This is a genomic window from Dolichospermum lemmermannii CS-548, from assembly GCF_028330815.1.
Lineage (GTDB): Bacteria > Cyanobacteriota > Cyanobacteriia > Cyanobacteriales > Nostocaceae > Dolichospermum > Dolichospermum lemmermannii.
Genome location: NZ_JAQMTJ010000076.1, coordinates 1 through 57,671, shown reverse-complemented (window position 1 = coordinate 57,671; position 57,671 = coordinate 1). Strand labels below are relative to the sequence as shown.

The following is a 57,671-nucleotide window of genomic DNA, read 5'->3' as shown; positions in this document are numbered from 1 at the left end:
ATTGTAGACAAATTGGCAAAATTTACAGTTGATTTTTTTATAAATTATTGAAGATTCCTATAGGTTACAAAAGTTTTCTCATAAATCGTTGCTACCTGCTCTGCTGTATTTTGCCAGTTAAAAAACTGTGACCTAGATAGTCCTTTCTCAATTAAGTTTGCATAAAGAGCAGGGTTTTTATAAAGCTCAATCACTGCATCTGCGATCGCTTGTGGACAATTCGGATCGATCATTATCCCCGCATCTCCTACTACTTCTGGCAAAGATGAAACATTAGAAGTAATCACAGGAGTACCACAGGCCATTGCTTCCACAATTGTTAATCCAAATCCTTCATATAAAGAGGGAGCTAAAAGCACATCAGCGGCATTGTAAATTTGCACTAGACGGGCTTTGTCTGGATTACCTAAATTGAAGATATATGATTCCAGATCGTGCGCTTGAATAAAGGCTTGTTGCTCCTGCGTAAATCTATCTCCTGTTTTCCATAGACATATTGGAAATCCCTGTTCTTTTAAGTCTTTTAATACTCGCAGGACTGTCAAAATATTTTTGCGTTGATGGGTGCTACCAACATTCAGCAAGCAAAAAGTGTCAGGGGAGGGCGTATACTGCTTACGAATCTCGGCCACCTCTGAAGTAGGAAGCACTTGAAATTCTGAAGTAATGCCATTGAGAGCAACAGCGATTTTCTCTGGTTTAATCTCTAACATCCGGGTGATATCTTCAGCCGTATTGGTAGAAACTGCAATTACATGATTTGCTTTTTCCATCCCACTTACTGAATATTTCCACATAGCCGTACTCAATGCGGGAATCCGTGATTGATCTCGCAAAATTTCTGGATAGATGAACTGCACCAAGTCATGACAGGTGACAACTACCGGCTTATTAGCTCGATGTAGTCCATAGACGATATGAGCATCGCTTTGGTCAATTACATGAAAAATATCTGCCTCTAATTGAGAGACAGCGCGGGGATGTCGCCAAAAAGTTTCATAATATTTTTTAATACCTAAGCCTGATAGATAGAGTTTGTCAGAGCTATTCCAAGGAATGGGAGCAATTTCGGCAATTTCCCAATTGGGTCGCACCGTCCTTAATCCTGCGACTAGGTTGTCAGCATATACATCTAGGCTAAATGCTGCTCCTGGTACTCGTCGGACAATCATTATTCGCATTGATTTTTCATCTTCTGGTCAGTGTTTTTGTATGGTTGTTGACCCCAGCCTCTATGCCAGATGTATGTCTTCTTCCGAGAGAATAGCCAAATAAACCAAGTGACAAAGAGAATTATTGCCCCAAGTCCCGGTATGTTTGCCAAAGTGACAATTTTTGCCTTTCGTCTCATGGATGGGGTATTTGCACTGAGACTGCTTGAGCGAATACGATACCGTAAAAGCATTTCCGGGCATCTTGCTTTGCGAACGATACCACTGGTACGAACCCACCACTCGCCACATTCTGCTTCGTAAAGCGATTCGTTGAATGGATGCTGTCTCATGGTTTCAGTTCGTACCATCCACGATGAGGGCAAGGGAAGATAGCGTGCCATAGCAAACGCCCGTATGCTGCCCTTTTCATTCGTGAGGTAGTGGTCAGCACCGACGAAATCGCACCCTAAGTTATTTGCATAGGTACGTTGAATCAGCGTTTTTTCCTGACACCAAACATCGTCACCATCACAGTATGCTACCCATGTCATTTTTACGTATTTTAAAGCTTGATTGCGAACCGCTCCTGGAGGGGCTAGTGGCATCCGAGCAATTTCTAATCGGGGATCTGCGATTAGAGAACCCAGTGTTGTCTCTACCCAAGTATTCTTTTCTTCAATGCAGAGAATGACTTGACCAATGGCGGGGTCTGAAATCACCGCTTGCACAGTATCACGCAAAAAGGGTTTTTCACGATCAGTCATTGCGGTAATGATAGCGGACACATCTTGACTGTCACATTTTTGTTTGCAAAGCATATTTTTCTAATTCTACAGGCTATTTTTTTATAAAACTTATTAATGCCTTATTAGATAAAGAAAACACATACAAATTTTACTGAATCGCTCTATACAAGGGTATTCTTTAGATAATCAGCTAATCTCAAAGCAAACGCCACAATCATAAATGTGGAATTGGCTTGACCAGAAGTTACAAAAATAGAACTACTGGCAACAAACAAATCATCCAAACCATGAATATTACAGTTAGTTCCGACAACACCATCTTGGGGATGTTCTGACATCCGCGTTGTCCCAACTTGATGAAATCCATCTCCAGCCTGTTCCCAGACGCTAGATTCAGGATCATCAGTTACATACTTTAAATAACCACAGTTATGCTCTCTGAGGTACTGATCCCAATATTTATGAGCTTGAACCACACCGTCTATATCTTGCTGTGTGAACTGAAGATTGATATTCAGTCTTCGCATTCCTATTGCATCCCTTTCATCTGATAGGGTGACAGCGCTATTGGGGTTAGGTATCTGCTCACTGTGATAGTGCAAAGGATATTTATTAGCAGCACTGTAAACAAACAAGGCCGGAATTTTTCTTTTGGCAATATATCGCCCATAGCCAAAACGAGGAACAAAAGCAATAGCCTGTTTAAAGTCTTTCAAAACATTCATAATATGCGCTCGATAGACCCCCTGATTCTCTTTTCCTATCGCAGCTTTTCGCATTGCTGTTGAGGTTAAATAATTTCTCAACACGGGCATATTTAAGGCTAAATAGGCAGAAGATAAAACGCCATTTTGATGAGATGGATCACCAAATTTGGGAGATCCTAGCCAAGCTACAATATTGGGAAGTTGTTTTTCATGTAAGAACTCACGAGTGAAGGAGAAACGACGACGCACATAAATTTTGTCTGGATCTCGATCAAATCCAAAAACAGTATCCTTGGGTGGTGTCGTGAAATGTATAAGGGCAATGTCTCCCGAAAGATGCCCCATGTAGAACTTTCCTAATAGCCCGCTATGGTTGCCAATACCACCTGGACGCTGCCGATCAGAGGCAAGTAGTAGGCGAGTAGTGTTTAATGCACCACCTGCCAGTACATACTTTTGACATTTCACCCAAATATTCTTACCTACCAAGGTTTTGGCATGAAGTAACTCAACCTGAGTGCCTTGTTCATTAGTTTCAATTTCAGTGCAAGTTAAGCCATAAAGTAGTTTGATCTTTTGGGACTGCTGCAAATCATGAAAATATTCTTTACCAAAGTTGGTAGGGAGAGACCATCTTTCTAGGGTTGAGTTAAGTACCTCTGCATCAGGTAATCCTGGAACAATGGATTTCTGCTGGATGTTGGAGATATTTTTGATATTAAACTCTGACTGACCACAAAAGAAATAGTCACACGCCCTTTGAAAGTAACCTGTAATTTCCTGATAAGTGACAGGCCAATCTGAATTCTGAATATAAGGTCGCTGATCAAAATCCACAGGGTCGTAGGGCAAACAACGCCCACCCCAAATGATGGATGTTCCTCCCAATTGTCTGCGAGTACATTCTGACATGGGTGCATGGAATTGGGGATCGAAATGACTGGCTTCGCCGAGATTTTGAATCTCCTTAGAGAAATGTAAACGTCCACTCTCGATAAGAGCAACTTCGTATCCTACCTTAGCTAACTCTAAGGCTAAAACAATACCAGCCGGACCTGAGCCAACTATTGCAATATCTGATCTGAAAGTAGTTTCATTTTCAAGATTTTCTGCATCAATAAACATTTTTATGATTATACCTTTAGTTTAATAACGTAAGTTGCCACATTGTCAGAATCAGGATATCCAGGATTAAAGGATGAACAGGATGAAAATAAGGCTTTTATCACCAATTACTTATTATTAGCCTTAACTTGCCAATATGAATGGGATAACCACGGATGAATCCCAGGGGCAAGACTAGCTATATTGACAAAAAGCATCCCGGCAATTGTGATGCCGCGAAAAGTATCTAGGGAATGCAGACGAACCGATTGTTTGAGAGAGTGCATACATTGAAAGTTCCTGATGATCCAAGCGATTGGAAGTCACAACTACACAGACAAATCCTCAATGTAGTCTTAGTCCGCGCAGGCGGACTTAGTTTGTATAGCAGCGATTTCTGGTGTTGCTGATTAAGGGTATGAATTTTAGTCTCACGCAAAGGCGCAAAGACGCACTGAGGTTTGAGTTTTAAAGGTTCAATTTGGGAATTTCATACCTCAATTCAGCAACGCCCGATTTCTAATCGCCGAGGCTTGTTTTCAATAGTGGGGGTTGCTTTGGCAGCAAAATACTTGTGGATGACCTCAATATTTTTTTCCACTTCACGGCGGGAGTAGCTAGGATAGGTTGGCAAGTACAATAACTCTTTCTCAACTTGTTTGGCATTGGGGCAATCCCGATAAAACTCCTCAAATCGAGGTGAATCTGCGGTACTGGTAAAATGACCTGCGGCGATATCTCGACCTTGCTCAAACATAAACTTAAGTAGATCATCTCTGTGAGAATAGAGAACTGGAAACCAAAGGTAGGTATGAGAGCCATCATTACGGAGGGGAGGTAAGATTAAACCATGAATATCTTTTAGCCCTTCATAATAAATATGGGCATATTCGATTCTGGTTTTGATATTCCGATCAACATTTTTAATCTGTGACAAACCAAGACTAGCTTGTAATGAGGTAAATTGAGATTTGTAAATATCAGGAAGTTCTTTTGCTGGTTTACTTTCTTGAGGTTTTCTCCTAACTTTACTGTTAACAAATTCAACATTATTGAGATAACTGAACCGCAGAATTGGGTAGGTTAAAAGTTGAAAAAGAATAGGCGAACTAGCAATATCATGTATCAACCCTTTTTTAACTTTTTGGGTAATACCAGGCAGGGGAGGATGGGAAAATTCCTTTAATTCAGAACGAATTTTCTCAATCACATCTTGGCGATGAGAAACTACAACTCCTCCAAGAAACGTAGGTAGATTTTTGTGCATTTCCAAACTAAATACACCAACATCACTAATAGTACCAACTGGTTTTCCTTGTTCTTGTACGCCAAATGATTGAGCGGCATCTTCAATTATCGGGATATTGTAGCGATCGCAAATTTCTTTAATCTGGTGTGCTTTAGCAGCAAGTCCATGTAAATGAGTAATTAAGACTGCCCCAGTATTAGGATTAATTAGCCTCTCTACTTCAGCCGCAGAAATGTTACAAGTCTCTATGTCAACATCGGCAAATACGGGACGACCTCCCGCAAAAATTACCATGTTTATGACATCAACAATGGTATAAGGCGACAAAATTACTTCTTGTCCAGGCTTGATTAAGGCTTTGATAGCTAAATATATCCCCAGGCGACATTGATAAACACAAACTGCGTAATCAGTTTTAAATCTCTCGCAAAGTACCTGCTCAAACAAGTCAATTTTTTTGCTGTCTGGCCATAATCTTCCAACTAGGATGTAGTTCAAAAATGTGAGGTAGCTGTTGAGATTTGTATAAAGGCGATTCTTAGGATTAGGGCTAAAATTGAACATATATATCCTTATTAACAGGGTTGAAGGAGAATAGTTTGCCATAGAGAAATTAATCTATGGGCAATTTGTTCATGGGTGTAAAGTTGGTGTACTCGCGCCATACCATAGCGGGCAATTTCTTGTCTCCATTCAGCATCGTTGATTAGTCTGGCGAGGATATCAGCCAATGCACTGTGATCTTCTTCTGGAAATACCAAATCAGCACGACCAATGACATTGGGAATCTCACCTGAATTTGAGCCGATGACGGGAATTCCCATAGACATAGCTTCTATGAGAACATGACCGAATTGTTCCTTCCACGTTGGGGTTGAGCGAGAAGGTAATACTAAGACATCAAATTGGCTCAGTTCTGCGGGGGCTTGCTGATGAGGAACTGCACCTCTCCAGACAATGCGATCGCTAATTTGCAGATTCTCGGCTAGTTTTCGCAGTGCTGTTTCTTCAGAGCCAGAACCACAGAGAATAATTTGACTATTGATGCCGAAATCACTCAGTTGAGCAACTGCCCTAAAAATGAGGTCAATTCCTTTGCTGTGAGCTAAACGACCGAGAAAGCCGATCTGAAAAGTAGATGTATTGGCTGTGGGTGATTTTATGGATGGGGCAAAAAACTCTGGATCAACTCCCATTTGCGGCATTACTTCTAATAAGCCACGATAGTTCCACTTTTCCATCACATTAGCTCCGTCTTGATTACCGGAGATAATTGCACTGGCACTATTCAAGACAAATTTGCATATCTGCCAACGAGCTAATGGTAACTGGCGCAATTGATTTTCCCAGCCAAAGATGATAATCGGTTTGTTGGTGATGCGAGCTAAAATGGCGACTTCAAAAGCGCAGAGTGAAAATACTTCTTCCTCGATTTGGATCAAATCGGGTTGAAAATCTTGCAATACTTTCCAGATGACCCAAGGGGCATATAAATGCGCTCCCACCCGTCCCGAAAACATCACGGGAGCCGAATAGAGATGCAGATGAGAATAAGGGCGTTCTAGTGGGATGAGACGATCCCATTCCAAGGCTTTCCAGTTACTGGGAGCTAGAAGAGCGACTTCAATATTTTCCTGCTGTGCGATGGCATTCAATTTGCCCTGGTTAACACCGACAACATAGGCATGACTGACAAAAAGAACTTTTAAAACTTTGGCTGTTATATTAATTTGGGCTGTGGGCAAGTTGTCACGGTGTTTTTGTTTTAGCCTCATTTATTTTAGTTGGTTAGTATTCAAAAAACGATTTGTTTAGGCAATCAGCGCCCGAATTTTAGTCACAGTCCAATCAACTAACTTGGGTCGGTGTTGTGGTGCATACAACCATGTAATTGCCGGTTCAGCTAGAGGTAATGGCATCAATCCCACCCAGATAAACCAGAGGCTGTAGAAAAGTCGCTTTTGCCAATTAAAGTCTGAGTATTTCCAGAGACAACGAATTCCGGAGTAAATTAAATTGAGTGGGCGATCGCTGGGAACTGGATGCTTGTGAGGATCTAGGCGTAAAGAAATAATCCGCGACCATAAACGTCCGAGTGAGCGTTGTTCTAAATCAGTAGGAACTTCATAGCCCAATGCTTTGGCTTTCTGGGTTAACAAAGCAAAGTTCTGTAAATCATGGCGCACAAAGCGTTGAAATCGAGCAGCCGTTACTGTTGCCAATGCCCACTGATTTGTATCATGAATTCTGTAAGCACCCAGTGGTTTTTCTATGGCAGCAACATCACCATAAAAAGGAACTTGAAAAGATAAATAGTCATCTGCGGTGAGTTTATATTCATCAGGAATGGGAAAAAGCTTTTCCAGAACCTGCGGATTTAGGGCATTACCGCTAGTGGGAGTGCTGATATATCCACCTTTATCTAAGAGGATTTTCCATACTTCACCACTGGAAAGAGGGGCAGATCCTTGGGGCGAAGAGTAACCAAGGGATTTTCCCATTTTATCAACAACCGTTAGGCGATAGTGGACTTTAGAAAGTTCTGGTTTCCAGACTGCAACGATTTCTTCAACTGCATAAGGGAATAAATAATCGTCCGCATCTAGAAAAATAATGATATCGCCCTTACTTTTGGCAAACCCACTATTGAAAGCCCCAGCTTGTTTGCTATTGGGTTGGAAGATGGGAATGATGCGTTGACCATATCCGGCAATAATATCACGAGAATTGTCAGTTGAACCATCATCAACAACAATAATTTCTGTATGAGGATAGGTTTGGTTAATGGCGCTATTGATTGCCTCTGGGAGAAAGCGATCGTAATTGTAGTTGTTGATGATGATACTAACAAATAGTTGATACGGCATATTATTAATTTGCTAATAGGTTGCTAAATCAATTTAGCAATTGCTGGCGGTAAAAATAATTTCATGAACCTACGAATGCCACCCAAGCTAAATCTTTTAGATAACGGATAGTATTGACTAAAATAAATATCTATAGCTTGCTTTTTCTTCCCCGTATTAATTAACTGAATAATTGCAGGTGAAGCTTCTCTCTTCATCTCATAATTTTTAGCAGAAGATAGTTCCTCTGGAAAATCAGTCTTGAGAATTATATGGAAAGATTGTGCAGTGGAATCATCATTGATATTGCTAGACATTGAATTTTTAGTCCTTCGATACTTAGCAGTATATTTGTCCAAGAAGAAGAAATTCGAGTATTCAAAGCCCAATCGTAAACTAAAATCAAATTCTCCCCCATTTCCTACTTCTTCATAAGAACGCCATTTTATAGCCTTAGCGGCAGATGCCAGAATCATAAAGCAATCGTTGGGGAACTGGTGCAGTAAGGCAGCCTCTATAGACGATTTTTGTAATCCAGACCTGTCGGTAGTACGGAAGTAGAATTGATTAAGTTTAGAGCTAAGATTCTGGTCAATAGTACCTTCCTCTGACATAAAATACTGCTTGCCATAGGCTGTGACTAAATTGGGATGAATATCCCAGCAACTATTTAAGTCTTCTAGGGCATTAGGGAGCAATAAGTCATCATCATGAAGAAGAACTATTTTATCTCCTTTTGCTATCTCATATATAAAGTTGATATTTCCTGCCTGACCTAGAGAAGGAGAATGCCTAGTATAAGAAATAGGAATTTTGCATTCCTGCTTAATATCTAAAACTAGGTTTTCAGTTAGGTTATCATGAGAGTCATCACCTATGACGATTTCGATTGGTTGGAGAGTTTGTTCAAATACTGAATACAAAGCTTCTTGGAGAAGCTGAGGTCTTTGATATGTTGGAATACATACAGATATGGATGATTTCATTAATTTTTTCACTTGTAATGTGATAAGTAAAACCTATGTAAAAGAGGGCAAAAAGTTTTTTAGCAGCACGAAAACAGTTATTTGGGTATTACGGAATACTGAGAAATAGGATGTTTAGGTAATCCAATCCACTCAGAGGGAAGAAAGTCAGATAAAACAGGTTCTTGTTCATTCCATGGTTCAGGACGAACTACCAGCTTATCTTGATGCTCCCCTAACCAAGCTCCCCACCAACTAAATGTGCTATTTGCAATCACAAAATGCTTACATTGACTCATCAGATATAAAGATTTTGCGGGTGTAAATCCTTCTACATAAATAAATTGGCAATCAAGGTAGTCTAGGAGTTCACGACAGTAGGAGATATCATCAGAAAAAACAAAGATACAATCAATGGATCTTCTGTCTCGAACAAAACTAATTGCGTTAATATAATACTCATTTGAACATACACCCAATGTAGAATGCTGCAAAAAGTCACCTCTTCTGACGCTAACTGCAAGACATTCTGTTTGTTCAGTCAAGTATAAAAGTTTTGAAAGTGCTTCACATATAAATTCACTTCTTAAAGAGAATGCTTTAAGAATTAGATCCTTTTCTGGGAAGAAGCTAGGGGACTGAAAAAATCCTGTGTATGATTGATATGGTTGTGCAAAATCTAATTTATAATTATTTTTCTCACTTTCTATGAATATATTATTTAGCTTGTAAAACTTTCTGAGATTAGAATTATGCTGAACCCTATTAGTAAATGAATCCAGCTTGGAACAATATTCAAAATAGTTGAATACAGACAACTCCTTAAATAAAAACCTTGCAAATCCTTTGCGTGTAGATAAATAATCATCTAGCAAAACTTTAACCTTAAATCGCTGCGAAATATTCAAAGCTAAAGCCAGTTGAAACAACTGATTACCCAGCCGTCCGTTGAGTCTAACGAAAACTTTTTCAGCGTTTTTCATAATATTTGCAATTTTTATGCTATTGTCATGAGCAAATCTCTAACTTTCTGACCAGCTACTCTCCAGTTCAGGCGCGATTCGTATTCATTAAAAGCAGAGAGAGCTAATTCTTTGTATTGAGTATAGTTGGTAAAGATATTAAAAATGTATTCACAGTATTCAAAAGGATCGCTATCCCGATCAAATAGCTTGCCATTCAAATCATCTTTGATAATTGTCGGAATTCCACCCACTCCTCTAGAGATACAAGGAACTCCTAGGGAATTTGCCTCAGCGAAAACAATAGGGGTACAGTCCGCTATTGAAGGTAGAATTAAGAAATGAGAATCGGCAATAAGTTGATATATTTTCTTTTTACCCTCAAGAGTAGATTTTGAAATAAAACCCAGAACTTTAACGAAATCAGGTAGGGGTTCGTCTTCAGTCGGTTGACAGCCAACTATTGTTAATTCAGTTTTTAAACCTGAATTATTCAGTTTTTTAGCCACCTCTAGGGCAACATCACCACCCTTACGAAACCAGTCAACTCCTAAAAATAAGAGTTTGCATTTATCAATTGGTCTAGATTCAATTGCAGCTTTAATGTCGTCAATATTGTGATCACTTTCAATATTAGCTCCAAAAGGTACAACTTTCACCTTTTCAGGATCGGCATTGTAATAGTTAATAGCCGTTTGGGCTGCCCATTCAGAGGAGTAAATGGCTAACTGAGATTTCTTGAGACTAATACTCTGAATCAAATGGGCATTCTGAAGTGATTCTTTACAGAGATTATTATACATAGGGTAAAAATCTATGATATTGGCGAAGGTTGCATCTGCCCAAAAAACAATCGGTTGATTACATTCTAGATAGGCAATTGAATCACTTCCTGCACTGAATACAACATCAGCTTTGATGCTATTGAGATTTTTATAAATTTGCCTTGCATAGTTCTTTGAAATTAATGGCTCGATATATTTTATATAGTTTTCTCCAAAACATTTGTAGTAACGACTTTTCAATTTACTTACAAATTGTAGTGCTAATCTATCCTCTAATGGTCCAATATAATCAAGAGGTATAGATTGCTTTTGAAGTGACTGAGCAATATAATAGCCTGTCCCAGACCAATGGTTACTTAAAGTTTTTGCATCAAAATTAGTAACGTAAGCCATTTTCATTGATTGTTCAATCCTTTTTGAATTAAGATTATAAAAAATCTAAAATTTAGAACCTTTTTGCTTTCTTCCACTAGTCAGGAGTCAGTGAAGCACGGAGATAATTTTTAAATCGGATGAAAAATGACATAATTTCTTATCTGCCTACAATCACTTCCTGGTAACTGCCTGATTTGAGAATTCGACCCTGTTCAAGTTGATAAATACAATCGCAATGCTCAATTGTGGAAAGACGGTGAGCAATAATAATGATTGTCTTACTACCAGCTAAAGCTTTTGTTGCTTCAGTAATCAGATGTTCTGTTTCAGTATCTAAAGCGGCGGTGGCTTCATCAAAAACCAGTATTTCTCTTTCGTGATAAAGCACCCTCGCAATCCCAACTCTTTGGCGTTGTCCTCCTGATAAAAGAACTCCCCGTTCACCAATAATAGTTTTCAGTCCATCTGGAAGTTGCTCGACTATTTCGCCAAGTTGAGCCATTGCAATCGCTTTCTTTAATTTATTTTGGTCAATTAAATGATCAGCAACTCCATAAGCAATATTTCGTTCAAGGGTATCGTCAATCAAAAATATAGATTGGGGAACATAGCCAAGCATATTCTGCCAGGAGCGTAAATCGCTATAAACTGAAACTCCGTCAACTTTGATATCTCCAAATTGAGGGATAAAAAGACCGAGAATAACATCAACCAAAGTGGTTTTACCAGCACCAGACTTACCAATTAGTCCAATAGACTCTCCCTTGCGAATAGATAGGGAAATATCTTCTAGTACATTTCTTGTAGTGTTTGGATATTGAAAGGTGAGGCTATTTAAAATAACTCTATCAGAAAATTGAAATGTTTGCTGCCCTTTTGGCAATAATTTGTTAGAAACTCTAGCAGAATCAAAGTTACTTATCAGCTTTTCTTTTTCCAATTCTTTAAAATCAAAAAATAGCTGATCAAGAGAATAACTGTTAGCTCTAATTACATTAATGCCAGAGATTAAATTTCCAACTGCTGGTAGCAGACGAACTGAAGCGAGCGCAAAAATTCCTAAAACCCCAGTCAGATTTTGCGTTTTATCTTGATTTAAGGTGATAAATAAAAATGTAAAGCCTATTAAGAAACTCATCATTAACGGCTCAAGTACAAAGCGGGGAAGATTACCATATGATGAAGCTAAAGTGTTACTTTTGGCATAAATTTTTGATTGCTCCTCCATCTGATCCTCAAAATAGGATTCGCAACCAATAATACGAGTTTCTTTCAATCCCCCTAATCCATGATTTGTAATCCGAATCATCTCCCCATAAGCATGAAACCCATCTTTACTCCAACGAGCTAAACGGTCTTTCATTGGATGCAACAATCCAAAAGAAATAAGTAGCAGCACCGCAATAAGAATTAATGCGATCGCATTAGTTTTGATTAAAAGCAGCATTAATGCTAGGACGATTACAGTATTAGAGATAAATGTCAAAGATGTAGATACTATACCAATAGAAACTGCATCTGTTGTGTTAGTGATATTCTGAATAAGTGTTGCTGAATTAATCCGTAGGTGGTAGCCATAAGGAGCTTCAATATATGCTTTTAGAAGCTTACAAGACAGTTCTCTTTTTAAACTAGAGCTAAATTTGAACACTGCTTTTTGAGCATTAAAAGCCAAGAATGCTTTTAGATAAAAAGCAATAATAACTACTAATCCTAGAAAAATCAAAAATTGCTGTTCTGAGTTAAAATACAATTGTTTGTAAATTAAATCTAACCAGTAAATACTTTTGATTGCATCTGGACTGACAGCGATGCTAATGAATGGAGCAATCATGCCAGTTCCAAAAACTTCTAAGCTAGAAACAAGGATGAATAGAAAAAGCATCGCTACAAGCGATTTATGATTGCCTTTTGTAATATATAACAGCTTAGGGAGAAAATGAGTCATTAGTGCTTAATCCCTGATGAATTGGATTTATAAAGAGAGACATCTAAAATTAGGTTATTCAAAAAATTGAAGAATTTTTTTTATGATTTATAGGACTTATTTTGTATCTTTTACGATGTAGAGAAATCAAACTAAAAGGTGAGGTAAATATGCTCAAGTAGCTTGACGGATGAAGAGTGGTTAATCATAGAACCGCTATTGCCAAAGAAAAAGCTGACTCGTCCGCAGACATGGACTAAACGAGAAATCTTAAAATCTTAGATGGTATTTTCTATCAACTCAGAACCGGATGTAATTGGGGAGACTTACCCAAAGATATGCCTCTCTACTTAATTATGTACGTGTACAGACTAAAGGATCTTGTTTTTATATGTGTACCAAATGGTCGCGCAATTCTCTGATAGCAGAACGGCAAAGCCTAAGAATTTTTTTAGGTACTTGCCTATAATCTTCACCATGGCTGTGAATTAACAAAAGATAGTGATATATTAAGAAGATTCTTATTTGTTTTGAGTTGGCTGCACTATAAACAACATTCTTAATTGATTTTAAAGTAGCTCGTCTTAGCCTTGATTGACTTATAGTGGCAGATTTATTAATTATTTTCCAAAACTCATAGTTCTGCTGATAGATTCGTGTCACACCCTTGGGCGCGTTGCCTAAGTTCCCGTATACACCTCCTTTATGAATTCGATAAACACTCATTACCTCATTGAGATATCTTATCTTTCCGTGCTGTGCTGCGATTAGGTATAGTCCATAATCTCCAAAAGGAAGAGAAGCAAACCAATCAGGCAGATTTTGAATCAAATTTGTCTTGATTACAACTGAAGCAGTTGCAATATAGTTGCTTCCTTCAAGGAGGTTATCCAAAGTGCTAACTTCTGGGGTTAAATCATCACTATTTAGTCGATTTTTTTCGGGATAATCCTCATTAATAACTGCGGCGTTATGAAAGCAAATGGCAAAGTCAGGGTTGGCTTCCAAAAAATCAACTTGTTTTTGCAGTTTAAGAGGATCTGTCCAATAGTCATCACCGTCACAGAGGGCAATATACTTAGATTTGGGAGTGGTAATTAAGTCAATACAATTTTGTGCTGCTCCTACATTTTTTTCTTGTAAAATTAGTTTTATCAAGTCAGGGTATTTATTCTTGTACTCTAATAAAATTTCTCTTGTGCCATCTGTTGAAAAATCATCTGCGATAATTATCTCCCATGCAAAATCAACTTTTTGCACAAGAAACCCATCAATTGCTTGTTTTATGAAATTCACATGATTGTATGTTGTCGAACAAACTGATAGTAAAGGAACGTCCATCTTATTTACCCTTTTCACACATTAGAAAAATACTTGAGCATAAATCAGGATATTGTTGTCCCAGTTGATAACACCCTTCCAAATATTCTGGGGAAATTATATCTGTACTTAATAATCTATCCCATTAAAAATTGGCAAGTGCTTTAAAAAATATTCCAGAGCGGTGAATTACAATATCAATAGCTTCATTTGAGGCTTCAACACAGGTAATATCTTTAAAAAGAGTTAACAATCTCCTTCTAAAATCTCCTTTAAAACTTCCTAATTCCATTATATTGCCTAAACGAAAAAATGGAGTAAATGACTTAATCATGAAAGGATGAATTACATCTAAATCGAAATCATAAATATATTTGTGATTAGATGTGTCTTTCCATTCTTGGTTGTAATCTCTGTTTGTAATCATAGTTTTAAACTCCGGTGATTATTAATCTTGTCCTGGACGATAAAAACGATTTTCCGGTTTTTGATACCACTCATCAAGTGTTGATGGAGTTCGAGAAAAGAAACCTATTAATTGTTGTAACCGAGAACTCATTTTTTCTAATTCATCATACCCTACAGCCCTTGGGTAATCTAACTGTTGTTTCATAAATGGTTTTGTCAAAGTTATAGTTATTGCTCTTCTTGCCTGATCAGTTTTGTTAATCCCTGCTGCGTGCCATAAATTTGAATTAAAAAATAAAATATCTCCTTTTTTGCCTAAAGCTCTATCCGATATATCATAAAATTCTTTTTCAGTTGGTTTTTCGTCCTGCTTATGAGATCCAGCTAACAGATAAGTAGCTCCGTTCTCCAAAGTAAAATCATCCAGCATAATTAACAAATTAAGCATCAATGGAAATTCACCTGAAAAAAATCGGACATCTCTATGAATATTTGCTACATAAGACGGCTTTTCAGGTAGATTTATAACACCTCCATAGCTATTAAGAATAAAATTGCCATTGAAATAATCTTTAATAAAATTAAATATTTCTGATTGGCATATTTTATCAATCACTTTTATATAAACCATGTCATGAGATGCAATTAAATGATGAACTGTTCCATCTGTAACAGCATCTATGCCATTTTTAATCTGAATCTTTCTACACAAATCATAACTTCTTGCAAGAGAGAGATTAATTTTATCAACAAACTTATCATCGAAGACAGAATCTATGATAGTAAATCCGTATTCTAGTAAACTATTTTTATGGCTGTTCATGATTATTTGCTCCATATATGTCCATGAATTCCTCTCTTAAAATACCTAAAAATATTTTATCAACAAATTCACCATTCCTAAAGTACCAATTTCTTAAAACACCTTCTTTTTTCCATCTACATTTATTCATGAATAGATTCAAAGATGGCTGATTATTGGCAATAATAGTTGTTTCTAATCTATTTAATCTTAATTCATTAAAGGCATAATTCATTATAGCCACAACTACATTATAACCGTATCCTTTACCCCGATAGTTTTTATCCAATAATAAACCATGTTCAGCATTACCATCCTTATAATTGATATTAATAAGATTTGCCATTCCAATTGGAACATTATTTTCATTGAGAATGATAAATCTTTGATTGTTAGAATTACATGAAAGAGATTTATACCAAGTTTGTTGATCATTCATACTAGTTGGAAAATGCCAACCTCCAAGCATATATTGAATTTCTGGATCATTTGCCCATACTTGAAGTTGTTTTAAGTCTTCTGCTTCTATAGCTATTAATATAACCTTTTCACCGTGAATGTTCATTTAATTCTACCTTTAATATTGTTCAAATATAATGGTTACTATTTTGCTTAAATCATCTTCAGAATATCTTTGATCTATTGGTAGATGAATTATATTAGTAGTAAATTTATATTCAATATTATCTTCATCAACCCAATCCAAAACATTAGACCAATATTGTGCTGTATATACTCTATTTTCAATCAAGATTCTCCTAATAGTTAAATCATCTGTATAAAATGGATAAACCATAGGAACTTGATCCAAATTGAGTTTAAAATCTATTTTATTTAAATCTTTTAGAGCAATATATAAATAATTATAATTGTCTCTCCTACAAGCAGCAACATCTTGATAGTCTATTGAACTCAGCATTCTTTGAGTCAACTTTGACATCCTCAAAATAGGCATATTAGACAATGATTTATCATTGTTTATAAAGAATGAATAACCATTTTCCGCATTCATATCAATCCTACGAAGTAGGTGTGCAAACCTTTCATAAGAAATATCTTGTTCCAATTCTCTTTGAATAATCTTAGTAGTGTATAAATATGCTCCATCAGCAACACCAAAAAACTTTCGAGGTGAATAAAATGTATCAGTATCTTCTAAAGGTTCTGCATAAAAGGCTTGGGCATTATCTATGATTAAATTAGCACACCTCATTTTTAAAGTATAGATAAAGTCATCTTTAAGCCCAAAGTAGTTAGTATATAAAAAACATTCGTCTTCTTTAATTAATGAAAAGTCAAATATGGGTTCAAATTTTTCATTAATGAAATAGAATTCATGTAATAAACCTAATTTTCTTACCGGCTCTACTAGAGCCTCGCAAGTGTAATAAGGTAAATATATTTTCTTGTAAAATCCTGAGATTAAGATATATTCTAAGGCATTTCTTCCAGTATTTAAACGGATAGCTTCAGAATGATATTCATTTTTCTTATCAAGTTCAAAGCCAAAATATCCACCTATTGCATTCATATTAATTCATACTCCTGTAGCATTTCTCTTGTTTTTTCAACTGAATTAAACATTAAAACATCAATAATTGAAAGCCAAGGAACAAACTGATTTTCAAATTGTTTGTATTCTACTAATTTGGGTTTGATAAAAGATAATGTTATACCATTTTCTTTAAATACATCTTTTGAGTATAATGTCTCTCCTCCAATTGAATTTATGTAATGTTTCGAGTCCAAGCATTTATTTATAGCAATAACTCGTTCTTCTCCTTTCAATGTATTATCTTTATCAATTTCTGAAGAAATATAAAATTGTGTCCCTATATCTAAATAATTGCAAATCAGTATTAAGCTTTGTGTGATCATATCTGATATATTCAGTTCGTCAGTCAATAGTATACACTCTAATAATTTTTTGGTATTTGAGTAAAAGGGAGCTTTTGAGTAAGCAGAGTCAACTATTTTGAAGAGTTTTTCTTTCTCCTTATCCAACTTATTTGTAAAATATCTCTGATTGATGTTCAAAAAAGTAGAGTCGTTCTTGATGCTAAATGTAAATAGATGGGCTTGCGTATTTAAGAGAATTCTGTTTCTATTTATCCACCCACCTTTTATATACTGTACATCATCATAGATGATAAACTTGTCTACTGTGTTTATAAGTTGAAAATATCCAAAGTACGGAAAAAGGTATGGTTGCATTATTGCCAGTTTCATAATTATTCAGAATCTCTATTTGTCTCTTTGATTTCGTTTGCAACTACAATTTGAATAATTTGACATATTTTACTAATATCATCTTCTGAAATCGCTGTTCCTGTCGGCAAAATCAGAACCCTTTGCGCTAATTTCTCTGTCTCAGGTAGCAGCAAACCCGCATGAGGAAAATAAGAGCGATATGGTTCCATGCGATGACAACCAGGATAAAAATATCTCCTAGCAATCACATTCTCAGCATGAAGAATCTTAATTAATAAGTCTCGACTAACCTGAGTCTTCTCCTCATCTATATCCAAGATAATATATTGATAGTTATGCTTCTCAGATTCATTGACTGGAAATAATGATATTTCTGGAATGTTAGCTAAACCCTCTTGATAATAATGATAATTACGGCGATTGACCTCAATAAACTCTTCCATATTTTCTAAAGAAGTCAACCCCATAGCGGCTGATACTTCGGACATTTTACCATTAGTACCTAAGTAAATGACCTTATCAAAATCAGAAAAACCAAAGTTTTTCATCAACCGCAATTTTTGATTTAACTGATCATCATTGGTGACTATTGCACCTCCTTCAAAGGTATTGATAAATTTAGTAGCATGAAAGCTAAATACCTCAGCATTACCAAAATTACCAATCATTTTTCCTTGATGAGAACAGCCAAAAGCATGGGAAGCATCAAACATTAGTTTGAGTTGGTGCTTGTCAGCAATTTCGGTCAAAGATTCAACGTCACAAGGCTGTCCCCAAACATGGACACCCATAATCCCTGATGTATGCGGTGTAATTAAAGACTCTACTTTCTCCGGATCAAGGGTATGGGTTTTAGGGTCAACATCACAAAAAATCGGTGTAATCTCTTGCCATTGTAAAGCATGGGCTGTGGCAATAAAGGTAAAAGAAGGAATAATTACCTCTCCCTTTAACTCTAAGGCACGAATGACCAACTCTAGGGCGATAGTACCGTTACAAACAGCGATACAGTGCTTAACTCCTAAATAATCAGCAATCCGCTGTTCAAAGTCTTGCACAAATACCCCATTGTTAGATAACCATCGGCGATCTAACATATCATTAATCCTGTTGAGAAGAATATCTCGATTTCCAATATTTGGACGACCTACAAATAGTTTTTCTTTAAATTTTGGCTCTCCACCAAAATATGCAAGTTCGGAAAGTTGATTTAGCATTAGATTTATTCTCAGGAAGATAAGTAAATTAGGGTAATTTAATTGAACGTCCAAAAAAACAACAGGGATTTTACTCAGGTAAGAAAATTTTCCTATCAATTCATTACCCAGAAATCTTTAACACTTTTACCGCCCAGCATTCGAGATTGTCTATAGGTAAACTCTCCCACGGAAGGATTACGATGGGGATGAATTACACCTGTTGCTTGTTGCCAAATTTCTGCCGGTGCAAGAGATAATTGATATCTAGATTCATAGTCATGTATGGGACATTTGATAGCTCTACGTTTAGAACGTTTCCGATTTCAATCACACCTTTTCTGCACTTTAGCCTCCTGATCACTAACTAAACAATAGATCATAAGAAGGTTGCACGGGAAGGACTGAGATCAAAAAGACCATCAAAGTCCAACTCCTGATTCAACATTGTTTGAGGTGTTAATTTTTTAACTAGGAAATGTGTATTTATTGACTTACAATTCTTAGTAAAAACAGCGTAATTTAAGATTAGATTAAATCAATCAAGAGTTGTATTTTTTTGTTCACACTTTTATCTAATATTTTCTAATTGGTTCATTTAAAGAGAATTTTGTGCATCTACCTTTTTTAACCCTAGACTATGTTTTAAATTAGCATTTTTGCATAGTCTATTGTAGACAAATTGGCAGAAAGTTTGTAGGATTGCAGATGAATTTCAAAAATCTACTTTCTCATATTTGAGTAGATATATCTGATAATTCAATCTCTATATTTTGGAATAAAATTCTGGTAATCAGATGATGTGTCTGAATTTATAAATACTGGGTTAAAAGAATTAAATGATAGTTCAATACAAAAGTCAATAGCTAATTTCCGGTTTTATGTTAACTTCATACAATCTTTATAGTTATTAACCAAAACTATGATGATCACGGTTAAATTATAAATATTTAAAGAAGATATAACTTATTTCCCAGCGAAGTTATAAATAGTATATTTAGCAAATTAAAGGATTAACGACATTTTGCCAATTTGTCCACTCTAGCTCATGAAACAGTGGTAGATTAGAACTTAGTTAAGTTTTACAGATTCTATATCAAAGTCAAATTATTTGCCAGTATTCTGGTTATTCTATGAAATTACATTCATGAAATACAGGATTTCCATTTAACTCTTAAGAAAATTATCTGCATTTGCATATTCTAGAGTCCTCTTGTCTGACTACACAAATAATTATAGCTAAGTAGGTGGGCGGAGGAAAATCAAAATATATTTCGTTTTGTGAAATGGCTAAGACTCAACCACAATAACGCATTGAGGTAAATTTACATATTGTTACACATTTTGATTATTTCACGTCCACCTACTTAATAGTCATATATAAAAATTAAATATGACTTAGTAATTAAGATACTTGATTAGAAATTAAATTAGAAATTATCTAAGGTTTGATATGATAAAAAAACGCTATTCTCAGCAAAATTTAGCTCAACTAAATGCACAGCAACGTCAATCTAAGCCTTTGATTTACACAGATCCATCTGAAGAAGGTAATGAAGGTGGATTGAACTTAGGTGAAGTATTAGCAGTTATTCGTCGCAGAATACCGATAATTATAATTGGCACAACTACCATTGCGGCTGCGACGACAGGATTGGCTTTGACTAGCACTCCCACTTATGTCGGTAAATTTGAACTTTTAACTGAGCCGATAACTGCTGAAGATAAAGTTGCACGAGACGATAGATCAAAAATAGATGAGACTGCTAATAAAATTGATGAAACTAAGTTGAAGATTTTACAAAGTCCTAAATTGATGTCTCCTCTCACTGAAAAAGTGCAAAAGTATTACCCAGGTAGCAGCGCACCTCAACTTAATATCAAACTCCTACCCAATACTCAAATTTTAGAAGTTAGTTATCAAGATACCGACCCTAAAAAAGTTTTGTTTGTATTAAATCAAGCATCTGAATCATACTTAAAATATAGTTTAGATGAACGCCAAACAGAAACTAAATTAGCAATTAATTTTGTGGAAAAGCAATTGCCGCAACTATTACGGAATGTGGAAACTCTCCAATTAAAACTACAAAACTTCCGTCAAAAATATGGTATTATTAATGCTGAGATTCAAGGACAGCAACTTGCTAATCAATTTGATCAAATTGTCCAAAAACGGGTAGATAATGAAATACAATTGGCTAGAACTCAAGCACTTTATAATAGTCTCCAAGAACAGTTGCAATTAAAAAGTCATGAAGCAGAGGCTATTTCAGCCTTGAGTGAGTCTCCTGATTATCAGAAGCTATTGAGCCAACTTCAAGATATAGAAGCTACAATCGCCATAAAATCATCTCAATATACAGAAAATAGCCCAAATATTCAAACCCTGCTCATTCAAAAACAAAATTTATTGGATTTAATTATCAGGGAAAAATTGCAGATTTTGGGAATGAAATTTGCAAATACAACTATGAATTCTTTGTATTCAGCCCCACCAAATTCGGCTCGTTTGCGAGAAATTCAAAAATTCCTCGATGCAAGTAAGCAAATTCAATTATTAAAAACCCAAATCCAATTTCTTAGTCAAGTTGAAAGTTCTTTACAAGAGCAGGTTAGACAGTTTCCGGCTATTATTCGTGAAAAAGATGATTTAGAACGACAATTAAAAATTGCTGTTGATAACCTCAATCACTTTTTAACTGAACGGGAAAGATTACGTATAGATTCAGCCCAAAAGCAGATACCTTGGCAGATACTTACTCCTCCTAGTCAGCCGGAGAATCTTGCACCGAGTACCATCCGAAATTTAATTTTAGGAATAGCTTTGGGGTCATTATTAAGTACGGGATTTGCCTTATTTATAGATAAGCTTAATAACGTATTTTATAATATTGAAGAGGTTAAAGACAAAACTAAACTACCAATATTAGGGAACATTCCTCATATTAAGTTTGCCAAAGGTGGTCAGCCTTTTCAAAACCATAATACCTCCCACTTTTGGGAATCTTTTCGCTCTGTTTACACAAATATTTCTCTGCTCAATGGTGATAATAATATCCGCTCTCTAGCAATTATTTCAGGTGATGCTGGAGATGGCAAATCAACAATTGCTTTTTACTTAGCTCAGACAGCAGCAGCTATGGGTAAACGGGTGTTACTGGTGGATGCAAATCTGCGTAATCCTAGTATTCATAAAATGTTGGACTTACCGAATAAACAAGGATTAAGCAACATTATTACTGAAGGTTTGAATTTTGAAAATGTTATCCATAAAAACATTAGCGGTATCAGAGAAAAAAATTATGACCCTAAGAAAAGAACTGTAAAAAATACAGGAAAATTATCTTTAGAGCATAATTTGTCTATCTTAACTACTGGTCAAATCACCACAAATCCGACAATTTTACTTTCATCACCTCAGATCCAAGATTTGACAGAACAATTTAAGCAAAATTTTGACTTAATTATCTATGATACATCACATCTATTGGGTTTTGCAGATACTAGTATCCTGATGAAGCATACAGATGTAAGTATTTTAGCCATAAAAATAGGTGAAACAAAATGTTCTATTTTAAGCAAGGTATTAGAACAATTAAATTTCTCTTTTACTCCTATTTTGGGAGCAATTACTATTGATTCATAAGGATAAAATGCGAAATTACTATTATTAGAAAATAACTCGCATAATTGTCTACTAGCCTTGATTTTTTAAACATTCTGTGCAGATTTTTGTGAATACAAGAATATCAAAAGTATATGCTAACCGTAAACAAACAAAGTCAAATTCAAGATGTCAGTCCATATCTCAACCTGGAAACTCCAACAATTGATATAATTGGCTCTCCTGTGACTGCGTTACCTTTTGAGGTACAAATAAACATCATTTTAGAATGGGCTATGAGCAAAGTCAGCAAAGTTATTTGCGTAGCTAATACTCATATGCTAGTAGAATCTTATTGGCATTCTGAATTTTCCTCTGTTTTAAAGAATGCAGATATTGTTACTCCCGATGGTATGCCACTGGTATGGATGCTAAAACTAATGGGTGCAGGTACTCAAAACCGCGTTGCTGGTTTGGACATTCTGTTATCTTTATGCAAATTAGCCCCACTCAGAGACATTCCTCTTTTTTTCCTAGGTGCTGATACAGTAACTCTAGAGAAGATGCGAAAGAACTTAATGGATCTTTTTCCGAACCTGAAAATTGCTGGTATGGAGCCTTTACCATTTCGTCCACTCACATCTACAGAGGATGAAGCTATGATCAAAACAATTCACGATAGTGGTGCAGGCATAGTTTTATTGGCTTTAGGATGTCCAAAACAAGAGTTGTGGATGAATCAACATAAAGACAAAATTCAGGCTGTAATGATTGGTTTAGGGGGAGCATTTCCTGTTTTTGCTCAGAGTCAGAAAAGAGCGCCCTATTGGATTCGTCATTTGGGTGGGGAGTGGTTATATCGTCTGACTCAAGAACCATCCAGACTATTTAAAAGATATATGACAACTATCCCAGCTTTTATCTGGTTAGCTTGCAAGCAAATCTTGAATTTGACTCTACTTCAATACTTAAGGTTATAGCCACAGCTTGGTCGTGCAGAAAACTCCTGAAACACCTATAAATAAAGGATTATTACCGAAACTCTTGTAGTGCGGGCATCTTGCCCGCTATATACGCTATATATATATCCCAACATAACACCGGAAAGTGCTGTATTTATTGCATTCATTTCTCTTCCCTAGGGAGGATGCTAAATGATTAGTAGCTAATTTGAGACAAAAATATATTCCTGGGGGCAGATGACTTTGTATATTCTTTCGTAGTTGAATGCAAAAGAGACTAAATTTGGTAAAATCAGGTAAATAACTCACAATTTACCTATTTATCAAATCTCGCAACCTCCAAATGTACACAAATATTAATTGACAATAGCGCAATTTTATGTTTCTACGTTCAAATTTCAGGGTAGCTCAATTAAAAAGCAATATAAACAACAATCATTTGTTTTATGCAACTAAGTTGAAAGTATTTAATTTTTATTGATAAAATTAAAATTATTCAATATTAAATGTGAATCTGCCAAGATTAATTACTAATTGAGATAATAGCAATTATCAAGATTGTATTAACTCTTCGCTATAATTTTATCTTTCCTATTGCTCAGTTTATATCTAAAATTTGTCCGTGAATCGGTACAGATTTTAGTAATGGCTAAAAACACCAAAATCTAGTGATTGGAATAATTATGTCCGTAACAAAAAAAATTATCGTCATTGACAATGAAGTTGTGAATCGCAATTTTGTTTTAGATTATCTTCAGGCTAAGGGCTATCATGGTATAGGTGCAGAAAATGGTATTATTGGACTGCAATTAATCAAAGAATATTTACCTGATTTGGTGATTTGTGAGATGGTAATGCCAGACATGGATGGTTATACTGTATTAAGGAATCTACGGGAGGATAGATTAACGGCAATTATTCCTTTTATTTTTCTAACTGCTATTAATACAAAGGCATCTTTGCGAAAAGCAATGGAATTTGGAGCAGATGATTATTTAACTAAACCTGCAACAACTGATGAGTTATTGCGAGCAATCGCAATTAGATTACAAAAACAGGATCTTTTTAGATCTTGGTATGCTACTAATTTTCCTCAAGTCACATTAGCAGAATTACCCAATACACCAGTAAATTCTCAGTCAATTTTTCCGAATATTCCCCATCTGAAAAAGGTTTTTGATTATATTGAAGCTAATTATCAAGAAGGAATTACTTTATCGGATGTTGCTGAAGCTGTTGGTTATTCTTCTGCATATTTAACCAATCAAGTTGCTAAACAAACAGGAGATCCCATAAATGTTTGGATTATCAAAAGACGAATGGTAGCAGCCCTACCTTTACTGAAAAATACTAATCAAACAATTGAGGAAATTTCTACAAATCTTGGCTATCAAAGTGCTTGTCATTTCTCCCGACAGTTTCGCCAATATAATCATACATCTCCCACAGATTGGCGCAAAAAAAATCAGTTAAATTCAGGTTTGAAAAATAATAACTTGCAATTTATCAAAAATCGCTCACAATTAGTTAAACCTGTAGCTGTCGGGAGGAATTAAGTTAGGAGTTAGAGAAGAAAGCAGGAAGAAGAAAATAACTTCCTATTCCCTATTAGCTGAAACTAACTACTTTTAGGATTGCTTAATTTTTGGATAAAAAGTTGTACTGATAAGGCTAATAAGCCTAATGCAACTAATCCAAATATACCCGCACCCAAGGCTACTATACCTACTACTAGGGTACGGACAGCGGCAGCGATATTGATGACGGTTTGGTTATCAGAATGGTTGGGTTTATTGGCAAAAGTAGTAGCGATCGCTATCATGAGAGAATAGGTAATAAAGGCAAATCCACCCGAAATTGTAGCTCCAGTTATACAGCGTAATGGAGTTGCTTGTACTTGAGTAGAACTATCTGCTGATGACGTTTCTTTTGGTTGATTCATAATAAATTAGGCGATTTTAATTCCATGTTTAATTGTCCGCGTTACAAACAATTCTAAATCCTCATTAGGAATAGCTTCACGTATTCGCTGCTTGACTATTTCTGCTTGAGTTTGAGATTCAACAATGGCAAAGACTGAAGGTCCAGAACCTGACATCATTGTCCCTAAAACCCCTGGTTGACTGGCGAATAATTCCCGCAGTTGCAATACTTGAGGATAAGCTGGTAAGACAACCTTCTCCAAATCATTATGTAGTTCTTGGACAATTTTTTCGGTATTTTTATTCAAGATAGCTTTTACCATGCCTTCTGAATGAAAAGCACTAGCACGAGCCGCTAAACCTTCTGAATCTTGAATATAATTAATCCCAAATTGTTCTCGATAGGTTTTATATGCCCAAGCTGTGGAAACTTCTAAACTGCGATATTTGGCTAATACGATATGTAAATTATCCAAACTTTGTAAAGGAGCGAGTTTTTCACCTCTACCCGTAGCAATTGCCGTTCCTCCAGCAATACAAAATGGCACATCTGAACCGAGATTTGCGCCTAATTCTTCTAGTTCTGATTGAGTTAATCCCAAGTTCCAAAGTAAATCTATTCCTACTAACACCGCTGCGGCATTGGTAGAACCTCCCGCTAAACCAGCAGCAACAGGAATATGCTTTTTAATGGTAATATCAACACCCCCAAAATTACTAAAAGCATTGGGAAATTCCTTAGCCATTAATTCCGCAGCTTTATAAACTAGGTTAGTTTTATCTGTGGGTACTTGGGGATGATCACAGTAGACGCGGATATTATTTGTACTGGCAGGGTGAATATCAATTTGATCAGATAAATCTATACTTTGGAGAATCATTGCTAATTCATGATAGCCGTCGGGACGACTACCAATAATTTCCAAATACAAATTGATTTTGGCAGGTGTAATTAAACTGTAAGAACGCATAACGGTTATAAAAGCAGGGAACAGGGAATAGGGAATAGGGAACAGTAAAGACAACTATTCAGCATTTCCTATCATATTTACCAGTGATACCCATTGGGCAACACCGAGGTCTTCAGCGCGGACTTGGGGATTTATTTCTAATTGTTCCAGTAATTGCGTCAATTGATCACGGTCAATTACCGATTGTAAATTATTTCTTAACATTTTTCGCTTTGACCCAAATCCCAATTTAACTAGAGTTTCCAGCTTCTTGGGGTCATGGGCTGGAATTTCTATTTGTTTAGGAAGTAACCGCACCACAGCGGAATCTACCTTTGGTGGTGGCACAAATGCCGCAGCGGGAACTGTACAAATTAACTCACAATCTGCTAAATATTGTACCCGCACCGATAACGCCCCAAAAGTTCTCGAACCGGGTTTAGCATATAATCTTTCTGCTACTTCTTTTTGTACCAATAAAACGATAGAATCAAAAGGTTCTGGATTGGGATGAGAAATAGTCCCCAGTAACTTTTCAATAATTGGCCCAGTAATATTATAGGGAATATTAGCAACAACTTTATTTTGCTTTTGGAAATTAGGAAATGCTGTTAATTGGGATAGTAAATCAAGAGTCAGAAAATCGCCTTGCAGAAGTAAGAAATTTTCTTTTTCACCCAATTGTTTAGCTAGTAATTTGCACAAATCCCGGTCAATTTCCACTGCTAGTAAAGATTTCACTAGCGGTAATAAACGCCGAGTTAGAATTCCTGTACCGGGGCCAATTTCTAAAACTTTATCAGTTTCCTGGCAATTAGCCGCTTGGACAATTGAGTTGAGAGCTTTATCACTTTTTAACCAATGTTGAGCAAACTGTTTACGGGGTTGAATCATTTTGTTGAAAAATATGGCTTTCAAAAAGTATCATACTTGTTAGGCGTTTTATGTGTTTTATTTTGTTGACATAAACTTCTTGCCGATAACCTAACTTGTCAAAAATTCATTCTAGTCACAGGACAGATAAAAACATGAATAAATTCTTTCCAACTCTCACTTTAACAACAGGTACAGCTTTAACTCTCATATTAATGGGAATAGCTCCCTCTCAATTTGCCAGTATAATTCCCATGATTAGCGAACCAGTTTTAGCACAAACAACTACTGAGTTGAACGCTTTTAGAAGCAGTGCTTTATCTAAGCATAACAGTTATCGAGCTACTCACAGTAGTCCTAACATGACTATTAGTAGTTCTGCTAACAACACTGCTCAAGGCTGGGCGCAATACTTAGCAACCAATGGATTGTTTCAACACAGCGGAGCCACTCAGCGTAATAATGCTGGAGAAAACTTACATGTCTCCTATACTACAGCACCCTCAATAAACTATACCACCCTGGCCAACACAGCAGTTCAGTCATGGTACAATGAAGTCAGCGCCTATAACTATAATAGTCCAGGATTTTCTTCGGCTACTGGGCATTTTACCCAGGTTGTGTGGAAAAGTAGTACCCAATTGGGTTGTGGTACGGCAAAAGGTACTAAAACTCTGAATGGTACTAAATATAATGCTTTCTATGTTGTCTGTCATTATTTACCTGCTGGTAACGTCCAAGGGCAGTTTCCCGCTAATGTGTTGAAACCGTAGTCAAAAAGTTAGGAGGGGTACAGGGGAGAAATTTCCGTCTTTCTTGTTCCTTCCTCCTACTGAACTTCTGACTTCTCTTTTTCTATCATTCCCAATTTACCATCTTTCACCAATTTAAATTTTGTCCCTCGCCATTTAATAGTATTACCAAAAAAGCCACAACACCAAATTATAAATCTCACTATATCAGCAACAGGAATTAACCAAAAATACTTTTTAGTAACTGCATCATTAAGAACTTTTACCCCTATTACCCAAGCCATAATTAATCGCATGAGTAAAGTTATGGATACAACCAACAAAGAGAGAATAGAAGCACCACTAGTTATTAATAATAGTAAACTAGAAACTGTGCCAAAAGTAAATATTAATCCCGCGTAACCCCCAGGACGAGAAACACGAATACAACGCGCCCAACGAATTTGGCGATTGATAGAATCTAATAAATTACTATGTCCTAATCCGTGTTCTACTATATAGTTAGATAAAACTACTTTATCCCCGGCTTGAGTTGGTAAATAACCAAGTTGATAGTCGTCTGCTAAATAATCAGCTACAGCAGCAAAACCGCCAATTTTTGCTAATGTGGTTTTGCGAATGACAATGGTTGAACCCAAAGCAAATTTTATCCCCTCTAATTGATTACTAACTAAAATACCGGGTTGAAAATCTGTGGCTGTACAAATAGCTTCTAAAATAGTAGCTATTCCTTGGGCTGTGGAACGATATAAACAGGTAATAACACCAACTTTTTCATCTTTTAGCGGTTCAATAACTGTTTGCAAATAGTCTGAACCGACGAGAATATCACTATCAGCAATTACTAAAATATCATGTTTGGCAGCGGTGACAGCACTAGCTAAGTTACTAATTTTCAAATTTGCACCGATAATATGATCTTTCACCACGAGACTAATATCTATTTCTGGGAATTGTTGAATTAGTTTCTCAACTACTTCTATACTAGGGTCTGTAGAACTGCGGACACTAAAAATAATTTGATATTGGGGATAATTTTGTTGACAAAATGAAGCTAAGTTGGTGTAAGTCCCCTTATCAACACCACACAGCGGTTTCAGGATAGTGACAGGGGGATGAAATTTCGGGTTTATGGGAGGGGAGTCACGCAAAAAAGCTATCGCTGTATAAACCCCATAGGTGTAAAATAAAACGGCTGATAAACAAAAAATTAACATCAGGAATAGGGAATCAGGGAGTAAAACAACTGACAACTGACAACTGAAAACTGACAACTGACAATTGACATAATGAATCTAATTTACTTTCTTTTGCGTTCTTCGTGGACAATGGTAGCAATAGCCATTACCACAGGTTTCTTGAGTGGTGGTAGTAGCGCGGGATTAATCGCCCTCATTAGTAGTGCTGCGAGTAAAAGCGATGCTGCACCTCTGACAACTATAGCCTGGGGTTTCGTCGGTTTAGTTACCGTGGCCTTAATTACCGGCGTGATTTCCCAAATCATGTTAATTCGCTTATCTCAAAATGCGGTTTTGCAATTAAGAATGCGGTTAAGTCGGCAAATATTAGCCTCGGAATTAAGTCATTTAGAACAATTAGGAAATCCCCGCTTATTAGCAACTTTAACAGAAGATGTCCAAGCTGTAGCTAATGCTGTCTATGTCATTCCCTTTTTATGTATTGATATGTCCATGGCTTTGGGGTGTTTACTATATATAACTTGGCTATCTTGGTTAGTATTTATCATGGTTGTGGTTTTAATGCTAGTCGCTATTGGTAGTTGTAAATGGTTATTAGATAGAGGAGAAAAATTATTAGCTTTAGCCCGTGAAGATCAAGATGCCTTATTTAATAACTTTAGCACTATTACAGCCGGAATCAAAGAACTCAAAATCCACTATCAACGCCGACAATTTTTCCTCAGCAATCGTCTAGAAGCCACAGCCAGCAGATTTAGAAATCATAATGTCCAAGGTTTAACTTTGTTTGCCACAACTACCAGTTGGGGTAAATTAATATTTTTCTTTGCCATTGGTTTTGTCCTCTTTATTTTACCGCATTTATTCGCCATTGATCCCGAAATTTTATCAGGTTATATTCTCACATTTACTTATTTAATGTTGCCGATGGATAATATTTCTAATAATTTACCATTAATTAGTAAAGCCAGTGTTGCTTTACAAAAAATCGAATCTTTAGGTTTATCTTTAGCCAGTCGTGCAGAAGTTGCCACTGCACCACCTCATGCTCTCACAAATTGGCACAGTTTACAACTTCAAAATATTACTCACACTTATTACACAGATAAAGAAGATAGTAGTTTTATTCTTGGTCCAATTAATCTTACCCTTTATCCCCAAGAATTAGTTTTTATTGTTGGTGGCAATGGTAGCGGTAAATCATCTTTAGCCAAATTAATTACAGGGTTATACATTCCTGAAAATGGCGAAATTATCTTAGATGAAAATTTGATTACAGAAAATAACCGTGAATGGTATCGGCAACATTTCTCTGTAGTTTTTTCTGATTTTTATTTATTTGAAGAACTACTAGGATTAGAAAATAATAACTTAGATATTCAAGCCCAAAAATATTTAGATAAATTGCAACTTGATCATAAAGTCAAAATCAAAAATGGGCAACTTTCCACTACGTCCCTTTCCCAAGGACAACGAAAACGCCTCGCATTACTAACAGCATATTTAGAAAATCGGCAAATTTATCTATTTGATGAATGGGCTGCTGATCAAGATCCCTTATTCAAAGATATATTCTATACTCAATTATTGCCAGAATTAAAAGCACAGGGAAAAACAATTTTAGTAATTAGTCATGATGATCATTATTTTCATTTAGCCGATAGAATTATTAAATTAAACTATGGTAAAATTGAATTTGATAAACTTCCACAAACTTAGAAAATCAGGACTTATCCAAAATATCTCTCAAACCCTCTTTTCTCTGCGTCCTCTGCGCCTCTGCGGTTCGTTTTCCCTAATAAATAATAATTGTGAGGAATTAATCATGACAGAAGCTAAAAACGTACTGGGTACAAAATTAGAAATTTGCTGCACTTCTCCCATGACTGGATTTTACCGTGACGGGTTTTGTACCACAGGTGGACAAGATATGGGAATGCACGTCGTTTGCGCTCAAGTTACAGAGGAATTTTTGCAATATACTAAATCCCAAGGTAATGATTTGAGTACACCTGCACCTTATTTTAGTTTTCCCGGCTTAAAACCCGGTGATTGCTGGTGTTTATGCGCTGCAAGGTGGCAAGAAGCCCTAGAAGATGGTGTAGCACCGACCGTGGTTTTAGAAGCTACTCATGCTAGGGCGTTAGAAGTTTGTAATTTAGCAGATTTGCAAAAACATCGGGTAATTCGTAATGAGGAAAATGGGTAATAATTATTAGCAAATATAGCAATAGTATATGAATTTTGAAAAAATCTGGGTAGCCAGTAGCCAGGGAATAAATTCCCTGTCTCAAAGCTGAAGTCGGTTAAAACCGACTGTTTTTAGAGTGCGTTTTAACGCACTTTAGCTATTAGCCCGGAAATTGATTTCCGGGTGGGTGTGGAAGCTGACAGATAAACCCAATAAACCGCCTGGGAATGAATTCCCAGTCTCATAGCTAAAGTCATCTAAAGATGACTAAAGAATAGAAAATTTTAAAATTGGGTAGGGGTTTAGCATTGCTAAACCCTTACAGCTATGATCTCAAACTAATAACCTTATTTACCACCGTTGACGATTTCACAGCTTTCTAACAGTTCCTTTAATTCATTCTTACTATTACTGGCAGATTTAAAACCCACCACACTAGAAATTACACCAATACCAATGTTAAGATGGCTTTGTTCAATTCTGCCAGTGTAAAATAAAGCAACACTACCAAAAGTAAAAACTGCTGATACTGTACCGATGGCAATTTTAACTTTATATCCTAACTGAATTTGCCAAATGTACGCATTGAAAGCTTGCTTTTGTTGTTCTGGGGTGAGTTTTGGGTTTTGAGGTTTAGTTTTATTAAACAGGTTCAACATAACTCTTATCTCCTTTAATTAACTTGGTAATTTGTTTAACTATTGATATCTTATAGAGGGTTTTAAAAATGGAAAAGATGAAAAAAGGGTTGTCTTCTGGAAAATATTGCCCTAAATTTTAGGGAATGTAGGGAAATAAAAATACCCCAAATTCCCTAGACAACAATAATCAATATTTGCTATAATCTAAAAAAGTTAATCTACTACCAATACATATTTATGAATAAAGTGGGAAAAGTAAAAGCTAGTGATTCAGGTAAAGCTAAACTCAAAGCAGCATATCAAAAAGCAGATTTTACTATAAAAACTCTAGCAACAGAAGCAAATACCAATGAAGATATAATTAAATATTTAATAGGACAAAAGACTCAAAAAGTAACAGCAGTTGATAGATACGTTATAGAAAATGTGCTGAATGCTATAAATCAAGGACTTGAAAACAACAGTATAGTTGAAAAAATAACACCATCAGATATAGTTGATGATTGGTTTCCACGACTAATACCAACAGAATTTCAAACCGTAATTGATGATAAAACAAACCTATTTTGCGGTCGAAAATTTGTATTTAATGCTATCAGCGAATTTATCAAAGATCACAAAAGTGGATATTTTACCATCCTTGGTGATGCGGGAATGGGTAAAAGTGCCATTGCTGCTAAATATATAGTAGATTATCCTGGGACAATTTGCTTTTTCAATATTCGCGCTGAAGGTAGAAACCGTCCCGATATATTTCTGAAATTAATTCGTCAACAATTAACCCAAAGATTTGATATTGCTAATGTAGAAAATGATGATTTATCAACTTTATTAACTAAAGCTAGTCAAAAATTATCTGATTCTGAAAATTTAGTAATTGTTATTGATGCTTTGGATGAAGTTGATCAAGAAGACAACGGAAATCTATTAAATTTACCGATGTATTTACCGGAAAAGGTTTACATCATCCTAACCAGAAGACCTTATAATAATTCAGAAGATAAAAGATTAACTATTTCTCCCGATATTAAATATCAAGAATTAGATTTAAGGCAATATCAGGATAAAAGTAATGATGATGTAAAAGCCTATATTTTAGAATTTCTCGGGTTAGAAAAATATAAGGCAGGTTTAGAAACCTGGATTAAGCAACAAAATGATTTAAGTAAACCAAAATTTGTAGATAGTATCGCTGCTAAAAGTGAAAATAATTTCATGTATTTACGCTATGTTTTAGAAGCTATTGCAGAGGGATTTTATCAGGATGAAAAACTAGAACAATTACCCGCAGGTTTACAAGGATATTATGAGAGTCATTGGCGGATTATGGGAATGACTAATAAACCTTTACCCAAGGATAAAATTAAAATTATTTATGTAATGTGTGCTTTAAAAAGTTCTGTATCCCGTGAGATGATTGTCAAATATTCCCAGGAAGATAATCTCACAGTGCAGGAAGTTATCAAAGATTGGACACAGTTTTTACAGGAACAAAAAACCTATCAACCGCCTCGTTATCGTTTTTATCATGAGAGTTTTCGAGACTTTTTACAACGTCAGGATATTGTGGAAGCTGCGGGGATGAGTTTACCACAAATCAGCGCGGAAGTTGCTAAGAATATTGGTAAGGGATTAATACTATGAGTAACTTTCGCACTTGGTTTGATGAACAGTTAGAGGAAGCAAAAGAACATTGTTTAGGTGAATATCCCCGATTATTATTAGCGGGTAAAGAATATACAGAACTGTTTAAATTATTATCTAACTACTACTTTATCGAAGCGAAAATCAATCATCCCTTATTTGGAATACAAGCACTAATTGAAGATTATGATTTACTCCAAGATGAAACCCTATTAACAGAATTTCCAGAAGATGAAAAAATATCATCCTTAAAAAAAATTCAAGGTGCTTTGCGACTCTCAGCACATATTATCAATGCAGATAGTCAACAATTACCAGCACAACTAACAGGGAGATTACTACATTTTCACACACCAGAAATTAACAACTTCCTGCAACAAATACCCACAGATCAAGGTTTACGTTGTTTAACCCCTAGTCTCACTCCTCCCGGTAGTCCCTTGATTCGTACTCTCACAGGTCATAGTGACTTGGTAAATGCGATTGCAGTCACACCCGATGGAAAAACCCTGATTTCTGGTTCTGATGACAACACAATCAAAATCTGGGATTTGCTCACAGGTACAGAAAAACTCACCTTTAAAGGTCATAGCAACTCGGTAAGAGCAATCGCACTCACACCTGATGGTAAAACGGTGATTTCTGGTTCTTATGACAAGACTATCCAAATCTGGGATATAGCTACAGGAAAAAAAAAGTTCACTTTTATCGGTCATAGTGACTCGGTAAGCGCAGTGGCCATTACCCCGGATGGAAAAACCCTGATTTCTGGTTCTGATGACAACACCATCAAAATCTGGGATATAGCTACAGAAAAAAAAAAGTTCACTTTTATCGGTCATAGTGACTCGGTAAGCGCAGTGGCCATCACTCCTGATGGAAAAACCCTGATTTCTGGTTCTGATGACAACACCATCAAAATCTGGGATATAGCTACAGAAAAAAAAAAGTTCACTCTTGGTCATAGTTCTTATGTAAGTGCAGTGACCATCACCCCTGACGGAAAAACTTTGATTTCTGCTTCTGGTGATAAAACAATCAGAATCTGGGATGTAGCTACAGGAAAAAAAAAGCGCATCTTTCAAGATCATAGTTACTCAGTGACTGCAATGACCATCACCCCGGATGGAAAAACCCTGATTTCAACTTCTAATGACTCGACAATAAAAATCTGGGATGTAGCTACAGGAAAAAAAAAGTTCACCTTTCAAAGTCATAGTTACTCGGTGAGAGCAGTGGCCATCACTCCTGATGGAAAAACCCTGATTTCTGGTTCTGATGACAACACCATCAAAATCTGGGATGTAGCTACAGGAAAAAAAAAGTTCACTTTTATCGGTCATAGTGACTCGGTAAGCGCAGTGGCCATCACCCCGGATGGAAAAACCCTGATTTCTGGTTCTGTTGACAACACCATCAAAATCTGGGATGTAGCTACAGGAAAAAAAAAGCGCATCTTTCAAGATCATAGTAACTTGGTAAGCGCAGTGGCCATTACCCCGGATGGAAAAACCCTGATTTCTGGTTCTGTTGACAACACCATCAAAATATCGGATGTAGCTACACGGAAAGAACAGTTCACCCTAAATGGTCATGGTGACTGGGTGAGCGCAGTGGCCATCACTCCCGATGGAGAAACCCTGATTTCTGGTTCTGTTGACAACACCATCAAAATCTGGGATGTAACTACACGGGAAGAAAAGTTCACCTTTCAAGGTCATAGTTACTCGGTGAGCGCAGTGGCCATCACTCCCGATGGAAAAACCCTGATTTCTGGTTCTGTTGACAACACCATCAAAATATCGGATGTAACTACACGGGAAGAAAAGTTCACCCTAAATGGTCATGGTGATTGGGTGAGTGCAGTGGCCATCACTCCCGATGGAAGAACTCTGATTTCTGGTTCTGATGACAACACTATCAAAATCTGGGATTTACCAACCAGGCAGGAAATAGCAACCTTCACAGGAGAAAGTCCTATAAATTGCTGTGCAGTTGCTGCTAATGGGGTCACAATCGTAGCAGGAGAAAGATCAGGAAGGTTACATTTTCTGCGTTTGCAAGGAAGCTGAAAATGAATACCTTATCTTTCTCTTCCCCAGAATTACAATCAATCATCCTCAGCAAAACAGAAAATTTTGTTGGTCGTGATTTTGTCTTTTCTGCTATTAATAATTTTCTCCACCGTTACCCCAAGGGTTATTTCACCATTGTGGGTGTTCCCGGTAGCGGTAAAAGTGCCATTCTTGCCCAATTTGCGCGCCAAAATCCCCATACTATTTATTATAATGCCCAAATTGCGGGTAAAAATCGAGTTGAGGCATTTTTTCCAGAGGTTTGTACACAGTTGAATTTATTGTTAGAGAAATTATCTAGCACCCCTCCCCAACCCTCCCCGCAAACCATGACAGAGACAGGATTTATCAATGCAAATGAGGGAAGTTGGTTATTTTCTACTTTATTGCAACAAGTCAGCGAGAATTTACCAGATCAGAAAATAATTATTGTCATTGATGGTTTGGATGGAATTGATATAAATAGTCAAGCTGTAGGCACGAATTTATTTTATCTACCGCGATATTTACCGGATCAAATTTATTTTATTTTCGCTCGTCGTCCCTATCAAAAATCCCATTCTGGCTTGTTAATTGAAGCACCTTCACAGATTTTAGATTTAGCAGATTATCCGGTGGAAAATCGGGAGGATATTAAAGCATATATTCGGAAGAAACGAACCGCAGAGACGCAGAGTTCGCAGAGAAATATAATTGAATTAATTAATGAAAATGAAGATAATTTTATGTATGTGCAGCAGGTTTTAAAAGCTATGGCTGATGGTTTTTATTCTGTCAATAATTTTGACCAAATTCCCCCATATTTAGAAACCTATTATCAACAACATTGGCAAAAGATGCAAGGTCATGGTTTATCTGATGTTGCTGTAGATATATTACGGGTTTTAACTGCTGAAGAAACTCAACCAATGTCAACGGTAGTTATTAGTAAAATTATCAAGGCTGATGTTTTTGATGTGGCGGAAATTATGGAAACTTGGTTAGAATTTCTGCAAGAAATACACACAAATAAGGAAACTAAATATCAATTATATCATCACAGTTTCCGGTTATATCTTCATGATTACAGCACTTTGCCTAACGCTTAAATACAAGAATTAAAGTAATAATTTGCAAAATCAAGATGAAACCTATCTTGTAAAGGGGGGAAACAATAAAAATCCAGTTCCCTCCCCTTTACAAGGGGAGGGTTAGGGTGGGGTAAAAAATATTTGATACATCAACTATAACTTTTCAAACACCCTCTTAATAATTATTAGCAAATCTTGAAATAATTTGCTAATTAAAATCCATCATCCCCCCAAATTCTTCCATCATTCTTTCCAGTAGTTCTTCCATCATATCTTCCTGTACAGAACGGAGACTTTCTGGTCCTGCGAGAAATTCTTTAATAGTGATCTTTTTATCTTTAAAGTCTTGAACAAAATCACGAATTTCCGCAACTATCTTAGTTTGAGATTGGATAGTTTCCAGCATTAATTCAATACAATCAATCCCTTGTTTAGCTGCTTTTTTGTAATCCGCAACCATTGATCCTTCCGGGGTATTTTTTGCTAACCGGAGTTCCTGTTTCAACTTCTCATATTGATTTTTGAGAATTTGATTGTGTTGTTCTATATTTCTACATCTGCGACTTAAATCATCTTCGCTATTATTATCAATTGTTTCTCCGACTTCATATTTACGTTCAATTTCCAAAAGTCGCGCTAAATCTCCATCTTGGTAAGCTTTATTAATTTCCTTCATTATTTCCGTGTGAGTCATTTGGGTTTCATTATCTTTAACCTTATCAGGGTGAAAGATTTCCGCTAACCGCAAAAATGTCTGTCGGATTTTTCTAGATTCATCTGTTCTCGCTACTGTGGGAGATTCTGAATCTTGTTCTGCTTCCCAAAATTGACGACGACGTTGATGATTTTCTTGAGAATCATTATCTTCAAATAGTTCATCTAATTCTTCATCATCATCATCTTCTTCTTCAATAGGTTTATAACTAATAATTCCTCCCATTTGTAAACTTCTGTACAATGATTGGATATTTTTCTGGGTTTGTTTACCCATTTTTTTCGTAGTTAAAATTTCGGCAAACAAAGCATGAATTTCTGCATCTAATTCGGCCATTGTTTTCATATTCGGACTAACTCGATGAAATACCTCTGTCGCTAACGAACGCATTTTTTCGACAAAGTTATTTAATTCTGTCCGCTTTTTTTTAATTTGCTTTAATAGAGATTGGTGTTCTTTCTCTAAACCCGCTAACTGGAGATGTAAGTCAGAAAGAGCTAGGGGAGTTACTGTAGTTGAGGATGCTGTTTTTGTTTTGCGTGCCATAGCAGATGCAATTAAGCTCAGGGTTGATAAACGAACACAATTAATATTATATTTTAAATATTCATATTTATAGAAGATTTTAAATTAAATTAACTGGTTATAATTACTTAATTTAAAACCTTTCACAGTCAATAATTCGCGCACTTGTTGACTCAACAAACCCGCTAATTCTACCTCACCACCGTTATTTATCTCAGTATTCACTAAATCAGGATGAGAATAAATTTCTACTAATTCCGCTTCTATTTGCGGTATCAAACCGAGTAAATATTCTTCGCTCATGTCACCAGTTTGTAACAATCCATAAACCCTGTCAGCAAATTTAATTTGACTCGCTTTTAATAAACCTTCTCCATAACGGCGTAATTGTCCAAAAACAATAGACCAAATTATTTTAGTGAATAAATTACGGTTATCAATTTTGAGGTTTTTGCTTAATTCTTCTGAAGGTAGACGAATAAATTTAATCTGAAATTCCGCGGCAAATTCTGTTAAAATATTCAAAATAACAGGATGTACATGAAGGTGTAAATGTCCATCAACATGAGCAAGATTTAAACCAGAATCCCGAAATTTTTCTAATTGAGCAGATATTTCTAATCGCAATTCTGCACGGGTAGCTTGATTAAATTGATAACTTAATCCTGCTTGGGTGGGATTATTAGAGAAATTACCTTGAGAGTCTACTAAATTGGGAATTTGTGCAGGTGGTAAAACCGATTTACCGCACACTAAAACCAGGTGCAAACCCACTGCTAAATGAGGGTGATTTTTTGCCAGTGCGATCGCCTCTTGTGCAGCATCACCACTTACCATTAAACTAGTGCTAGTTAAAATGCCTTCCTCATGGGCTTGAATAATCGCTGCATTCACACCCTGGGAAAACCCGAAATCATCAGCATTAATAATTAAATAAGACATGGATAAAAAGTGATGATGATTAAAAATGTCAGAATCAGGTGGTTATCGAGCGAAGTCGAGATAATAACCAGGATTAAAGGATTAACAGGATTAATTACAAAATTCTCAGAAGATAATTAAATCAAATCCTGAATATCCTTAAATCTTGTAAATCCTGATTCTGACGATTTACCTAGCTAAAGCTTGAGTCCGACGGTCATTCAAATAACCAAAGAACTCCTTACCTTCCCGCAAACGACGCACTAACATTTGTCTATCAGCCAACATTTCCCGCACAATGGGAATAATCGCTTTGGGACGGAAGTAAAACTTGCGATACATTTGTTCAACTGAATCTTCAATTTCCGCACTAGAAAGACTTGGATATTGCAAAGTTGAAGTTTGAATACCAGAAGTTGCTACTAAAGACTCATTCGCAAACCAACCCTTTTCTCTGGCCTGTTCATACAATTCTGTACCAGGATAAGGTGCAGCAATAGAAACTTGAATTGTATGGGGACTTAATTCACAAGCAAAACGAATTGTTTCTTCTACAGTTTCTTTCGTTTCTATCGGCAAACCGATAATAAAAGTCCCATGTACAGTAATACCGAGTTTGTGACAATTCTTCATAAATTCTCGTGCCACTTCTAGCTTAATACCTTTTTTGATATTATTGAGAACTTCTTGATTACCAGATTCAAAACCTACCAATAACAGCCTTAAACCGTTATCCCGTAAAGTTTTGAGAGTATCATAATCTAAATTAGCACGGGCATTGCAACTCCAAGTTAAATTGAGTCGCTTCATGTGTTTACTAATAGCGATCGCTCGATGTTTGTCAATGGTAAAAGTATCATCATCAAACATATACTCCCGCACCTTGTCCCCAAAGAGAACCTTGGCTTCTTCCATTTCTCTGCCTACGGCATCGGGGCTTTTATGACGGTATAAATGTCCGCCAATAGTTTGCGGCCACAAACAAAAAGTACATTTTGCTGGACAACCACGGCCAGTATAAAAAGAAATGTAAGGATGTTGCAAATAGCCAATGAAATATTTACTAATATCTAAATCACGGGCATAAACTGGCAACACACTGGGCATAGCATCCCAGTCATGAATTAAAGGACGTTCTTCCGTTTGGTGGATATTTCCCAACTTATCCCGGTAACTCAAACCCTTGATTTCATCCCAAGGTTTCCCTTCTGCCAATTCTTTACAGGTATAATCGAATTCATTGCGGCAGACAAAATCAATAACCGGATTTTCCCGTAAAGTTGCCTCTGGTAAAACCGCAACGTGCGCCCCTACAAAGCCAATTTGCACATTGGGATTTTGCGCTTTGATCGTTTCTGCACACTTCACATCATTAGCCAAAGAAGGCGTGCTGGTGTGCATAATCACCAATTCGTAATCCTTGGCAATTTTCAGCACATCATCCACTGTCTGCCCATGAGGAGGTGCATCAACTAACCTACTGCCAGGAACTAAAGCCGCAGGTTGTGCTAACCAAGTCGGATACCAAAAAGAAGTAATTTCTCGTTTTGCTTGATACCGCGCCCCCGCACCACCATCAAAACCATCAAAAGAAGGTGGACTCAGAAATAAAGTAGTTTTCATGAATATCTCTCACACACAAATTTTTTATTTTGGTCAGTTGTCAGTGGTCAGTTGTCAGTTGGGAAATTCTTTTTCCCTCTGCACCTCTGCACCCCTGCCCCCTAACTAGCCTTAGCGTTCACACCCATGAGGTTTTCAATCAGGGAAACAACATCACTGCGACTGAGTTTTTCCTTACCACTAGCCAAAGCATCTAGAGTACCATGAGCCAAAGCCAAAGGAATTTGGCAAAATTGCAAAGCCGGTCCATTGGGCAGAGAGTTCGTATAGGCATCTGCTAAGATAAGATTGCGACGGGCATATTCTTGGAGATTGTCATTATCCCAACCTGCTGGGTAAAAATTGACCCCACGAGTGAGGTCTTCACCATTGTTACGCAGAATATTGACCGCTTGCAAACCCCTACCAAATCCTATGGCTTGAGTGCGGTTGCTTTGAGTTCCATCATACCAGTTCCATAAATCTGAGAGTAACAAGCCCACAGCACCAGCCACCCCAAAGGTATAACGGTCTAGATCCGCTTCAGTTTCTATTTTCCAATTTTTATCTGCCCAATAAGCCATTCTATCAGCCATTGCCGCTGTTGCATCCCAAATTCGCGGAGCAATACTTTCAGGTGCTAATATTGACCATTCTCTAATCCGTAAACTAACTTCTTGTAAAGAATTTTCGTAACCTTTAAACCCTACAGAGAAAGCATCCAGCGAAAAACCATCTACTCCCGCTTGCAATGTGAGGCTAATATTCTGCAACAGGCGTTTTTTAGTCTCGTTATCCAAGTTTGGATCATCTTCAATTTGGTCAATGGCACGCATACACAAGTATGCTGATGCCACTGCTTCTTGTAATCCTGATGGTAAAATACTAATTGGGATATAAAAAGTTCTACTAGTGTCTTTAAGGATTTGCAACGCATCTCCACGTAAATCCATTTTGTTCACTCCTCTCTTGATTTGCACACCACACCTAATTTCGGACTTTTCAATAATACTAGATTTAGTATTGATTAAATCTTAAAAACCATAGACACTCTAGAATTTAATCTAGGAATACATAGTTTATAGTGTCGCATTTAACACAATTTTCCAGTTTATCAAAGCTTAGTACAGTATATAAGGTTTTGGTAACAATAACCTTGTCTACAAGGATAGAAATAAGAACAGCAAAGTTCTTAGGCTGAAGTATTGCAGAAGTGCCGATAGAGTCACTTATTTTACCAGGATGTGGATTTTATTGTTGAGTATATGATTTTATTCTGTATTGTCCTACAGATTTTTGTTTGTCAGAATCAGGTGGTTATCGAGCGAAGTCGAGATAAATATATCATTGTGTTATATCCCCGATTTCTTGAAGAAGTCGGGGATCTTGTTTTGGATGTTATTGGATGATTTTTGGTGGGGAGTTGGTGATTTTATTTGTCTGAATCAGGATACTCAGGATTAAAGGATTTACAGGATGTTATTGGATGATTTTTGGTGGGAAGTTGGTGATTTTATTTGTCTTATTAAACTCTCATATTTTCAATTTGAAAATTGATTATTAAATATTAAATGAATATTTAAAATATGACATTTAAAACCAACATCTTGCAAATCCTAAAATCCTGGATATCCTGATTCTGACAATTGAGAGATTCATATCCCCGACTTCTTTAAGCAGTCGGGGATATGGAAGATTAAGCCACAACTTCCACAGCTTTGGCTTCCGGTAACAACCGCTTCACACCTTGCTTGACAAAAGCTTCCAAAACAGCCATTTTTTGATTTTGCTGGAATACAGTTTGCAAAACTTGACGCAGTTTGTCGAGATTTAAAGCACTTCCCGATTCTAAAGCAATTTCTTGCTGTTCAAAATATGCCACTAAACTTAATCCCGCTACTCTGGTGAGGTAAGCAGCACTAACTCCCTCTACCATTCCTCCAGCGACAAAGGTAGCAACATTAGTTTTCAGAATACCCGTTACAGCCCTAGTTGAAAGTTCCACTAAACCTAATTTCAACATCAAACTTCCCATAGTTCCCGCTACTTGTTGCGCTTGTTCTAAGGAAATTTTCTGCTGATAAATATTACCCAGATCTATCACCATTTGAGCAGTAATCGCCGCAGTTGCGAGAATATCTAAAGCAGGTACAGGGTTAGCAAATGCTGCCGCCGCTGCAATCCATTGATATTGTTCTATAAAAGGTGTGGCTTGATCTCTTCTCACACCATTTAAACAATTTTTGGCTTCGGCTTTGAGTAATAATACCTTGCGATTTGTGGTATTACAAACTAGCTGTTCTCCTTGCTGTCCCACAACCGCTGCTAATTGTTGTGTTAATTGCTGGATATCTGGCGTTGGTTGTTCCATCCATTCTTGGAAAGAACCATCTTCTCCATGTTTCCGCACTTTCACAGGTACGGGAGAAGCCGCAGTCGCAACTACATTTGCACCAATGCGCTGTTTTAATGATTGAAAAACTGTAGCGCGTTCATCAGGTTGATATTGATCTTGTTTGTTGAAAACCAGCAAACTTGGTTGTTTTGTGGCTTTTAGCTGTTGTAAAACCTGAAATTCTGAATCTGTTAAATCACCGTTAGTCAGAAATAAGACAAAATCAGATTTCTGCATTTCCGATAAAGTGACAACATCGGAATTTTCACCAGCTACGGAAAATAAAGGCGCTGTTTCCGCAAAATTTAAAGACATTCCCGGAATAGTTGGGGCAGTTTTTAGAACTTCAATAACTGTACTTTTACCTACAGATTTACCACCAGTAACGGCCAGGTTAATTTCCTTTCTATCCAGTTCTAAGGGCAATTTAGCGAGATTTTCGCGGAGAATTGCTAGGTGAGGATGATTGACTGCTTCTTGTGCCAGTTGATTAATTATTACTTGGGTTTGAGCGATCGCTTTATCCACAGCCGCTCTATCTACAACCATATCATTTAGCTGTTCACCTAATTGGGGCTGATTTTTATTGAACAACCACAAACCCCCACCGACAGCCAAAGCACTCAGGAGTCCGAATTCTCCCACTTGCACTATTGAATCATGCCAACTGTCTAACATCCACAGGGAGAACGATAGTCCTAGTCCTCCCACTAAAATCGGTCGCTGTAACTTCACAATTGTGATTCTCCACGCGAGGAAAAAGCTTTTACCTCACTTTAGTCCAAAACCTGCTACTCGGATTGAGGTTGGTGAACAAACGTCTTTTGATGTTGGAGCAGAGTAAGCAGCTAAAAGCATTTTTTTTGCTATGTATAAACAACACATCAATTTTTCTTAATTAATTGTTGTATCTAGTGATAAAGTCAATGTTAACATATTAACTTTTCTTGAAATGACAGGTAGATAGGATAAATAGTCTGCTCACTAATTATACAGGTGAAATCAGTGAATAAAACAGCAAGCCAATTAGTCTTAACTTTCGGAATACTAGCATTGACAAGCAGTTTTACAAATACGCTTGGTCTTGCCCAAAATATTCAAAAACCAAATGAAGCGACAAAAGTTACTAACTCTGCCACTGACGCACTTATCAAAGTAGATGGTTCTAGTACCGTATATCCCATTACCCAGTCCATAGCTAAAGCATACCAAGCCAACCTAAAAAATAATAGTCAAATACAAGTAAATATTTCCGGTACTAGCGGTGGGTTTGAAAAATTTTGTACTCGTAAAATAGATATCAGTAATGCTTCTCGACCAATTAACCAGTCAGAAATGGCAGCTTGCAGAAAAAATGGCGTAAGTTACATGGAGTTACCCATAGCTTTTGATGCCCTAACCATTGCTGTTCACCCTCAAAACACTTGGGCAAAAGACATTACAGTAGCCGAATTGAAAAAAATCTGGGAACCTGCGGCTGAAGGAAAAATTACAAAATGGAATCAAGTCCGAGATTCTTGGCCAGACCGCCCAATTAAATTATATGGTCCTGGTGGTAAGTCTGGAACTTATGATTATTTTACCGAAGCAATTGTCGGTAAAGCCAAAGCCAGTCGCAAAGATTACACAGCCAGTGAAAATGATGAAGTTTTAGTTACTGGTGTTAATAAAGATCCTAATGCTTTGGGTTACTTTGGTTATGCCTACTACCAAGAAAACAAAGATAAGTTAAAAGTTTTAGCAGTTAATAGTGGTAAAGGTGCCGTTTTACCATCACCAGAAACAGTAGAAAAAGCCAAATATCAACCACTTTCTCGACCTCTATTCATATATGTCAATCTTCGGTCTAGTAAAAACAAAACTTTAGTGTATAACCTTGCGGATTTCTACATTAAAAATGCGGCAAAAATAGTCAGTTCTGTTGGCTATGTTCCCTTATCAGAGGAAGCTTACAAACTTAATTCTATCCACTTGTATAAAGGCAAAGCCGGAACAGTATTTGGTGGTAAATCGGAGTTTAACCTAACTCTTGGGCAATTGTTACGCAAACAAAAGCAATTTTAGTAATTAATAAAAATCATGACAATTAGAGTAGGAATCAATGGATTCGGGCGCATGGGAAGGTTGTCCGTTCGTGCTGCTTGGGATTACCCAGAAATAGAATTTGTCCACATTAATGAAACCAAAGGTGGAACAGCAGCCGCAGCACATTTACTCAAATTTGATTCTGTACATGGGCGTTGGACACCAGAAGTAGAAGCGGTCAAAAACCAAGTTGTTATTGATGGTAAATCTCTCAGTTTTACTGAATATTCTCAACCGGGTGAAGTTCCTTGGGAAGATTTTGGGGTTGATATAGTTTTGGAATGTTCTGGTAAGTTTAGAACCCCCGCTACCCTTGACCCCTATTTTAAAAGAGGTGTGCAGAAGGTAATTGTTGCTGCACCTGTTAAACAAGAGGCTTTAAACATTGTCATGGGGGTAAATGATCACCTCTACCAAGCTGATAAACATCATTTATTAACAGCAGCTTCTTGTACTACTAATTGTTTAGCCCCAGTCGTAAAAGTAATTCATGAAGGTTTAGGAATTAAACATGGAGTAATTACCACAATTCACGACAATACTAATACTCAAACCATTGTAGATGCACCTCATAAAGATTTGCGTCGGGCTAGGGCTACAAGTATGTCATTAATTCCCACTAGCACAGGTTCAGCCACAGCTATTGGGTTAATTTATCCAGAATTGAATGGTAAATTAAATGGTTTAGCCGTGCGTGTACCTTTGTTAAATGCTTCTCTCACAGATTGTGTATTTGAAGTTGAACGTTCGACCACAATAGCCGAAGTTAATGATCTATTAAAAACTGCATCTGCACAAAAACCGTTAATAGGAATTTTGGGTTATGAAGAACGTCCTTTAGTTTCTATTGATTATAAAGATGATCCTCGTTCTGCAATTATTGATGCCCTTTCGACAATGGTTATCAACGAAACTCAGGTGAAAATATTGGCTTGGTATGACAATGAATGGGGTTATGTTAACCGCATGACTGAATTAGCAGGAAAGGTGGCGTTAAGTTTGCAGAAATAATGGTTTTCTAGGGGTGGGTTTTCAGTCCTACCCCATAAAGATTTTTGCACGCAGAGGCGCAGAGACGGAGAGAGAATTTTAGTTTGTATTTACAATTTTGAATTTTTAATCATGGCTTCTACTACTGCTTCTAATTCTAATTTCAAGAATTATATTCTGGTGACACTGGCATACTGGGGCTTCACTTTGACTGATGGGGCTTTGCGAATGTTGGTTTTGCTCTATTTTAATAAAATTGGTTATACACCTATTCAAATTGCCTCTCTGTTCCTGTTTTACGAGGTATTTGGAATTGTTACAAACTTTCTCGGCGGTTGGATTGGTTCTCAGTTTGGGTTAAAAGTAACTCTTTATACTGGGATTGGATTACAGGTGTTTTCTTTAATTATGCTGTCTTTTCTGAATCCAGGGTGGGCGCAGTGGCTTTCAGTCCTTTATGTGATGGTTGCACAGGCATTTTCGGGAATTGCTAAGGACTTAACCAAGATGAGTTCTAAAAGCGCCATTCGCTTGGTTGTGCCTCAAGATGCTCAATCTTCTTTGTTTAAGTGGGTGGCTGTACTAACGGGTTCTAAAAATGCTTTAAAAGGAGTGGGATTCTTTCTTGGTGGCGCCCTTCTCAGTTCTGTGGGTTTTATTAATTCCCTGTGGATTATGGCTGGGGGACTGGCTTTAATTATGTTTTCTGGGTTAATGCTGCCCAAAGGCATGGGTAAAATCAAGAAAAAGGTTAAATTTAGCCAACTTTTCTCTAAAAGCGCGGAAATAAATATTCTCTCGGCGGCGCGATTCTTTTTATTTGGATCTAGAGATGTATGGTTTGTTGTGGCTTTACCAGTGTTTTTACGTGGGACTTTGGGCTGGTCTTTTTATCAGGTAGGGGGATTTTTAGCTTGTTGGGTGATTGGTTATGGGATTATTCAATTTTTAGCACCAACACTCATGCGGCGATTTGGTTCTGGTCGTCCACCTCAATCTCAAACTATTCGATTCTGGACATTTACATTAACGGCTGTTCCCGGTGCGATCGCTCTGGCATTACAATTAGGTTTACCCGCTAATATCGTAATTATTGCTGGACTTCTCGTTTTTGGTGTCGTATTTGCTTTCAATTCCGCTGTCCATTCCTATCTGGTTTTAGCATTTACTGATGATGATAAGGTCGCTTTAAATGTGGGTTTTTACTATATGGCAAACTCCGGTGGTCGTCTTGTGGGTACAGTTTTATCCGGTTTGGTTTATCAAATATTTGGCTTAGTTGGTTGTCTGTGGACATCAATGTTTTTCGTATTCGCAGCAGGTTTAGTTTCTCTGAAGTTACCTAATCCTCAACCTAGTAAAGCTATAGCTTGGAAAGCTGGAGACGGAGAATAATATTTCCCAGTCTAAAGATATGCTATGCAAACAGGTATATCCTACTGTAGTGAGATGACTCCAAAATTTATTTGAGTTTAAATATGGTAGTGGGCAATTGGTGACAGTTTTTGCCTCTTGCCTAAATACTAATTTGTAATAAATACAGATTTTATAATGACAAGAATATCACCGAATCCTTGGAGAATTTGGGTATCCGAAACTAACATTTATAGAGGTTAATTAAGTGGAATATGTAACTAAACAACCGACTATAAAACGCCTTTCTTTTCTGGATCGCTTTTTGACATTGTGGATATTTCTGGCAATGGCAACTGGAGTGGGTTTAGGCTATTTTTTCCCCACAATAGAAGTTTTTATCAATCATTTCCAAATAGGAACAACCAACATTCCCATTGCTATTGGTTTAATTTTGATGATGTACCCACCCTTAGCAAAGGTAAAATATGAAGAATTAGGAGATGTATTTCGTAATAAAAAAATTCTCGGACTATCATTATCACTAACTTGGATAATTGCCCCAATTGTAATGTTTACACTTGCTATTCTTTTTTTACGCGATAAACCTGAATATATGACTGGGTTAATTATGGTGGGAATAGCCCCTTGTATTGCTATGGTAATTGTCTGGAGTGAATTAGCTAAAGGAGATACTGAATATACAGCCGGACTGGTTGCTTTTAATAGTATTTTTCAAATTCTCTTTTACAGCGTTTATGCTTGGTTTTTTCTGGCGATTTTACCGCCTTTATTTGGCTTACAAGGAACTATTGTAAATATCAGTATTGGGGAAATTGCCAACAGCGTTTTTATCTATTTAGGTATTCCTTTTCTGGCTGGATTTATGACTCGCTTTATTTTAGTAAAAGCTAAAGGTAAGCAGTGGTATCATCAGCAGTTCATTCCCAAAATCAGTCCGATTACTTTAATTGCTCTTTTATTTACAATCATGGTAATGTTTAGTTTAAAGGGCAATTTGATTGTGCAGATTCCTCTCGATGTTGTCCGCATTGCCATTCCCCTCATTATCTATTTCCTATTCATGTTTTTGAGTAGTTTTTACCTAGCATGGAAAATTAAAGCTGACTATGCCAAAGCTGCTAGTGTGGCATTTACCGCTGCTGGTAATAATTTTGAATTAGCAATAGCTGTCGCTATTTCTGTATTTGGGATTAAATCTGGTGTGGCTTTTGCTGCTGTGATTGGACCATTGGTAGAAGTGCCAGTCTTAATTAGTTTAGTCAGTGTATCTTTCTGGATCAAGAAACATTTTTTTCGCCCATCTCCACCAATAGGATTATAATTAAATACGTTTGATCTACTATTGATTTATTTAAATTTAATGAAAGTTGCTGATTTAATTACCTGGTTTGAAGAATGGGCAAATCCCGCTTGGTGCGAAAGTTGGGATAATTGCGGTTGGCAAGTTGAACCGGGTGTTTTGTCCATAGAAGCGCGGGTTTTAGTGTGTTTAACTCCGACTTTAGCAGTAATGGAAGAAGCGATCGCTCTCCATGCTAACCTAATATTTGCTCATCATCCCCTCATTTTTCACCCTCCCAAATCTTTCCGCACTGGGGAAGCCTTAACAGAAATGGTGCGGTTAGCTTTTACCCATAATATTGGAATTTATACCGCCCATACTAATTTTGACCAAGTGGCAGATGGAACTGCTGACGTTTTAGCGCAACTTCTGGAACTTCAACAAGTATCACCTATTGTTCCTACCCAAGCAGGTTTAGGTTATGGGCGTGTAGGAATGCTAAAACCCACTTTGACATTACAAGAGGTAATTAATAATATTCAAACTCAATTAAATCCGCCCCATTTAATTTTTTCCCCAATGGCTGATTTACAACAGCAAATTTCACGGGTAGCTGTTTTAGGTGGTTCTGGTGCAGGTTATATTTCAGCAGTAGTCAAAACTAATGCCCAAGTTTACTTAACGTCTGACTGTAAATTTCATCAATTTCAAGAAAGCCGTGATCGTGGTATCGTATTAATTGATGCTGGACATTATGCCACAGAACGCCCCGCGTGCGATCGCCTAGTCCAGAAAATGCAAGCCCTTAACTTAAATTGGGTGCAATTGAGCCAAAAAGATGAAGATTTTCGGCAGTTTTACCCTAATACAGTCAGCAGCTAAGAGACTTTACCTTCACAGCTAAAAAATTATTCACAGTTAAGAAATTCAAAAAAATGTTATTATTTATATGTGACACAGATTTTAAGTAAGTCGGCACGATAAAATCAATATACATTTTTTTCGTAAAAACCCTTAAATAACCTATCTATAAGGTATTTGTCGAATTTACATTTCGTTACATATGTTGATTGTTTAACGCCAACTTACTTAACACCGGGGAAAATCTTCTAGACACAACCCAGAGTATGATATATACTTAGCTAAGTAGTGTGGTTAAAAGGCTGAAATCTATGTTATACCCAGATATAATATTGTTATTGGTGAAGCATTCTTTCAGAGCTAACTAACACCCCCCTGGCAACGCCAAATCAAAGAAAAATGTCTGTAGATGTTAACAGTTGCTATAGCTGTTCAACTAATGCGGTAAACTAAAGCTTAAGACCCAAAATTTCATCTAACACTAATGACTAAAAATAAGTGGTAAAATTGAGTCACTGAACTTACCGGGTTCTCACCGCGAAATTCACCTCCTAGAGGCTGATATTATGGGGATGAAACCCGAATTTGACAGGTTTAACTACGTTGTATAAAAAGGCAGAAGCACTACATGCTACACCGCAAGATTTATCAACTGTGTTGCGACGGGCGGGAGGTATGTGTTTTTTTGCGGGATCAGCAACGCTGGATAGAGCGGGCCCGCATCATTGATATCGAAGGCGATTTAGTGACTTTACGCTATGAAACAGACGAAGAAGATGAAGTTTGTTCTTGGGAGGAAATGGTTCGTCTCGAAAGCATCGGATCTGTTACTCAAAAATTAGCTTCAGTGCAACGCGGTAACATAGATCCGCTGACAACTGAAGACTGTCCAGAAGCAGAGCGTATTCCTAACCCTTATACTGACCTAAATCCAGATTAAACGCTCCTAAATTAAATTCACATCAAGCGTTCAAAAGCAGGACAGTATCCGTCCAGGGTAACTTTGAAATTATATAAGGGGGCAGCGGGGTTCCAACACCGTTGCCCTCTTTGGTGTCGGCAGCTACCACAGCAGGCAACATCACCAGAATTAGGGCGAAGGTTATTCGGGTTTAAGAGTTCTCGCGGAGATAACCCCCGTAATACCAAGTCCTCACCCTGCCAACGCGCTTCTATTAAACCCGTATCAGCAAATTGTCGCCACCGGGGATCTGCTGTCACTGCATCGGGAAGAGTGATGGTAATAACAGTTCCCAATTCCGTCACCTCCCCCTCATAATTAATTTCTGGGGCAGCAGGTTGTAAAAATGTTTCCCCAATCGGTAATTCTACTAGAGTCCCTGGGGCTGGTGAATGGACATGATAGCGATTTTGTAACTCTTCTAAACAAGTTAAGTCAGCCAGATAACTTGGAGAACCATGCACAAAAATCACGTGTTGCGGGCGTAAATTATGAATTAGCTGGGTTGTTCCTGGTCCATCACTATGTTGCGCTAACAGATAACTTTCAAATTTTGTCGGTGCTAAATATTCTGGATTAACTGGAATATCAATTTTTTCAGGTAAAAGAATTAACCAATTGCCTGTGTTTGGTTGACAATATTTACGTAAATCTGCGGAAGAATCCGTAAGAACAATACAAGGCGATATCCCTAAAGTTGCCAGATTTTCTGGCTTTAATCTTCTTACACGAGGCTTTACCCGTTCATCCCAAAATAAAGGTTGGTGACGGGCGAAATTTTGAACTGCGGCGGGAAGATGTGGTAAAAGTTCTAAATAGGCATCACAACCAGCAGCTACAGCACCATCAACCCAAATGTCTAAATCTCGACCTGTAAAGTGGTGATGGGAACGTAACAGCATGAGTAATTCTTGACCTAATCCTAATGCTGGGGTTGGTAAAATTACTGAATTGTTTTTCTCTGTGCCACTAGAACTAATGGCGCGATGAATCCTTTCTGCTAGTTGATTTTCTTGATTGCGGCGATGGGTATGGCGAGATGTCCCATAACTACCTTCAATTAATAGTACGTCTAAATTTAAACCTCGAAGTTCATCCAGTCGCAACCCTTCGACTAAACGGGAGTTGGATAGGAAAAAATCACCGGTGTAAAGTAATTTATAATCGCGGTTGGGGGTGTGGTAAGTGAGGAGAATCGCCACAGCACCGGGTAAATGACCTGCGGGAAATAATTCTACTATGAGATCTTCTCTGATTTCTATGGGCGATCGCAATGGTAATGCCTGACAAAATGAGAGAATTCCTGGTAGTTCTTCATCTGGCCAATTTAGCGGTAATAACTTCGTCGTTACCTCACTAGCATAAATAGGTAATAGGGGAAAAGCTTGATGCAGTGTTAATAAGCCTCTAGCATGATCTGGATGGGCATGACTAACCAGAACTAAATCAGCTAACATACCATGCTGTGCCGATTTAGTCAATTCCTGCGATATAGGAGAAATATTTGTCAAGCCGAAATCTAACATGATCCGATGTGGACCCATTCTGACCATTAAACACACCCCTTCATCTTGATGCTGAACACTATAGGGAAAGCATTCTAACTCATTAGTGGTTTCGACCGCATCAATTGATATATTATTCATCCTTTACTCCTCCCCTCCATCAAACTATTGGCTGAGAAAGTTGGCTTTTAGCAATATTCCTCTGCAAAGTTCAAAGAAGTGGGAATCCTAAGTTGTCACTCTTGTTAATGTGCAGAACCATTACCATGATAATTATCGGAATCATAAAAGCCATTTTTCGTACCAAAAAATAAGCACGAAACCGTAAATATAACCGTTAAACCCACTAAAATTAGTTTGATATCCATTGATTTTATCCCCTTAACTTCGGACTTTTTGATCTTAATATCGTGTTTTTGCATTTGGGCAAAATCACTAGAAAATCTTTACCATGCTTGGGTTATTGTAAATATAGCACATTCAACCCCAGCATTACAGGGCAATCTCTTCTCCACGCTCAGTAAAGCGGACATCTTTAATTTTCCACTGGGAATTACTAATTAAGGTTTTGCGGACACTGCTAAACAACGCAAACTGTTCACAACTAGAAAGAGAAGATACTTGTCTTTTTGAATCTGGTGAAATGCGGATATCAACAATCGCAACACCATTTTTCACATTAACGCGATAACCAGATACGCTAAAATCTGCTGTATTTTGTTCTTTGAATATTTTACCTATGGCCTCATTCATGGGTTCTGCTGCGGAAACGTCAGTTTTTTGAGGAATTAGCTCTTGACATTGGGCATCACTTGTGTATACGGTGACGTTTGTAGTTTTACCAGAGATTGCTTTAGTATTGGAATTAGCGGTATATGGTTCAACTACGGGGGTTGGAGACTTTTGTACTTTTCTTTGGGGACTGGGGTTAATCTTGCTATTTGGTGTTGTTTCTAGAGTTGGGTTATTAGCGGTATTGTGAGAATCACAACTACTAAGAAAAGTGCAGGATACAACTAAAAATAATGATAAAATAGCTTGTTTGTAATTATACATATAGTAATTCCGTTGGATTTTTACAAGAAAATTCATATCAATATTTGTCAGTTAAGGAGGAAAATTCCATATTCTTCATAAGTTCTGAGAAAGATTATAACATTTTCAAAATCTTTAATCCTGTAAATCCTGATTCTGACAATTATCATTAAACTCATCCTTGTATTGATTATAGCAAGATTCAATAACTAATAAACACGCTCTGATTAATTTATCCCAATTATTATCATCTATTGATATTGGTTCTGTTGCTGGTCGAAAATGAACAATAGAATTACGAATTTTATAAATAAACTCTCCTAAATTACCTTCTGAGTTACCATCAAGATCATTTTTAATTTCCTTCAAAAGATTAATAGCATCTTCGGGTGCATTATCTATAAGTTTATTAATAGCTTCCTTTTCTTTTGGTCGCCAATCAGTATAATTTTCTATATTAGCAGAAAAGTTAAGTAAAGAACCTTTAATTCCTAAATTTTGATAAAATTCCTGCCAAAATGAAATTGAGAATAGTCTTTCTATACACCGATAAACATCAAGAAATGAATGTTTCCAACTAACTGATACTAAGCTAAATAGTAAATTCTCAAAAGTATCAAGTTGCATCATTTCTACACATTCAATAAACAACCTTTCAAAAACAACAAGAGTTTCTTTCCGAAATTTTAAAGAAATAATTTGCCTCTGTTGAATAATATAAAATGCTGATAAATTTACAGTGGCAATTTGAATTATATCAGATTTAACTTTAATAAATGGACATTCATCATTAATTTGATAAACAAAAACTGGCTCAAAGAAATGATTTATCTGACTAAATTCATATTTGATAATTTCTTCGTTTTCGGGAGGATAAAAAATATCTTCTGCTATTTGATAAGCATCAGCATTTTGTTTAACAGAAACTTTTAAATCAGATAAAAGTGCTGTAAGCATTCCTCCATTTAGCTCAATTTCTTCTATTATTTCTTGTTCAATTTCTAATTTATGTTGCCAACCAATAGCCACAAAGTAATTTTTATTATCAAACTCAAAAGTTGCAGTTCTGAAATAAGGTAAAATTGATTGTTGATTTGTGATTTTCAGTTCTTTTAACCATTTTCTATCATCTTCATTCGTTTGAATACAACGTTTATGATCCCTAAAAATAGACACTTCAATATTTTGATTTTCTACAAAACTAGCTAATAAATCAAATATATGTTTATTAGCGTCTTTCATGTTTCTAGACATAATTATCTCAATATAATGCTCTCCAGCATTGTGTCATATTATCAATATTAAATTTTTCGGAAATTAATAAATTAAACGCTTGTAGAAAAAACTCTCTTTCAAAGAAATCTTTCCTACCTAGTTTTTTACTAATTAATTCATTTAATGTTGGAAAATCTAAAAAATCACCTATTTCATCAGGATTCAAGTTATTTATTTTTGTTAAAAGTGTATCGGTTTTGTTTTTGATATCTTGCCATTTTTGGTTTTGCTCTTCTGGTTCATAATCATTACCAGGTCTACCTAATATAGAAAAAGCTAACGCAGTCACAAACCCAACACAAGCTGGTTGACTACTAAATAAATCCTGACCTTTCTGAAAATATCCTTGTATTTCTTCATTTTGATATCGAGAAATTGCTTGATCAAATTTATACAGATAAAACATTACTTCATAAAAAATATTAGTCAAATTAGGATTTGATGTTGAGCTTATAAAATCTAGTCTTGTAAATTCCTCTGCTAATCTTTCCGGAATATCTATTTTCACCTTTTTAGCTCCAAATACTAAAAATAATTCAATGATATCATCAGATTTAAATTGTCCTGGACTTGAACGTTTATTTTTGTGATTTCTGTCTGTGAGTGTTATTATTTCAATTACATGAAATTTTTCTTTAAGTTCTTTAATTATTCCTTGAAAAACTGTTTCAATTTGTCTTCTTATATCCCAAGGAACTTGTCCTGTATTCAGGACTAACATTCTATAAATTAAACTATTTATTTGTGAAGCAATCCAAAACTCTACACGAATTTTATGATTACAAATATTGGCATTATCTTTTAAAGCTACACTTAAAGCTTTAGTTCGTTGCATACCATCAATAATAGATATACTATCTTCAGGTATTTTGTTAATAAATTCTAAAAAAGCATTATTGTCTTCTAATTGTTCAATAATGGCAAAATTATCCTGGGGAATAATCACCCCTATAACTATTGGTGGTAATACCGCTCCAGTTTCTATATCTTTAATCATCCTCTTGCGGATACGTATAGCAGTATTTGTTTTTAAAGTATCTCTTTGTCCTTCTAAACCTCCTCTATTTTCAAAGGCATTTTTTACCCTTTTTAGATATTCTTCTACTTGAAACTGTGTCATCACGGAGTAACAATTTACTCTTGTATCTTTGATAATGTCAATATTTTTATTCATAACCATGAATGAGATATTATTTACCATATTTTTAGTTTATCATTGAATGGGTTGATTGTGTATGATCAGGAAATTAAAAATTAATAGCATCTTTATAATGCCATACAAATATAGCACAGATTTTTTAAAATGGTATTACCTTCTATAAATCCTGATATGTCCACGCCACGCTATGAAACAATTAACAAATAGCTGCATTAACAAACTGAATCACATCTCCTAAACCAACTTGAGTTTTCAGATTTGTAAAAATAAAAGGTTTATCACCGCGCATTTTTTTCGCATCTCTTTCCATGACATTTAAATCAGCACCCACATAGGGAGCAAGATCGGTTTTATTAATCACTAATAAATCAGATTTAGTAATACCTGGACCACCTTTGCGGGGAATTTTATCACCAGCAGCCACATCAATGACATAAATGGTTAAATCTACTAATTCAGGACTAAAAGTAGCAGCTAAATTATCTCCACCACTTTCTAAAAAGACTAAATCTAAATTGGTAAATTTCTCTTCTAATTGTTCAATTGCGGCTAAATTCATAGAAGCATCTTCACGGATAGCAGTATGGGGACAACCTCCCGTTTCTACTCCTAAAATGCGATCGCTTGACAAAGCCTGAGAACGGACTAAAAATTGAGCATCTTCTTGAGTATATATATCATTTGTCACCACAGCTAATTGATATTTTTCCCGTAAATTCTTACATAAAGCATCTACCAAAGCCGTTTTCCCCGAACCCACAGGACCAGCAACGCCTACTCTTAAAGCCGTCATAATTTTTAACTCCTAAACAATCTAGTATATTGGGTTTCGTGCTGCATACTCGCTAAAGACAAGCCCCAATTACAACATCCTAAATCATCATCTGCCATTGTCAAAATCTCTCCCACAGTAGTAATTAATAAAGGTTGTAAACCCAGTAATAACTCCTGTCCCGCAGTTTGTCCCAGCGGAATAAGTTTGATCCCAGCGGTAATTAAATTATTCGCCCAACTGTGTAAATAAGCTAATAAAGCAGCTTGAATATTTATATCCCAATGAGCGCAAGCTATAGCAAATGCGATCGCATAATTGCCAGGATAACCCACAGCATTCACCACAGGTAAAATTTCCGGTTCTAACTTCCCTAATAATTGCATCAGAGAACGTCCCATTTGCCAACTAGCAGCCCGTAATTCTTCCGTATCTCTCGCAGCAGATAACCATAAATTCCACCGCTTTAAAGCCGACCTATCACCTGATTTAACAGCATGAAAACCCCTCATCATTATCGCCGCATCTAGGCGAATTGAGCCATAAATTAATTCAGAATGTAGCCAATGTTTGAGATTTTCTATATTCGTAATAGTACCATTTTCTATTAACATCTCCAACCCTTCCGAATAGCCATAAGCACCAACGGGTAAAGCTGGACTTGCTAATTGTAAGATTGTCAAAAAATGGCTATGCGTGAGAGTGATTTCCATAAGCCCCTAATTCTGGTTGAAAAGGTAAAATTTCTTCTTTAATTTCTAACCCTAATTGGATTAACATAGCAGCTAAAACTGCATCTGGAGATAAGCGTAAATAAGTCGAAGTTATTTCTACAGGAACATGACGATTTCCTAAATGATATGCAGCCCTTAATAATAGAGGAATTTCTGCTAATACAGTTAAAACAGGTTCAGGTTTAGCAATAATTCTCATATAAATACTTTCGGTTTCATCTGTGAGAATATCGCTATCATGTAATACTGTACCTCTAGCTAACCGCAAAAAAATCTCCTGACCATCTGCTAATATAAATTTATGACGGCTACGAGTTCGTTCTTCCGCAGTTAGTGAAAGAGTGATATTCACTATAGCATTAGTATTAGGTGGTTGACGTTGGGTAAAAGTCAGCATAATTCCCGACATTAACTTTAATTTGTGAATATTGCAAGAGTTAGATCCCCGACTTCTCTAAGAAGTCGGGGATCTAATTGTTCATAACTGATTTAGGATAGCTATAGGCGTAAATTATGTCATAACTTCAAAAGAATGAACTTCTAGAATAGAACCAATCATCGCTGCTGTCATTAAATCTTCTCGAACTTTTCCGGTTATTTTGGCTTTTTGTCCTGATTTAAGTAAGTTTTTATCAGCACTTTTTGAGATTTCGTATGTAACACCATCTTCTGTTACAAAAGCCCAAGCACCAAGCCCAATATTCCGACGTTCAATAGTACCTGTAGCTGTAATAGTCATTTGTTAGTTGTCAGTTGTTAGTAGGGGCGAAGCATTTGAAAGATAAATTATCGGTCATTGCCAAAAATAGTTCTCCAAATGCTTCGCCCGTACAG

Annotated in this window: 51 protein-coding genes; 15 read left to right on the top strand and 36 right to left on the bottom strand. The window is 36.6% G+C overall.

Annotated features, from left to right (window positions below):
- Window positions 1-44 precede the first annotated feature (44 nt).
- From PN450_RS05040 to PN450_RS04955, 18 genes are all read right to left on the bottom strand, one after another.
- The gene (locus PN450_RS05040; RefSeq protein WP_271835609.1) at window positions 45-1,181 is read right to left on the bottom strand and encodes a glycosyltransferase family 4 protein; all 1,137 of its coding nucleotides are present in this window, start codon (window positions 1,179-1,181) and stop codon (window positions 45-47) included.
- Window positions 1,172-1,918 carry a glycosyltransferase family protein gene (locus PN450_RS05035; RefSeq protein WP_210422232.1) on the bottom strand — a complete coding sequence of 249 codons (747 nt, stop codon included), beginning with the start codon at window positions 1,916-1,918 and terminating at the stop codon, window positions 1,172-1,174. Before PN450_RS05035 ends, PN450_RS05040 begins: the two co-directional genes overlap by 10 nt.
- Window positions 1,919-2,061: 143 nt before the next feature.
- Entirely contained in the window at window positions 2,062-3,732 is a 1,671-nt protein-coding gene (locus PN450_RS05030) for a GMC oxidoreductase (protein ID WP_271835608.1), read from the bottom strand.
- Window positions 3,733-3,839: 107 nt separating this feature from the next.
- Entirely contained in the window at window positions 3,840-3,998 is a 159-nt protein-coding gene (locus PN450_RS05025) for a hypothetical protein (protein ID WP_168632566.1), read from the bottom strand.
- 215 nt (window positions 3,999-4,213) lie between these two features.
- Entirely contained in the window at window positions 4,214-5,524 is a 1,311-nt protein-coding gene (locus PN450_RS05020; protein ID WP_271835606.1) for a DegT/DnrJ/EryC1/StrS family aminotransferase, read from the bottom strand.
- Between the two features lie 11 nt (window positions 5,525-5,535).
- Entirely contained in the window at window positions 5,536-6,735 is a 1,200-nt protein-coding gene (locus PN450_RS05015; RefSeq protein WP_271835605.1) for a glycosyltransferase, read from the bottom strand.
- Window positions 6,736-6,771: 36 nt separating this feature from the next.
- Window positions 6,772-7,827: a glycosyltransferase family 2 protein gene (locus PN450_RS05010; RefSeq protein ID WP_271835604.1), complete on the bottom strand. Its 1,056-nt coding sequence runs from the start codon at window positions 7,825-7,827 to the stop codon at window positions 6,772-6,774.
- A 23-nt stretch (window positions 7,828-7,850) separates the two neighbouring features.
- Window positions 7,851-8,792: a glycosyltransferase family 2 protein gene (locus tag PN450_RS05005; protein ID WP_148765032.1), complete on the bottom strand. Its 942-nt coding sequence runs from the start codon at window positions 8,790-8,792 to the stop codon at window positions 7,851-7,853.
- A gap of 77 nt (window positions 8,793-8,869) precedes the next feature.
- Window positions 8,870-9,754, bottom strand: coding sequence for an alpha-1,2-fucosyltransferase (locus PN450_RS05000; protein WP_271835603.1), 885 nt, complete (start codon window positions 9,752-9,754; stop codon window positions 8,870-8,872).
- Window positions 9,755-9,768: 14 nt separating this feature from the next.
- A complete protein-coding gene (locus tag PN450_RS04995) occupies window positions 9,769-10,911 on the bottom strand; it encodes a glycosyltransferase family 4 protein (protein WP_271835602.1) in 1,143 nt (380 codons plus the stop codon).
- A 139-nt stretch (window positions 10,912-11,050) separates the two neighbouring features.
- A complete protein-coding gene (locus PN450_RS04990) occupies window positions 11,051-12,841 on the bottom strand; it encodes an ABC transporter ATP-binding protein (RefSeq protein WP_271835601.1) in 1,791 nt (596 codons plus the stop codon).
- Window positions 12,842-13,207: 366 nt separating this feature from the next.
- Window positions 13,208-14,161, bottom strand: coding sequence for a glycosyltransferase (locus PN450_RS04985; protein WP_148765027.1), 954 nt, complete (start codon window positions 14,159-14,161; stop codon window positions 13,208-13,210).
- A gap of 124 nt (window positions 14,162-14,285) precedes the next feature.
- Window positions 14,286-14,567: a hypothetical protein gene (locus PN450_RS04980; protein ID WP_210422231.1), complete on the bottom strand. Its 282-nt coding sequence runs from the start codon at window positions 14,565-14,567 to the stop codon at window positions 14,286-14,288.
- A gap of 21 nt (window positions 14,568-14,588) precedes the next feature.
- Window positions 14,589-15,371 carry a phytanoyl-CoA dioxygenase family protein gene (locus PN450_RS04975; protein ID WP_271835600.1) on the bottom strand — a complete coding sequence of 261 codons (783 nt, stop codon included), beginning with the start codon at window positions 15,369-15,371 and terminating at the stop codon, window positions 14,589-14,591.
- Complete coding sequence (locus PN450_RS04970; RefSeq protein WP_015080984.1) at window positions 15,358-15,915, bottom strand: GNAT family N-acetyltransferase; 558 nt, start codon at window positions 15,913-15,915, stop codon at window positions 15,358-15,360. The genes PN450_RS04975 and PN450_RS04970 overlap by 14 nt, the downstream gene beginning before the upstream one ends.
- Before the next feature lie 12 nt (window positions 15,916-15,927).
- A complete protein-coding gene (locus PN450_RS04965; RefSeq protein ID WP_271835599.1) occupies window positions 15,928-16,881 on the bottom strand; it encodes a hypothetical protein in 954 nt (317 codons plus the stop codon).
- Window positions 16,878-17,579 (bottom strand): WbqC family protein, encoded by a 702-nt coding sequence (locus tag PN450_RS04960; RefSeq protein ID WP_015080982.1) that lies wholly within the window; start codon window positions 17,577-17,579, stop codon window positions 16,878-16,880. Before PN450_RS04960 ends, PN450_RS04965 begins: the two co-directional genes overlap by 4 nt.
- Window positions 17,580-17,581: 2 nt before the next feature.
- A complete protein-coding gene (locus PN450_RS04955; RefSeq protein ID WP_148765021.1) occupies window positions 17,582-18,778 on the bottom strand; it encodes a DegT/DnrJ/EryC1/StrS family aminotransferase in 1,197 nt (398 codons plus the stop codon).
- A 1,432-nt stretch (window positions 18,779-20,210) separates the two neighbouring features.
- Here PN450_RS04955 and PN450_RS04945 point away from each other — a divergent pair.
- The 3 genes from PN450_RS04945 to PN450_RS04935 all read left to right on the top strand — a co-directional run bounded on the left by PN450_RS04945 (window position 20,211) and on the right by PN450_RS04935 (window position 24,882).
- Window positions 20,211-22,406 (top strand): GumC family protein, encoded by a 2,196-nt coding sequence (locus PN450_RS04945; protein WP_148765019.1) that lies wholly within the window; start codon window positions 20,211-20,213, stop codon window positions 22,404-22,406.
- Between the two features lie 113 nt (window positions 22,407-22,519).
- On the top strand, window positions 22,520-23,344 hold the full coding sequence (locus PN450_RS04940) for a WecB/TagA/CpsF family glycosyltransferase (RefSeq protein WP_210422230.1): 825 nt from the start codon (window positions 22,520-22,522) through the stop codon (window positions 23,342-23,344).
- Between the two features lie 665 nt (window positions 23,345-24,009).
- Window positions 24,010-24,882: a response regulator transcription factor gene (locus PN450_RS04935; RefSeq protein WP_148765017.1), complete on the top strand. Its 873-nt coding sequence runs from the start codon at window positions 24,010-24,012 to the stop codon at window positions 24,880-24,882.
- Window positions 24,883-24,944: 62 nt separating this feature from the next.
- Here PN450_RS04935 and PN450_RS04930 read toward each other — a convergent pair whose 3' ends face one another.
- From PN450_RS04930 to rsmA, 3 genes are read right to left on the bottom strand one after another with little or no spacing between them, the layout of a single operon-like run.
- Window positions 24,945-25,268: a DUF3082 domain-containing protein gene (locus tag PN450_RS04930; protein WP_015080977.1), complete on the bottom strand. Its 324-nt coding sequence runs from the start codon at window positions 25,266-25,268 to the stop codon at window positions 24,945-24,947.
- A gap of 6 nt (window positions 25,269-25,274) precedes the next feature.
- Window positions 25,275-26,219, bottom strand: coding sequence for a 4-(cytidine 5'-diphospho)-2-C-methyl-D-erythritol kinase (ispE, locus tag PN450_RS04925; RefSeq protein WP_271835598.1), 945 nt, complete (start codon window positions 26,217-26,219; stop codon window positions 25,275-25,277).
- Between the two features lie 54 nt (window positions 26,220-26,273).
- Complete coding sequence (gene rsmA, locus PN450_RS04920) at window positions 26,274-27,092, bottom strand: 16S rRNA (adenine(1518)-N(6)/adenine(1519)-N(6))-dimethyltransferase RsmA (RefSeq protein WP_168697213.1); 819 nt, start codon at window positions 27,090-27,092, stop codon at window positions 26,274-26,276.
- Between the two features lie 134 nt (window positions 27,093-27,226).
- Between rsmA and PN450_RS04915 the strand changes: the two genes are divergently transcribed.
- Window positions 27,227-27,844: a CAP family protein gene (locus PN450_RS04915; RefSeq protein WP_271835597.1), complete on the top strand. Its 618-nt coding sequence runs from the start codon at window positions 27,227-27,229 to the stop codon at window positions 27,842-27,844.
- Between the two features lie 56 nt (window positions 27,845-27,900).
- Here the strand turns inward: PN450_RS04915 and hpnI are convergent, their stop codons facing one another.
- On the bottom strand, window positions 27,901-29,097 hold the full coding sequence (gene hpnI / locus PN450_RS04910) for a bacteriohopanetetrol glucosamine biosynthesis glycosyltransferase HpnI (RefSeq protein ID WP_334311481.1): 1,197 nt from the start codon (window positions 29,095-29,097) through the stop codon (window positions 27,901-27,903).
- A gap of 15 nt (window positions 29,098-29,112) precedes the next feature.
- Here hpnI and PN450_RS04905 point away from each other — a divergent pair, with 15 nt between their 5' ends.
- Both PN450_RS04905 and PN450_RS04900 read left to right on the top strand, forming a co-directional pair.
- Complete coding sequence (locus tag PN450_RS04905) at window positions 29,113-30,741, top strand: cyclic peptide export ABC transporter (RefSeq protein WP_271835596.1); 1,629 nt, start codon at window positions 29,113-29,115, stop codon at window positions 30,739-30,741.
- 106 nt (window positions 30,742-30,847) lie between these two features.
- Complete coding sequence (locus PN450_RS04900) at window positions 30,848-31,231, top strand: DUF2237 family protein (RefSeq protein ID WP_148765007.1); 384 nt, start codon at window positions 30,848-30,850, stop codon at window positions 31,229-31,231.
- A 329-nt stretch (window positions 31,232-31,560) separates the two neighbouring features.
- Here PN450_RS04900 and PN450_RS04895 read toward each other — a convergent pair whose 3' ends face one another.
- Entirely contained in the window at window positions 31,561-31,872 is a 312-nt protein-coding gene (locus PN450_RS04895; protein WP_271835595.1) for a hypothetical protein, read from the bottom strand.
- 219 nt (window positions 31,873-32,091) lie between these two features.
- Here PN450_RS04895 and PN450_RS04890 point away from each other — a divergent pair, with 219 nt between their 5' ends.
- The 3 genes from PN450_RS04890 to PN450_RS04880 are packed head-to-tail and all read left to right on the top strand — an operon-like array spanning window position 32,092 to window position 36,661.
- The gene (locus PN450_RS04890; RefSeq protein ID WP_271835594.1) at window positions 32,092-33,498 is read left to right on the top strand and encodes a P-loop domain-containing protein; all 1,407 of its coding nucleotides are present in this window, start codon (window positions 32,092-32,094) and stop codon (window positions 33,496-33,498) included.
- A complete protein-coding gene (locus PN450_RS04885) occupies window positions 33,495-35,570 on the top strand; it encodes an outer membrane protein assembly factor BamB family protein (RefSeq protein WP_271835593.1) in 2,076 nt (691 codons plus the stop codon). Before PN450_RS04890 ends, PN450_RS04885 begins: the two co-directional genes overlap by 4 nt.
- Window positions 35,571-35,572: 2 nt before the next feature.
- Window positions 35,573-36,661, top strand: a complete 1,089-nt coding sequence (locus tag PN450_RS04880; protein WP_271835592.1) for an ATP-binding protein — start codon at window positions 35,573-35,575, stop codon at window positions 36,659-36,661.
- Between the two features lie 190 nt (window positions 36,662-36,851).
- Here the strand turns inward: PN450_RS04880 and PN450_RS04875 are convergent, their stop codons facing one another.
- From PN450_RS04875 to PN450_RS04855, 5 genes are all read right to left on the bottom strand, one after another.
- On the bottom strand, window positions 36,852-37,904 hold the full coding sequence (locus tag PN450_RS04875; RefSeq protein ID WP_271835590.1) for a J domain-containing protein: 1,053 nt from the start codon (window positions 37,902-37,904) through the stop codon (window positions 36,852-36,854).
- Window positions 37,905-37,988: 84 nt separating this feature from the next.
- The gene (hpnK, locus tag PN450_RS04870) at window positions 37,989-38,825 is read right to left on the bottom strand and encodes a hopanoid biosynthesis-associated protein HpnK (protein ID WP_271835589.1); all 837 of its coding nucleotides are present in this window, start codon (window positions 38,823-38,825) and stop codon (window positions 37,989-37,991) included.
- Window positions 38,826-38,993: 168 nt separating this feature from the next.
- Window positions 38,994-40,427, bottom strand: a complete 1,434-nt coding sequence (gene hpnJ, locus PN450_RS04865) for a hopanoid biosynthesis associated radical SAM protein HpnJ (protein ID WP_168636941.1) — start codon at window positions 40,425-40,427, stop codon at window positions 38,994-38,996.
- A gap of 101 nt (window positions 40,428-40,528) precedes the next feature.
- A complete protein-coding gene (locus tag PN450_RS04860; RefSeq protein ID WP_168636940.1) occupies window positions 40,529-41,359 on the bottom strand; it encodes a squalene/phytoene synthase family protein in 831 nt (276 codons plus the stop codon).
- A 743-nt stretch (window positions 41,360-42,102) separates the two neighbouring features.
- Window positions 42,103-43,536 (bottom strand): YcjF family protein, encoded by a 1,434-nt coding sequence (locus tag PN450_RS04855; RefSeq protein ID WP_465249372.1) that lies wholly within the window; start codon window positions 43,534-43,536, stop codon window positions 42,103-42,105.
- Between the two features lie 270 nt (window positions 43,537-43,806).
- On the opposite strand from PN450_RS04855, the gene PN450_RS04850 reads away from it, so the two are divergent.
- The 6 genes from PN450_RS04850 (at window position 43,807) to PN450_RS04825 (ending at window position 50,336) form a co-directional block, all read left to right on the top strand.
- A complete protein-coding gene (locus PN450_RS04850; protein ID WP_271835587.1) occupies window positions 43,807-44,865 on the top strand; it encodes a PstS family phosphate ABC transporter substrate-binding protein in 1,059 nt (352 codons plus the stop codon).
- A 15-nt stretch (window positions 44,866-44,880) separates the two neighbouring features.
- Window positions 44,881-45,897 (top strand): ArsJ-associated glyceraldehyde-3-phosphate dehydrogenase, encoded by a 1,017-nt coding sequence (locus PN450_RS04845; protein WP_271835586.1) that lies wholly within the window; start codon window positions 44,881-44,883, stop codon window positions 45,895-45,897.
- Between the two features lie 111 nt (window positions 45,898-46,008).
- Window positions 46,009-47,271, top strand: coding sequence for an organoarsenical effux MFS transporter ArsJ (arsJ, locus tag PN450_RS04840; protein ID WP_271835585.1), 1,263 nt, complete (start codon window positions 46,009-46,011; stop codon window positions 47,269-47,271).
- A 226-nt stretch (window positions 47,272-47,497) separates the two neighbouring features.
- Window positions 47,498-48,574, top strand: a complete 1,077-nt coding sequence (gene arsB / locus PN450_RS04835; RefSeq protein ID WP_271835583.1) for an ACR3 family arsenite efflux transporter — start codon at window positions 47,498-47,500, stop codon at window positions 48,572-48,574.
- A 39-nt stretch (window positions 48,575-48,613) separates the two neighbouring features.
- Window positions 48,614-49,417 carry a Nif3-like dinuclear metal center hexameric protein gene (locus tag PN450_RS04830; protein ID WP_271835582.1) on the top strand — a complete coding sequence of 268 codons (804 nt, stop codon included), beginning with the start codon at window positions 48,614-48,616 and terminating at the stop codon, window positions 49,415-49,417.
- 607 nt (window positions 49,418-50,024) lie between these two features.
- Entirely contained in the window at window positions 50,025-50,336 is a 312-nt protein-coding gene (locus PN450_RS04825; protein ID WP_015080955.1) for a DUF6679 family protein, read from the top strand.
- A gap of 17 nt (window positions 50,337-50,353) precedes the next feature.
- On the opposite strand, the gene PN450_RS04820 is transcribed toward PN450_RS04825, so the two are convergent.
- From PN450_RS04820 to PN450_RS04785, 8 genes are all read right to left on the bottom strand, one after another.
- On the bottom strand, window positions 50,354-52,003 hold the full coding sequence (locus PN450_RS04820; protein ID WP_271835581.1) for an MBL fold metallo-hydrolase: 1,650 nt from the start codon (window positions 52,001-52,003) through the stop codon (window positions 50,354-50,356).
- Window positions 52,004-52,354: 351 nt separating this feature from the next.
- Window positions 52,355-52,918: a sporulation/spore germination protein gene (locus tag PN450_RS04815; RefSeq protein ID WP_271835580.1), complete on the bottom strand. Its 564-nt coding sequence runs from the start codon at window positions 52,916-52,918 to the stop codon at window positions 52,355-52,357.
- 114 nt (window positions 52,919-53,032) lie between these two features.
- Complete coding sequence (locus PN450_RS04810) at window positions 53,033-54,151, bottom strand: hypothetical protein (protein ID WP_271821182.1); 1,119 nt, start codon at window positions 54,149-54,151, stop codon at window positions 53,033-53,035.
- Window positions 54,152-54,158: 7 nt separating this feature from the next.
- A complete protein-coding gene (locus PN450_RS04805) occupies window positions 54,159-55,346 on the bottom strand; it encodes a hypothetical protein (protein ID WP_271821181.1) in 1,188 nt (395 codons plus the stop codon).
- 181 nt (window positions 55,347-55,527) lie between these two features.
- Entirely contained in the window at window positions 55,528-56,124 is a 597-nt protein-coding gene (gene ureG, locus PN450_RS04800) for an urease accessory protein UreG (RefSeq protein WP_271835579.1), read from the bottom strand.
- Between the two features lie 5 nt (window positions 56,125-56,129).
- Window positions 56,130-56,816 carry an urease accessory protein UreF gene (locus tag PN450_RS04795; protein ID WP_271835578.1) on the bottom strand — a complete coding sequence of 229 codons (687 nt, stop codon included), beginning with the start codon at window positions 56,814-56,816 and terminating at the stop codon, window positions 56,130-56,132.
- Window positions 56,794-57,234, bottom strand: a complete 441-nt coding sequence (gene ureE / locus PN450_RS04790) for an urease accessory protein UreE (RefSeq protein WP_148764981.1) — start codon at window positions 57,232-57,234, stop codon at window positions 56,794-56,796. The genes PN450_RS04795 and ureE overlap by 23 nt, the downstream gene beginning before the upstream one ends.
- A 114-nt stretch (window positions 57,235-57,348) precedes the next feature.
- Window positions 57,349-57,576 (bottom strand): hypothetical protein, encoded by a 228-nt coding sequence (locus PN450_RS04785; RefSeq protein ID WP_015080949.1) that lies wholly within the window; start codon window positions 57,574-57,576, stop codon window positions 57,349-57,351.
- Between the last annotated feature and the right edge of the window lie 95 nt (window positions 57,577-57,671).

Coding starts and splice junctions, on each gene's coding strand:
- PN450_RS05040 (WP_271835609.1), bottom strand. CDS start 1,181: ATGCGAATAATGATTGTCCGACGAGTACCAGGAGCAGCATTTAGCCTA.
- PN450_RS05035 (WP_210422232.1), bottom strand. CDS start 1,918: ATGACTGATCGTGAAAAACCCTTTTTGCGTGATACTGTGCAAGCGGTG.
- PN450_RS05030 (WP_271835608.1), bottom strand. CDS start 3,732: ATGTTTATTGATGCAGAAAATCTTGAAAATGAAACTACTTTCAGATCA.
- PN450_RS05025 (WP_168632566.1), bottom strand. CDS start 3,998: ATGCACTCTCTCAAACAATCGGTTCGTCTGCATTCCCTAGATACTTTT.
- PN450_RS05020 (WP_271835606.1), bottom strand. CDS start 5,524: ATGTTCAATTTTAGCCCTAATCCTAAGAATCGCCTTTATACAAATCTC.
- PN450_RS05015 (WP_271835605.1), bottom strand. CDS start 6,735: ATGAGGCTAAAACAAAAACACCGTGACAACTTGCCCACAGCCCAAATT.
- PN450_RS05010 (WP_271835604.1), bottom strand. CDS start 7,827: ATGCCGTATCAACTATTTGTTAGTATCATCATCAACAACTACAATTAC.
- PN450_RS05005 (WP_148765032.1), bottom strand. CDS start 8,792: ATGAAATCATCCATATCTGTATGTATTCCAACATATCAAAGACCTCAG.
- PN450_RS05000 (WP_271835603.1), bottom strand. CDS start 9,754: ATGAAAAACGCTGAAAAAGTTTTCGTTAGACTCAACGGACGGCTGGGT.
- PN450_RS04995 (WP_271835602.1), bottom strand. CDS start 10,911: ATGGCTTACGTTACTAATTTTGATGCAAAAACTTTAAGTAACCATTGG.
- PN450_RS04990 (WP_271835601.1), bottom strand. CDS start 12,841: ATGACTCATTTTCTCCCTAAGCTGTTATATATTACAAAAGGCAATCAT.
- PN450_RS04985 (WP_148765027.1), bottom strand. CDS start 14,161: ATGGACGTTCCTTTACTATCAGTTTGTTCGACAACATACAATCATGTG.
- PN450_RS04980 (WP_210422231.1), bottom strand. CDS start 14,567: ATGATTACAAACAGAGATTACAACCAAGAATGGAAAGACACATCTAAT.
- PN450_RS04975 (WP_271835600.1), bottom strand. CDS start 15,371: ATGAACAGCCATAAAAATAGTTTACTAGAATACGGATTTACTATCATA.
- PN450_RS04970 (WP_015080984.1), bottom strand. CDS start 15,915: ATGAACATTCACGGTGAAAAGGTTATATTAATAGCTATAGAAGCAGAA.
- PN450_RS04965 (WP_271835599.1), bottom strand. CDS start 16,881: ATGAATGCAATAGGTGGATATTTTGGCTTTGAACTTGATAAGAAAAAT.
- PN450_RS04960 (WP_015080982.1), bottom strand. CDS start 17,579: ATGAAACTGGCAATAATGCAACCATACCTTTTTCCGTACTTTGGATAT.
- PN450_RS04955 (WP_148765021.1), bottom strand. CDS start 18,778: ATGCTAAATCAACTTTCCGAACTTGCATATTTTGGTGGAGAGCCAAAA.
- PN450_RS04945 (WP_148765019.1), top strand. CDS start 20,211: ATGATAAAAAAACGCTATTCTCAGCAAAATTTAGCTCAACTAAATGCA.
- PN450_RS04940 (WP_210422230.1), top strand. CDS start 22,520: ATGCTAACCGTAAACAAACAAAGTCAAATTCAAGATGTCAGTCCATAT.
- PN450_RS04935 (WP_148765017.1), top strand. CDS start 24,010: ATGTCCGTAACAAAAAAAATTATCGTCATTGACAATGAAGTTGTGAAT.
- PN450_RS04930 (WP_015080977.1), bottom strand. CDS start 25,268: ATGAATCAACCAAAAGAAACGTCATCAGCAGATAGTTCTACTCAAGTA.
- ispE (WP_271835598.1), bottom strand. CDS start 26,219: ATGCGTTCTTACAGTTTAATTACACCTGCCAAAATCAATTTGTATTTG.
- rsmA (WP_168697213.1), bottom strand. CDS start 27,092: ATGATTCAACCCCGTAAACAGTTTGCTCAACATTGGTTAAAAAGTGAT.
- PN450_RS04915 (WP_271835597.1), top strand. CDS start 27,227: ATGAATAAATTCTTTCCAACTCTCACTTTAACAACAGGTACAGCTTTA.
- PN450_RS04905 (WP_271835596.1), top strand. CDS start 29,113: ATGAATCTAATTTACTTTCTTTTGCGTTCTTCGTGGACAATGGTAGCA.
- PN450_RS04900 (WP_148765007.1), top strand. CDS start 30,848: ATGACAGAAGCTAAAAACGTACTGGGTACAAAATTAGAAATTTGCTGC.
- PN450_RS04895 (WP_271835595.1), bottom strand. CDS start 31,872: ATGTTGAACCTGTTTAATAAAACTAAACCTCAAAACCCAAAACTCACC.
- PN450_RS04890 (WP_271835594.1), top strand. CDS start 32,092: ATGAATAAAGTGGGAAAAGTAAAAGCTAGTGATTCAGGTAAAGCTAAA.
- PN450_RS04885 (WP_271835593.1), top strand. CDS start 33,495: ATGAGTAACTTTCGCACTTGGTTTGATGAACAGTTAGAGGAAGCAAAA.
- PN450_RS04880 (WP_271835592.1), top strand. CDS start 35,573: ATGAATACCTTATCTTTCTCTTCCCCAGAATTACAATCAATCATCCTC.
- PN450_RS04875 (WP_271835590.1), bottom strand. CDS start 37,904: ATGGCACGCAAAACAAAAACAGCATCCTCAACTACAGTAACTCCCCTA.
- hpnK (WP_271835589.1), bottom strand. CDS start 38,825: ATGTCTTATTTAATTATTAATGCTGATGATTTCGGGTTTTCCCAGGGT.
- hpnJ (WP_168636941.1), bottom strand. CDS start 40,427: ATGAAAACTACTTTATTTCTGAGTCCACCTTCTTTTGATGGTTTTGAT.
- PN450_RS04860 (WP_168636940.1), bottom strand. CDS start 41,359: ATGGATTTACGTGGAGATGCGTTGCAAATCCTTAAAGACACTAGTAGA.
- PN450_RS04845 (WP_271835586.1), top strand. CDS start 44,881: ATGACAATTAGAGTAGGAATCAATGGATTCGGGCGCATGGGAAGGTTG.
- arsJ (WP_271835585.1), top strand. CDS start 46,009: ATGGCTTCTACTACTGCTTCTAATTCTAATTTCAAGAATTATATTCTG.
- PN450_RS04830 (WP_271835582.1), top strand. CDS start 48,614: ATGAAAGTTGCTGATTTAATTACCTGGTTTGAAGAATGGGCAAATCCC.
- PN450_RS04825 (WP_015080955.1), top strand. CDS start 50,025: ATGCTACACCGCAAGATTTATCAACTGTGTTGCGACGGGCGGGAGGTA.
- PN450_RS04820 (WP_271835581.1), bottom strand. CDS start 52,003: ATGAATAATATATCAATTGATGCGGTCGAAACCACTAATGAGTTAGAA.
- PN450_RS04815 (WP_271835580.1), bottom strand. CDS start 52,918: ATGTATAATTACAAACAAGCTATTTTATCATTATTTTTAGTTGTATCC.
- PN450_RS04810 (WP_271821182.1), bottom strand. CDS start 54,151: ATGTCTAGAAACATGAAAGACGCTAATAAACATATATTTGATTTATTA.
- PN450_RS04805 (WP_271821181.1), bottom strand. CDS start 55,346: ATGAATAAAAATATTGACATTATCAAAGATACAAGAGTAAATTGTTAC.
- ureG (WP_271835579.1), bottom strand. CDS start 56,124: ATGACGGCTTTAAGAGTAGGCGTTGCTGGTCCTGTGGGTTCGGGGAAA.
- PN450_RS04795 (WP_271835578.1), bottom strand. CDS start 56,816: ATGGAAATCACTCTCACGCATAGCCATTTTTTGACAATCTTACAATTA.
- ureE (WP_148764981.1), bottom strand. CDS start 57,234: ATGCTGACTTTTACCCAACGTCAACCACCTAATACTAATGCTATAGTG.
- PN450_RS04785 (WP_015080949.1), bottom strand. CDS start 57,576: ATGACTATTACAGCTACAGGTACTATTGAACGTCGGAATATTGGGCTT.